The organism is Micromonospora sp. LOL_021, assembly GCF_048060215.1.
Lineage (GTDB): Bacteria > Actinomycetota > Actinomycetes > Mycobacteriales > Micromonosporaceae > Micromonospora_E.
In genome coordinates this window covers 1-40,534 of the sequence record NZ_JBHMIN010000057.1, presented here as the reverse complement: position 1 = coordinate 40,534, position 40,534 = coordinate 1, and the positions used below count along the sequence as shown (strand labels likewise).

Sequence of the window (40,534 nt, the reverse complement as noted above, 5' to 3'; positions counted from 1 at the left end):
TGCGTTCATCCCGTTCGACGAGCGGCTGGCGGTCATCGACGACGTCATCAAGCCCGCGTACGCCAAGCTGATCGGCTGAGCTGATCGGCAGACCGGGAAAGGCCGGCCGGTAGCCCGTCGACCGTCGACGTCGGTCCCCCGTTCGGGCCACCGGTCTCCGGCCACCCGGTCGGTGGCTGGTCGCGGAGGGCTATGTCCGGCGGGTCCCATCGGTGGTGTCGGCTCGACGTGGTGGGCGTAAGATGCTCGTCGCGCTCCGAGAGCACAGTTGCTCTCGAAGCCGGCAACACGGACCGGAACGTGTACTTAGCGTGATCAGGCAAGTGCTATTTGTCATATGTCGGGATAACCATCGCATCACACTCGCAGTGACAAGCCACCTGGGCTTTCTCTTTGCGTGGCGTCGTGATGGAATCTCGGGGGTCCGATCCGCCCGGGTCGGCCGATGGGCGGTGTCCGGTGCAACCGGACCGGCACCGATGAGGAGGGCGGTGACGTGAGCGAGCGGCCGAGGACGGCAGATTCATTCCTGTCGCGTCTCCGCCGGCCGGTTGGCCGGCTCAACGATCTGCCGATCTGGTCCAAGCTCGGTCTGATCATGATCGTGCCTACCCTGGCGACGATCGTGGTCGGCACCAACGGCCTCATCGGGCACCTGGAGACCGCCGGGAACGCGTCCCAGGCACGCACGCTAGCCACGTTGGCCGCTGCCTCCGGCGACCTGGTGCACGACCTGCAGAACGAGCGGGCCGCCGCGGTGCTCCTGCTCGGCACCGGGAACGAGCAACGCCGGCAGGGCTACCTCGATGCGTACAACGCCCTGCACGGCACCGTCGACGAGGCCCGGACGCCGTACTCGCAGCGCCGCGCGGAGCTCACCGACCTGCCGGTGAACTTCCGTAACCTGCTCTCCCGGATCGACCAGAACCTCGCCGACCTGCCCGGGGTACGCAGCCAGGTGGTCAACAGCGCCACCGCGGACGGCACCTACCGTCTCACCGAGGCTGCCCGCGCCTACGAGGTGCTGCTCAGCGACCTGCTCGACATCCGCGACTCGGCCGCCCAGTTGGCCAACGACACCGAGCTCAGCGACCACATGCGGGCCGCCGCTTCGCTGGCCCGCAACAAGGAGTTCCTCTCCCGCGAGCGGATCGTCGTGCTGCGGGCGTTCAGCCAGAACGCGCTGACCCCGTCGCTGCGTACCGACTACATCAGTACCCGGGCCGGCCAGGCCCAGTCCCGGCAGAGCTTCGAAGCTGCCGCCACCCAGGACGACCTGGAGTTCTACAACCAGACGGTGGCCGGACCGGCGCTGCGGGAAGCGGACACCTACGGCGGTTTCATCCGTGGCCAGAGCGAAGAGTCGATGCGTGACACGCCGTTCGACGCCGACGCCTGGGACGCGGCGCTGACCGGACACGCGGACCTGATCCGCACCGTCGAGCAGAAGATCGACAGCGACGTGGTCAACGAGGCCACCATCCTGCGCGACGACGTACAGCAGCAGTTGTTGGTCGAGACGATCCTGCTGCTCGTCGTTCTGCTGCTGGCGATCCTCTTCGCCGCTCTGGTCGCCCGGGCGATGGCGCGTTCGCTGCGTGAACTGCGGCAGGGCGCGCTCGCCGTGGCCCAGCACGGTCTCCCGCAGGCGGTCGCCCGTCTGCGGGATCCGCAGGTCACCGCGCAGACCTCACCGATGCAACTGGCCAACCAGATCGCCGAGCCGTTGCCGGTGCGCAGCAAGGACGAGTTCGGTCAGGTGACCGAGGCGTTCAACGCGGTCCACCTGGAAGCGGTGAAGACCGCCGCCGAGCAGGCCGCACTGCGATCCTCGGTGTCGACGATGTTCGTCAACCTCGCCCGCCGGTCGCAGATCCTGGTCGACCGGCTGATCAGCCACTTGGACCGGCTGGAGCGCGGCGAGGAGGACCCGGACCGGCTTGGCGAGCTCTTCCAGCTCGATCACCTTGCCACCCGGATGCGGCGTAACGACGAGAACCTGCTGGTTCTGGCCGGCGCGGACTCCACCCGTGTGCAGCGTGAGCCGGCGGCGCTGATCGACGTACTGCGCGCCGCGCAGTCCGAGGTCGAGCACTACACCCGGATCGAGTTCGGGATGGTCGACCGGGACATCGAGGTCGCCGCGCATGCCGTCAACGACCTGGTCCACCTGGTCGCCGAGCTGTTCGACAACGCCACGGCCTTCTCGCCACCGGACTCGCAGGTGATGGTCGAGGCCCGCCGGGTCGGCGACCGCGCCGTGCTCTACGTCGAGGACCGCGGTATCGGCGTCAGCGCCGACCAGCTGCGGGAGCTCAACGACCGGCTGGCCAACCCACCGATGGTGGACGTGGCGGTGTCCCGGATGATGGGCCTCGTCGTGGTCGCCCGGCTGGCCAAGCGGCACGGCGTCAAGGTCGAGCTGCGCCCGGCCGCCGACCGGGGGACCGTAGCCGACGTCACCCTGCCGACCTCGGTGCTGATCCCGCGGGCCCTCGCCGGCCGCAACGCCGCCCCGGCCGCGTTCGGCGCAGGTGGTGGCTCGGAGTCGCCTGCCGTCGCCGGTCGCCCGTCGTTTGCCGCGCCGCTCGCACTGGAAGGCGGCAACGGTCCGGCGGGTGGTGGCTTCGGTGGTCGACCGGCCGAGCCGCCGGCACCGGCCGGCCCACCGCCGCGACCGTTCGAACCGGCGCCCATCAACGGTGGCGGACCGGCGACACCGCCGGCCGCCCCGGCCCGCCCGATGCCAGCCTGGTCGGACCTGACCGGAGCGACCAACGGCACGAACGGTGCCAACGGCTCCGACGTGCTGGGCGCCCCGCCGGCCAACGGCCAGCAGCGCACCGGTCCGTTGCCGCAGCGCCGGTCCAACGATCACTGGACAGTCGACGGCGAGGTGACCGGAGCGGCGCCTACCAGCGGCATCCCGCGTCAGGCCCCCACCTCGCCGGAGACCCACGGCGCGCCGACCGGCCACCAACCGGTCAGCGGGCAGCCGTACGTCCCGCCGGTCTCCGCGCCCCCGGTGCGGCCGTTCTCGGCTCCGCCGGTGCCGCCGACAGCCGCCCCGCAGCCCGCCGCATTCCAGCAGCCGGCCAGCTTCCAACGCCCGCCTCAGCCTCCGGCGCACCAGCAGCGGTCGGCGACACCGACACCGGCCGCTCCGGCACCTTCGGCCGCGCCGCCGCCCAGCGCGGCGCCACCGGCCTGGCCGCCGGTCGCGGCAGAGCAGCGGGACACCCCGGCACCGCCGGTGCCGGAAAAGCTCGCTGCGGCACTGGACATGACCGCAGAGCTGCCGAGGGTGTCCCGGTCGGGTCCGGACAACACGGCGACCGCCCAGCATCCGACGGTCACCCCGCCAGCGGCACCCAAGCAGTTCGCCGATGAGACCATGGAACTGCCGATCTTCCGCGAGCTGGAGTCGGCCTGGTTCCGGACCCGGCGCCCCACCGCGGACGAAGCGCGGGCGGCGGCGGGAGCGATGATCAAGCAGTCCGGTGGTGCGGCCTCGACCGCCATCACCCAGCCGATCGCCAAGGTGGACGCCTCTCGGCCTCCCGCTCCGGCTTCGGAAGCCGGGACGACCGCGGCCGGCAGGCCCGGTTCGTCGCTGCCGCGCCGACCGGAGCCGGTGGCCGCCACCTCGCGGCCGGCCGCCGCCGGTGGCGGGGGTGGCGAGGGTCCGCCGGACAGCTGGCAGACTGCCGCAGACGACGGCTGGCGCGCGGCAAGCGCTGCGGCTGATGTCGAGGTGGCCGAAAAGACCCAGGCGGGCCTGCCGAAGCGGGTCCCGATGGCACAGCTAGTACCAGGTGGCGTAGACAAGGCGTCAAGTTCGGTACAGCGTCGCACACCGGAAGCGGTCCGTGGGCTATTGTCCGCGTACCACCGTGGTGTGCAACGCGGCCGTACTCAGCCCAAGGACGACCACTCGACCAACCCGGGGGCGACCCCGGGAGGGCAGCAATCCTCGCAGGCTGGCAAGGAGCATGAGGGATGACAACTACGCAGGATCTCGGTTGGCTGCTGGCCAACTTCGCCGATCGCGTGCCGGGGGTCGCTCACGCGATTGCGGTCTCAGCGGACGGTCTGCTCCTGGCGGCGTCCCGGGATCTTCCCCGGGACCGTGCGGACCAGCTCGCGGCCATCGCCTCCGGACTGGTCAGCCTCACCCAGGGCGCGGCGCGGTGTTTCGAGGGTGGTGCGGTGCTGCAGACAGTGGTTGAGATGGACAACGGCTTCCTCTTCCTCATGTCGATCTCGGACGGTTCGTCGTTCGCGGTACTGGCCGCCCGAAGCTCCGACGTCGGCCAGGTGGGGTACGAGATGGCCCTGCTGGTAGACCGGGTTGGCGAGGCGCTGACGCCAGCGCCCCGCACGGCCGCTGGAATGCTGGGCTGACCACGCTGACGAGACCGGTGCCGGCGTTGACGACCGGCACCGGTCTGCAGAGAAGAACTGGACGCTACGAGCTCCGACTGGTGGAGCTGCAGGCAGGACGAGAGGGGGTGACGGCAAATGACCGAGCGCGATGAACCGACCGGTGCTCTGGTCAGGCCGTACGCCGTTACCCGTGGTCGTACCCGGCCGAAGCTGGAAATCGCCCTCGAGGCGCTCGTGGAAACGACGGTGCGCGGCCGGTCCTCAGGCGCTGTGAAAGGCGGCTCGGGCCGGGAGCACCAATACATTGCCGCGCTGTGTGACGGCCGGCTGCAGTCGCTCGCGGAAATCGCGGCGCGGATGCAGCTCCCACTCGGAGTAGCCCGGGTCATCATCGCGGACATGGCCTCGGACGGCCTGGTCGCGGTGTACGAGCCGACATCCCTGGACGACACGAACGACGCGGTGGGCACGGAACTGCTGGAGAGGGTGCTGAGTGGACTTCGCAGGCTCTGACATGGCGCACCGCCCCATGGCCGGGCGCGTGACATCGGCGAAGATTGTGATCGCCGGTGGGTTTGGCGTCGGCAAGACGACGCTGGTCGGCTCGGTCTCGGAGATCACGCCGTTGACCACCGAGGCGATCATGACCTCGGCCGGTGTCGGCGTGGACGACACGCGACAGGTGCCGGGAAAGACGACCACCACGGTCGCCATGGACTTCGGACGTATCTCGATCGACCGAGATCTGATCCTCTATCTGTTCGGTACGCCGGGCCAGACTCGATTCTGGTTCATGTGGGACGAACTGGTGCGAGGAGCGATCGGGGCGGTGGTGCTGGTCGACACTCGTCGACTGGCCGACTGCTTCGCAGCGATCGACTTCTTCGAGCATCGGCGGCTGCCCTACCTGGTGGCGATCAACTGCTTCGACGGCATGCAGTACCACGATCCGCAGGACGTGCGGGACGCGCTGGCCATCTCCAGCGACGTCCCCGTCGTCCCGTGTGACGCGCGGAACCGTGAGTCGACGAAGCACGTGCTGATCTCGCTGGTCGAGTACGTGCTGACCATGCGGCGTCAGCGTGCGGTGGCACCGGCCTGACCGCCGACCCACCCGGCACAGACTCTCCCGATCTCCGACCCGGACCGGCGGCACCTGACCCAGGTGCCGCCGGTAGGTGTCGTTGCGGCCGGTTGTCTTGTGGTACCTGTCGACCTCGGCGGGGGTGGGCGGCAGTGGCGCCTGCGGCACGACTGCGTACCGCGACGGGCGTACGGCGCACAGCGGGCACCACACGCGGGCAATGAGCCCGAGCACGTCAGCGCCCGGGAGGTGACCCCGGTCAGGAGTGGTGACCGGCCGGCCGGTACTCGTACTCGCGGCCGTCGCCCTGCCCGCTCTGGTCCCGGCTGAAGTCCCACCCGCCAGCGGCTTCCCGGCCGGGTCGCCCGCCAACGGCGTACCCGCCGATTTCCTGACCTCGTCGCCAGCCCCGGAAGTAGCCGTTGGTGTGCTCGGCGATGCTCGCCGCGTCCCGGACGATCCGCAGCGGGCGCTCGTCGCGCAGCGGTGAGCCCGGAACCAGGTTGGCCTGCGGCACCCGCTTCGGTAGCCCGGCGTTGGTCGCGGCACCGATGGACGGTTGCGCGGCCAACTCGGCGGCCCGCCAGCCGTTGTCCGCCTGCGTCGCGAATTCCGCCCCGTCAGCCTCCGGATGCCGGACGAACCAGGCCGACCGTGCCGCCGCGAAGATCAGCAGGTCGCCGTCGCCCTCATCGGGTACGGGCGGGGCGCTCAGCGGCTCCACGGCGGCCCGCCGGCCGCGACCGTACTCGGGGGGTGGCTGGGGAGCGTCCACGAGTCGCAGCGGTGGCGTCTCCACCGGCGCGTTGGGCCGGCTGTAGTCGTCGGGCCGTCCGTAGCCGTCGGGTCGGAAGTCGTCGTGACGGACCTGGTCGGTGACCGGCGGCTCGACCAGACGCAGCATCGGTGGCTCCGGCGGCAGGTCGTCGGCCAGCCACGGTGGCTTGACCCGGCCGCTGTGCCCGTTGGACGCAGCCGGCTGGTGCTCCTCGTGCCCTCCCGGGTAGCCCGGAGCGGGCTCGTCGCCGCCGTCAGGACCCGGCGGCACCAGCGGCCAGTTGGACCGGGAACCGGGTGGTGACGACGTCGGCGGACCGGGCCGCGGGGCGGGAACGGGCAGGCTGTAATCGGTCGCGGAGAAGCCTCCGGTCGGCGGCTCGGCGAGCGGCGAATCACTGGCCGGCGCTGCCGAGGCCGGTTCGCCGGACGTCGGTGCCCCAGACATCGGGCTGCCGGAGATCGGGTGCGCCGACACCGGCGTCCCGGAGATCGGTGCCGTACCCGCCGGTGGCGCCGACCGTGGCGCGGTGGCCGGGGCGGGGCCGGCCGGACCGGCACCTGCCCGGGTGTTGGGCCGAGGGGTGATCGGGGTCGGCCGGCGCTGTGCCCGCGCGTCGTTGATGGCGGCCGTGGTGAGCGTGGCGCGGAACGGCTCGCCGGCGTCCGCCGGCGCGATGCCGGGACGTTGCGCCGGCATCGGGGTCATCCCGGGCGGTGGCGGGGGAGGGGCGGACACCGGACGGTCGCTGCCCGGATCGGCGGAGCGCCGGGCCACCGGGGCGAGCGGGGTGAGTGGCGTCGGCGCGTTCGGCGGTGGCGCCACCGGGGCCGGTGCCACCGGCGGTGTGGTCATCGGCTGGGGGGAGGTGGGAGCGCCGCCGCCGACCGGCTGCGGACGGGCCCGCCGACCGCCAGCGGGGGTACGACTCGGGCCGGCGTCCGGGGCCGGCGGTACCGCGTGCAGCCCGGGTGACGGCGGACCGGAGGTCGGGTCGGCGGCCCGCCGCGCGGCGTGCGGCGCGCCGATCGGTGGCGGGGTGACGACCCGGGCGGTCAGGGTGGCGACCAGGGCGTCGGCGGCGGCGTCGCAGGCCCGGACAGCGGCGACGGCGTGCCGCACCGTCTCGGCGGTGGCCGAAGTGAGCGCCTTGTTGACGGTGCCGCGGCGGGGCGACTCGACGATCGCCACCCGTAGGGCGGTCACCGCCGCGTCGATCGTCTGCGCGTCGGCCACCCCGTCGGACGCGAGGTGGGCGGCGACCGCGTCAGCGGCGACGGTGAGCTCCCGGTTGCGTGAGCTGGTGCCGCTGAGCATGCCCGGCTCCGGCAGGGCGTCGAGTACCGCGAGCGCGACCGGCTCGGCCGGGTCGGGGTAGGCCCGCAGCGCGGCCGGGTACAGCTCCCGGAGCACCTCGCGCAGTGCCACGGCGGCGGCCTGCCGGCCGTTGGCCAACGCGGCGTGCGCGGCCAGCACCGGCTTGTACGCGACGAGGTCGCGGGAGACGGGTAGGGCCACTGCGGACATCGCCCCGGCCTGGAGCGCTCGGGCCAGACCGACGGCGCGCCGCTGGGCCGGTGCGGAGGACATCTCGTCCAGCGACTCGTCGTCGGCGAACCGTTCGGCGTAGTCGTCCGCAGCGTCGTCGTCGGCCACGGCGAGTGGGCGACCGGCGGCGGTCAGCAGCGAGGTGACGACGTGGTCGTCGCTGTCGGCGGCGATGGCAGCTCCGCTCGCGCCGCCCGACCGCTCGATGAGCATGCAGCTCAGCCAGGCGTAGCCAGCCGGGTCGTCGCCGATCTCGCAGACGTCGAGCAGCCGGCCGGCGTCGTCGACTATCGCGGCGGACAGGGCCGGACCGGTCGAAGCCGACCGGGCAGCCCGGTCCGCCGATGCCAGACCGCAGTACACCCGCACGAGCGCCACCGCGCCGTCCTCCTCCCGGACACCCGTCATGCCAAGGACTGATGGTCCCTGGTGAGGGGTCAGTCGCGCCAGTCCGCAGCGGCAGAGATCTTGCCGATAATCGTGCGCCAGCCGAGACTTGCCGTTTGTGCCCCGATTTTCTTCAACTTGCGGCGGGCCATGAAACCACTGATGCCGCCGTCAACCGTCGACCTTAGCGCCTCGTCAAGATCGTCCAGCCTGGATCCGGTGGAGAGCATGTCCAGCACCGAGGGCATCCGCAGGGCGTACGCGAGGTCCCTCGCGACCTCGCCGGACTGAATCAGCAGCGCCGCGTCCCAGGCGTCGTGGCCGCCCCGCAGGTTCTCCACCACGAGGTCGAGCTCGTAGGTGTCCTCCGGGAGCGCCGAGATGTCCGCCGGCTGCAGCCGGTCGACCAGATCCGGCCAGGTGTCCAGCTGTGCGAGGTCGTGCGACGCGCTGGACCGGACGAAGCTGACCAGCGCCTCGGGGTCGCGGAACAGCAGCAGCTTGCCGCGGTGGCTGAGGAAGATCGGCACCTCTTCGCCGCTGTCGGCCGACTCGGTGTCGTCGTCGGCGTCCTCGTCGTCGGCGTCGTCACTCCCACCGGCTGTGCCACCCTTGCCGGCCTTGCCACCCTTGCCCGACTTGCTCGTTGACCCGTCCTGCTGCTCGTCTTCTTCCTCGGCGAGCGCTGCGGCGAACTCCTCGTCGAGGATGACCACGGACTCGTCGTCCTCGTCCTCCTCGGCGACGGCCCGCTGCCGAGCGGCGAACAGGTCGTCCTCCTCGCGCTCGGAGATGTCGGTCGGGGTCAACGCGGCGGACGACCGGTAGGCGCGCAGCGTGTAGCCGACACCAGCCGGCAGCGCGATCTCGACCGGGTCGATCCGTACGTCCTGCCAGAGCGACCGGTCGGCGGTCAGCGCCGCGTCGTCAGCGGCATCGTCGAGGTCGGTCGCGTCGGCGTCGGCCGTCGCGACGTCCGCCTCGTCGTCAGGACCGTCGGATCCGGCCGTGCGCCGGTCGGCATCGGGCTGGTTCGGCAACTTGGCCACGCTGACCTCCGTGTGTTCTCCGGTGACGGCGCCCAGACCCGGACTGTCGGGTGGGTGACTCTGCGCACACCCTAGTGGGCTGCCCGCCGTGTGGCATGCCCGCACCCCGTCCCCGCCTCAGTTGGCTGCCGTCAGGTAACCCTGTTCGGCGGCCCGCTGCATGATCCACTGTTCCTGGTACCAGCCGGGCCGTCCGGTCAGCTCGGCGTGGTCGCCCCGTTGGACGATCCGGCCAGCGTCCAACACCAGGATCTCATCCATCGATTCCAGCCCGCTCAGCCGGTGGGTCACCAGCACCACGGTGCGGTCGTCGGCGGCGGCCAGCGCCGACGCCAGCACTGTGTCCGCCGACGCCGGGTCGAGCCCTTCGGTGGGTTCGTCGAGGACCAACACCGATGGGCCGGCCAGCAGCGCCCGGGCGAGGGCGAGTCGCTGCCGCTGCCCGCCGGAGATCCGGCTGCCGGCCGCACCGACCAGGGTCTGCCAGCCGTCCGGCTGGTCGCGTACCCAGTCGAACAGGCCGGCTGCGGCCGCCGCGGCGGCGAGGTCGTCGTCGGCCGCCGTGGGCCGGCCCAGCAGCAGGTTGTCGCGAACTGTGGCGTTGAACACGTACGCCTCGGCGAGCAGCCCGCCGACCAGCCGGTGTCGCGCTGCGGCCGGCACGTCGGCCAGGTCCACGCCGTCGATCGTCACCCGGCCGCCGTCCGGCGGCACCGCCCCGGTGAGTACACCGAGCAGGGTGCTCTTGCCGGCGCCGCTTGGCCCGACCACGGCGATCCGCCGTCCGGGCGGCAGCGACAGATCGAGCCGGTCCAACGCCGGTGACGTGCCGGCCCGGTACCGCACCGTGACGCCGTCGAGCACCATTGTCGGCCGCTGACGGCCGTCGGCCGCCGCAGCACCGGCCGGGTCGGCCGCAGCCCGTCCCGTCGTACGCGACTCCGCGTCGGCCTGCTCCGTCTCAGCCCGATCCCCGTCGACCTGTCCCGTCGCCGCCTGTCCCGCTTCGGTCAGCAACTCGGCGACTCGGCGCAACCCGCCGCGTAACTGCGCCCACTGCCGGGCGGCGGCGACCAGCGCCAGACTCATCTCGACGGCGGCCAGGGCGCCGACCGCGAGGACGCCGACCAGCACCCCGCCGACGCCGTCGCGCAACGCGGTCACCGTCACCGCCGCCACGGTCAGCCCGACGACGAGCACGCCGATGCCGTCGATCGCCCAGCCGGTCGCCGCCAACCGCCGCTCCAGCCGGGCGAGTTCCCGGGCCCGACGGGTGCTGCGGCGCAGGGCGTCGGCGGTGCCGCCGAACGCCGCCAGATCGGCCGCCCCGTGGATCAGATCGGCGCCGTCCGCCGCGAACTCGCCGCGCAACGGCGCCATCCGGTCGGCGGTACGCCGGGTGAGCAGCGCCGCGACCGCTGGCAGACCGCCACCGGCGACCACCAGCCCGGCCGCCAGCGCGAGCGCCGCCGCTGGGCTGACCGTCGCGGCACCGGCGACCGCGAGCACCGCGACGGTGGCCGCGGCGGCACCGGGCACCAGCACCCGCAGCAGCAGGTCCGGCACGGCCTCGACGTCGGAGACCAACCGGCTGAGGGCGTCCCCGGACCGGTCCTCGGCGGTCGGCCGGCGCGCGGCCAGCGCGGTGAAGATCCGGAACCGTACGTCGGTGACCACCCGCAACGTGGCGTCGTGGCCGGCCAACCGTTCCGTGTAGCGCAGCACGCCCCGGCTGATCGCCAGCGCCCGTACGCCGACGATCGCCACGGTGACCGCGTCCAGCGGCGGCCGACCGGCCGCGGTGATCAGCAACCACACGGCGGTGGCCAGCAACGCGAGCGCGGCCGCCTCGGTCGCCGCGGCCAGCAGACCGGCACCGACCAGCCGGCCGAGGTACGGCCGGGCCAGCGACAGCACGGTCCGCTCCGGCCAGGTGCCGGTCACGGGGTGGCCGCCGCGAGGTCGCGTCCGGTGATCCGGCCGGCGTCGAGCCGGACGACCCGGTCGACGCCGTCGACCAGCGCCGGCCGGTGCGCCACGATCAACGCGGTCCGGCCGGCGACCAGTTGCCGTGACCCGGCCAGGACCGCCGCCTCCGAGGCACCGTCCAACCGGGCGGTCGGCTCGTCGAGCAGGACGACCGGCGCGTCCCGGAGAAAGGCGCGGGCCAGTGCGACCCGTTGGCGCTGCCCGCTGGACAGGCCGTGGCCGCGTTCGCCGAGCCGGGTGGCCAGCCCGTCGGGCAGCGCCGCCACCACGTCGGTGAGCGCGGCGGCGCGTACCGCCGCCGCCAGCTCGGCCGGGTCGGCGTCCGGCGCGCCCAGTGCGATGTTGTCGGCGAGCGAGGCGGCGAACAGGTGCGCGTGTTGCGGCACCCAGGCGAGCCGTCGCCGCCACTGCTCGATGTCGAGTTCGGCGAGGTCGACCCCGTCGACGGTGATCCGGCCGGCGGTCGGCGCGACAAAGCCGAGCAGCAGGTGCAGCAGGGTGCTCTTGCCGGCTCCGCTGGGGCCGATCACAGCGATCCGGTCGCCGGCCCGGATGGTCAGGTCGACATCCCGTAGCGCCGTGGTCCGGGGGTAGGCCACGGTGACCGACTCGAACCTGATCTCCGCCGGCGGTGACCCGACGACCGCCGGTGCCGCTCGGCCCGCCCGCCCACCGGCGTCGGCGTCGCGAGCCGGATCGTCCTCGCTGATCAGGGTGAGCGCCTCGTCCAGCACGGTCAGACCTTCCATGCTGGCGTGGAACCGGCTGCCCGCGGTGCGCAGCGGCAGGTACGCCTCCGGGGTGAGCAGCAGCACCAGCAACGCGGTGGACAGCGCCATCCCACCGGTGAGCAGCCGCAGTCCGATCGGCACCGCGACCAGCGCCACCGCCAGGGTGGCGACCAGCTCCAGGACCAGCCCGGATAGGAAGGCGATGCGCAGCGTACCCATGGTGGCGACCCGGTGCCGGTCGGCCATCCGGCGTACCACCTCGGCCTGCGCCCGCTGCCGCCCGAAGGCCCGCAGCGTCGCCAGCCCTGCCACCATGTCCAGGAAGTGCCCACCGAGCTGGGCCAACCGCCGCCACTGCCGTTCGGTCGCCGCCTGCGCGTGCCAGCCCAGCAGGGCGCCGAAGATCGGGATCAGCGGCAGGGTGACCGCGACGATCAGCGCGGAACTCCAGTCGGCGAACGCCAGCCGGGCGAGCACCGCCACCGGTACGGTCACGCTCAGCACCAGCTGCGGCAGGTAGCCGGTGAAGTAGCCGTCGAGGGCGTCGACGCCCCGGCCGGTCAGGGTGGCGAGCTGGCCGGCGCGCTGACCGGACAACCAGGCGGGGCCACGTCGGTGGATCGCGGCCAGCAGGTCCGCCCGCAGCTGCGCTTTGACCGTGGCCGCGGCGTCGGCGGCGAGGTGACCCTGTGCCCAGAGCAGCACGGCGCGGCCGGTGACCGTCAGGACGAAACCGCCGAGCGCGGCCCGGTCCAGCTCGCCGCCGGCGGCCGCGGCCAGCACCAGCGCCAGCGTGGTGGCCTGGGCGATGATCAGGCCGGCGGCGACCACACCGAGTACGCCGAGCAGCGCGAGCCGTACCCGCACCGCCGGCACCTGGCGCACCAGCCGTGCATCGAACGGCCGGCGGCGACCGGCCCGGTCGGTCGGTGCGGTGGCGGTGCCGGCGGCGCTCACCAGCTGAGGTACAGCGACGTGGGCAGCAGGAGCAGCGCGGCGGCGACCACACTCGCGGCTGCCGGCCGCAGCCGGGGTGCCGGACCGTCGAGCAGCAGCCGCTGCACCCGGGCGTCGAGCTCCAGGTCGGCGGCGCCGAGGGCACCGGCCGGAGTGATTCGGCTGCCGGCGCTGGCGAACCGGCGCAGCGCGGTGGCGAGCGGCTCGTCGGCGTGCTGACGCCGGGCCTTGTCGTCGGCGCGCATTTCGACCAGCAGGGCGACCGCGTCGTGCGCCGCCCGCAGCCAACGCACCCGGGGCAGTGCCCGGCACAGCGCGGTGAACGGCAGCAGCACCAGATCGTGCCGCTCGTCGGCGTGCGCCCGCTCGTGGCTGAGCACGGCGGCGAGCTCGCCGGGGCCGAGCATGTCGAGCGTGCCGGCGCTGACCACCACGGTCGGCCGGACCCCGGGCAGGCAGTAGGCGGCCGCGCCCGGGTGGTCGAGCACCAGCGCGCCCGGTGCGGCCGGGTCGGCGCGGCCGACCAGGGCGAGCAGGTCGCGGTGGCGACGCTGGACCCGTACGGCGGCGAGCAAACTGCGTACGGTGGATCCGAGCAGGACGGCGGCGATCGCGGCGGCGAGGCCGACCAGCGCCAGCCGGACCGGCCCCAGCCCGGCCGGGAGGACGCCCGCCGGCCAGCCGTGTCCGGTGGCCAGGCTGGTCACCCCGGTGGCCAGGTCACCGACGAACAGGCCGGCGGCGCGGCCCGGCCCGGTGCCGTACGGAGCGAGCCCGACCGCCAGCGGAACGCCGATCGCGGCCAGCCCGACCGCCAGACCGAGCGCCTGCCAGCAGAGGATCGCCACCCGAGGGCTGCGCCAGGTCCAGCCGGGGCCGAACCAGACCGAGCGGGTCAACGCCTGGGCGGTGAGATAGCAGGCGAGGATCACCGCGGCGAAGTGCGCGCCGTGTGCCATGGCAGCGTCAACCCCGCCGTTCCGCCGCCTGCGCCTGGTCGGTGAGCGCGGCCCGGAGCACTTCGGCTTCGGTGCCGGTGACCGACCTGGCGAACCGGACCAGGGCCGCGTCCCGGCTGCCGGCCAGGTCCAGCGCGTCGAGCATCAACTGGGCGATGTACGCCTCACGGCTGGCCGCCGGCTGGTAGTGCCACGCCCGGCCGGCCCGCTCCCGGCTGACCATGCCCTTGCCGGTCAGCCGGTCCAGCACCGTCATCACCGTCGTGTACGCGAGGTCACGGTCCTGCAGGGCTTCGGCGACGTCGCGGACGGTGACCGGCCCGGCCGCCGGGTCGCGGTCCCACAGCACGTCCATCACCGCGCGTTCGAGGTCACCCAGTCGCGTCACCCCACAATCCTATCGCCCGTAGTAGACGTGCGGACCGCGACACCTGGCTGCCTCGGCTCGCCGGCCCTTCCTGTTGGTACCGGCGTCGGAGCACTCGACGGTGAGGTCTAGGCCGGTCTGCGCCAGTACCGGCAGGTCCAGTCGACCTGGTGGAGCTCGTCGTCGATGCCATGAGCGCGCCTGAAGTCGTCGACCGCCTGACGACAGCCGCGTACGGCGTGATAGTCATCGATGATGACGTAGCCGCCGGCAGAGAGCTTTGGATACAGCGAGTCGAGCGCCACCATCGTCGAGTCGTACAGGTCTCCGTCGAGTCGCATGACCGCGACCCGCTCGATGTCGGCCGTCGGCAACGTCTCCTCGAACCATCCCGGCAGGAACCGGACCTGGTCGTCAAGCAGGCCGTACCGGCGGAAATTTGCCTGAACCCGATCCAGCGGCACTGCAAGGAACGGCTCTTTCCAGAGGGCGTCCTCTACATCCTCGAGTCGATCGGGATCCGGTCGGGGCAGCCCTCGAAATGAGTCGGCTACCCAGACCACGCGATCGGTCTCCTCGTACGCCTTGAGTAGCGCCCGCATGAAGATGCAGGCGCCACCGCGCCACACCCCAGTCTCGATCAGGTCCCCAGGAACCTGGTTCCTGATCACCTCAGTCACACACTGTTCAAGGTTGTCGAGTCGCCGTAGGCCGATCATCGTTTCGGCTTCTGGGGGCCAGTCGCGGCCGTTCCCGCGTTCGTCCGCGTCGAACGGGAATCGCACCACGATGTCCATGTCCCGCCGGTTGAGTAGCCGCTGACCCTTGCGGAGCAGAGTGCTCCGCAATGAATTGCGGCGCGGATGGTAGCGAATCCACGATTCGCCGAAGGCGTATCTTGTCAGGGCGCGCTTCATGAGGTCCAGGTACATGGCCCGTGGGTCGCCAGGGGCGGTGACGGTGGGTTCCGGGTCTATGGCCGGAATGACGCTCATGTGAACTCCTTCTGAGAAGTAGTCTCATCAATCAAGATTGGCCGGACGGACGCCGGTGGCCATCATCTGCTGAAACAGGTTACTACCGGCCGGCATCGACTGGCCGCTATTCGGCGCGAATCGCTGATTGTGTAACGCCGGTCAGCGCTGCGGACTGTGTCGATCGAGGAGCGGTTGCTGTCGGCGTGGCGGCAGCGGCCGGAGTCTCGGCGCCAGACGGTGGATCCGTCCGTCGGTGCCGGCCGCCGTCCGAGCCCGGGGCCGCGATTCGGTCGGGGCGATCTGGCAACCGGTAGGACAGCATGGTTGCGCCGTCAACGACGACGACACCGACGAACGGCACACCAAGGTGCCGCATCAGCATCGAGGCTTGCTTGGCGTCGGCCGCGTCGGTGTCACCTCGCCGGACCACCAGCACGACGGCGTCGACCTTTCTGGCAAGCGTGGCCGCCGTGGTTCCGGTCAGGACCGGCGGTGCGTGTACCACCAGGTCGTCGTCCTTGCGACCGACAATCTCGTCGAGCTGCCCGTCGGCCGGCCACTGGCCCACCAGGTCCGCACCGACGACGGTCGGAACAGAGGCGATTGCCGGCTGACGGCCGAAGGTGCGTTCCATGAAGCTCAGTAGGATGCGGTCGGCAGCCGGCTGCGGGTCACCTTGACCGGTGCTCTCAGCTTCGACGAGAGTCACGTTGTCGCGGCCGCTGGCGATCCGAAGGGCCAGCAGGGCAGCCACCATGGCCTTCCCGTCGTCGTGTCGGGCGCTGGTGACCAAAATCCGCCGGCCAGGCAGCGAATCGACGAAGACGCTGAGGCCTGCGACCAGCGCGTCCGCCGCCACGGTCGCCGGACCGCGTCGCAGCATCCGGACATGTCGCGGCACGAAGCGTCGTGGCAGCCGCGGGAAGACCGCCAGCACCGGTAGACCCAGCTGGGCGTCCACCGCCTGAACATCGCGTAGCCGGTTGTCGAACCGGTTACGGGCGGTCGCCAGGCCGAGGCCGACGAGTAGGCCCGCTACCGCACCGAGCGCACTGTTCAGCGTGGGTTTCGGTAGGACCGGCCGAGCCGGCGCAGTGGCCCGGTCCAGTATCCGCGCATCGACCTGAACCTGCTCCGCGAGCGCGAAGTCAGCGAGCCGCCTGATCACCGCCGCCGCGGCTTCGTTTGCGATCCCGGCCGCCCGGTCGGCCGACCGGGCGGCCGCCGCTACGGTGACGATCTGCATGCCGGGCTCGAACTGTCCGGTCACCTGGCCGACGACCTCGTCCGCCGGTAACCGCAGGCTGTCGGCGGCCCTGATCGCGACCTCCCTCGTCTCGGCCATCCGGGCGATCGTCGGCGCCAGGCTCTGCGCGAGGGTGATCGACGCCGACTCCTGGCCGGCTACCTCCCCGTCGGCCTTGGCGCTGATCAGCAGCGAAGCCGACGCCTGATAGGTGGGCGGGGTCCACTGGGTGACCAACTGCGCGGCGAGCAGCCCGAGGCACAGTCCGAAGGCCGGAAGCCCGGCGAGCCGGGCGACGGCACGGACTGTCGACCGGCCACGGGACCATCGGGTCATGGTTTCGCCTCCAACTGCTGCGCTGCGGTGGTACGCGGCGTACGTTGCGGTTCCCTGCGGTGTCGGGGCAGGCTCGTCGCCGAGCGCCGGTCCCCGGCGTCGCGGAGCCCGTTCCACGCATCGCACATCGCGTCAGCGATGCTTGCCCAGCTGAACAGCCGGTTGACTCGGGCCAGTCCGTTGGCGGACAGCGTGGCGGCGAGCTCCGGATCGTCCCGGAGTCGGGAGAGGCAGTTGGCAAGACCGACCCAGTCGCCAGCGGTGAAGGTCAGGCCGGCATCGCCGATCACGTGTGGTATCTCGCCGACGTCGCTGCCGACCACCGGTGTGCCACAGGCCATCGCCTCGACAAGTACCCGACCGAACTGTTCGCGTAGCGGTATGCCCACCCACGGCAGGATGTTGCGCTGCACGATCTCGATGGAGGGCAGCGCCAGGGCATCCATCCGATTGAGGTGGCCGGGCAGGTCATGGTGATCTGCCCAGGAATGCAGCACGACTCGCCCTGGGCGGTGCTCGATCGCCTGCTCGACAAGGGGCCGGAGGGCTCCTGCGCCGATGAACGCCACGTCACAGTCGACCGACTCGGCCGCGCGCAGCAGATCGGCGATACCCTTGTGGTGTTCGAGCCGACCGACGAAACCAACGGTGAAGCGGCGGTTTACGTCCCCGGCCGGTTCTGGCCGGAACAGTTCCGGGTCGACGCCCAGCGGCACGACCGAAGCGCTTCCGGAGTATCCCTTCACTCGAAGGACGTAGAGCGCCGCCGGGGTGATCGGGAACATGTGATCGACCTGACGGTAGGAGTAGCGCTCGATGGTGGGAAAGGGTGCCGGGAACCTGATTACGATGTTCTGCGCGGCGTAGAGCGAGACCGGTACGCCCGGCCAGCGTCGCCGGCAGGAACGGATAACTTGCCAGGTCGACAGGTAGGCGGCCTCACCGATGATATGCACGACGTCCGGCGGGTTCTCCACAAATCGGCTAACGTCAGTCCGGAAGAGGACCGATGCCATGTGCCCGGTCCGGCCTTCCCCTAACAGGTGGGGGACGACGTGGTACCGGAAACTGGGGGATCTGCTGGACACCAGGTCGAGTTCGGTCCGGGTCAGCTCGGAAACATCGGCCGCGACAACCGTGACCGTGACATCAGGGCGATTCGCCAGGGCGGCGAACAATTCGATCCAGTGTTCCGTCCGTGCGCCGACGACGGTGACCATCACGTGCACTCTTTCCTCCACGACTTCTCCGGCCGGCTGGACAACGCGATCCGTGAAATCTCTGACCAGGCTCGAGCTCGGGCCGCTCCGGTACGAGGTTGGATGGGCAACCGCATCCCGGCGATTCCTATACCGAGCATCGCGCGCAGCAGCACCACGGCACGGAGAGCCGCGAGCGTCGCAGGTCGGTGGAGCGCGAAGAAGCGCAGCATGCTCCGGTACAGGTGCGGCCAGGTGCGGGCGGGGTCGGCACTGCTGCTGCCGCCGCCCACATGCATCGCCTCCGCAGAGGGCAGGTACAGGACTGCGACATCGTTGCGCCATGCCTGAAGGCAGAGCTCCTCGTCCTCGTAGTAGAGGAAGTAGCCCTCGTCGAGGCCGCCGATTCGCCGCAGCAGGTGGACGCGCACGGCCATGCACGCGCCGGAGATCCAGTCGACGGAGACCGGGCCGCCCGTCTCCCGGCACGCGTCGTACGTCGCCCGGCGGGTCCGCCCGGACACCAACCGGCGTAGCTGTACCGGTAGCAAACTGCCGCCGAACCGGGACGCGACGACCGTGGTCAACGATTCGAAGGGGTGCGCACTGATGGCTATCTGCCCGTCCGGGCGGCGTATGCGCGGCCCTACGATCCCGGCATGAGGATGGTCACGCAAGGCGGTGAGGAGGGCGTCTACCGTAGCGGAAGGGCATACGCAGTCCGGGTTTACCAGCAGTACGACATCGGTCCGGACGGTCGCGACTGCCTGGTTGACGGCAGTCGCGAAGCCGACGTTGACGATGTTCGTCTGCAGTGTCACCTCGGGAAACTCTGATCGTACGATCGCTACTGTGGAGTCGCTGGAGGAATTGTCCACCACGATGACCGGTAGTCGGCTTCTCGCCAGCTCCATCAGGGTGGCGCGAATATGATCTTGCGAGTTGTGCGTCACGATCACCGCGGTCGCGTTTGACTCGGTCATGTCCTCACCTCCTCGGGGACGGTCGGCTGGGGTGAATCGGTGGAACCCGTGATCATCGTCAGAGCTGGCAGCAGGCCGAGTTCCCAGTGGCCCGCCGTCGGTCCGGCGAATGCTGCTCCGACAAGGAATCCACAGGTGAGCGCGGCGAACCCGAACGCCATGCCGTTACTGTACAGAAATCCGTTCCGTATCGTGCGGTAAAGCGGCCATAGCACGACGATAAGGCCGAGGATTCCGATGTTCGCCAGCACGGTCACATAGAAGGCGTGGTAGACCGGGCCAACATCATCGCGAGTGAAGTCTGGCAGGTAGATGTCCCGCACCGACTGCCCCAGCCCGCCGCCGGTGAAAGGGCGCTCCGCGAAGGCATTCATTCCGACAGCGGACTCGGGGCCCCGGTAGCCCGACGACTCTTGCAGTTCAAGGGCCACCACGTCGACGTGGTTAGCAAGGTTCGACACCAGCGCCAAGAACGCGACACCGGCGACGGCGACGGCGACCGTCGCTGCCATGCCGCGACGTAAGGTGCGTCCGCCCCAGACCAGCATCACCACGAGAGCGACTGCTGCGGCCAACCACAGCGCCCGGTACATCGACATGGCGACATCCGCGAGGAGCAACCCGGCGAGCATGGCGAAGCCGGCCCGGCTCCAACCTTCGGCGAGCCCGGCCAGGACGATCAGCGGCGGTACGGCGAGTAGCGCGATCAGGCCACCGGTCTGGTTAGCTGTGGCCAGCGCCGTCAGTGTGAGCGCCACGGTCGGCACCAGGTAGAGAATGGCGGCTGCGCGCAGCCGTCTCAGGTCGCCCAGCGTCTGGGCCGCGATCCAGAAGTAGACCGGAATGACCGCGATCTGGTAGGCACCGACCAGGACGTCCCGGGGTGGATTGCCGAGTGAGAGGCCGTACACCGCCGCCAGCAGGACCAACAGCGTGAGGCCCAGCATCGGCAGGTCCGCAGTCGTACGGCGGATCTTCTCCACCCGGATCAGCACCCGGATCAGCAGTGCGAATCCCCCGGCACCGAGCACGGCCGCATGCATTGCGACGATCGTGGCGACGTCGCCGCCGCCGACGGCCACGCCAGCAATCGTGCCGCCGATGATGGCGACTGGGAGCACCGCCCACGGCCAGAGCACGAACGCCGCACAGCAGACAGCCGAGGCTGCCAGGACGGTGCCGAGGGTGCCGGGTGAGACGGCCAGCGCCCCGACGACGGTCGCGGCGAACACCATCGGCAGCGGCGCGGTCCACAAGCTGTACGCCAGTCTCATCGTGGCGGTCCGGCCAGATCTGTGAGCAGGGCACGCAGCTGGGCACCCCGTACCGCCCAGCTGTTGTCGGCCGCGACGGACCGGCGTAGCGACACCTCGGCTGGGCCGTCCGCCGTCCGCAACGCCTCTTCGACCGCCGCGCCGAACTGCTGCGGCCCCGCGGCCAGCCGGATCGGAGCGCCGATGCCACGCAGCGCCGGTAGCGGTGTGGCGACGACGGGTTTGCCCATCGCGAGATACTCGTAGCACTTCTTGGGGTGCACGTAGTCGATCAGCCCGCCGACCCGGTAAGGGATGATCGTCACGTCACAGCCGCGCAGGATCCCGGGGACGTCCGTGAAGGGAACCGGACCGGTGAGGACGATGTTGGGCAGCCTGGCGAGCGGAGTCCGGCCGCCCCGGGTCGTCGGACCGGCGAGTACGAAGGTCCACTCTGGGTGCTCCGTGGCCAGATGTGCCACCAGGTCGGCGTCGAACGCCCGAGTGTCGACCGCACCGACGTAGCCCAGCACCGGACGGGGCAGCCGGGCCAGCCACGAGGAGACCGGCCCGGCTGGATGGAACTTGTCCGGGTCACAGCCGTTCGGCAGTACCACCACCGACCGGTGCCCGGTGGGTAGCCGCGCGGGCAGCGCCGACGACGAGGCCAACACCACATCGGCGGCGGCCAGCGCATCGCGCAGCGCCTGCCGTAGGTGCCATCGGTTCCACCGCCGGGTGAACGTCCAGTCCAAATCCGTCGCGTCGTAGACGACAGCTAGCTCTCCCAAGCGCCCGGCGACCGTCGCGGCCAGGTCCTCGTCGATCCACAGCAACCGGTGGCCCGGCCGGTCGTCCAACCATCGACGGATGAGTGACGCGCCGCACCAGCGGTTGACCATGTTGGCCGGGGGCAGCTGCCGGCCGAGCGGTAGGAGGACGGGCACCTCGGCGCGCCACAGGTTGTGCTCGACCGGGGTGACCGACATCCGCCAACTCGGTAGCTGGCCAGGGGGATCCACGTAGAGCACCCGACGGTCGACCGCGATCTGCCGGGCCAACGCGTGCTGGCGGTGGGCTCCGCCGCGCCACGGCGTAGCGCTGAACATCACCACCCACCCGCTGCCGACGTCGGTGGGGCGTCGTGACACATCGGTGTCGCCGGTACGGTGCCGCCGCGGCCGTGGCGTCGCGGTGGACCGGGATGACCGGGACGACGAGCGGACCGGGTGACCAGGCCTAGACATGAGCTGGTTCCGCCACCGCCGGAAGGGACGACGACGAGACACTGCGTACTTCATCCTCGCCGAGGTATCCGATCACCGCGGTCGCGCGATCGTCGGTCAGGTACAGCACCCGGGCGCCGGCCTGCCGGTCCAGCCAGCGGCGTAGCCGGCCGGCGCCGACCCGCAGATTGACCCGATCGATCCAACGGACGTACTTGCCGAACGGCAGCACCGCCGGAAGGTCTGCGGACCAGACGGACTGGTCCTGCGTCTGGACCGTCAACCGCCAGCGTGGCCGTGCGGCGGGCTCCGCGCGCAGCAGCAGGACCCGCTTGTCCCCCAGCCGGCTCGCCTCCGTCACCAGGGCTGCGGTCGCCGTGCCTGACGGAGGGGAGCCGGCAGCTGCCACGGACCGCCCCGAGTCGACGATCACCCACCAGTCCCGGATGTCACCATCAGGCAGCGGGCCGACGTCGCCGCGTAGCGCCGCTCGTAGATCGCTCAGTCCCAGCGGCACGGGCCGGCCAAAGAGCCGTTTCACACTGTGATCGACGAGCGCCACCGCGCGGAAGACGGCCAGCTTGTACCGAGGTTCGGTCAGGGACAGATAGCCGACCAGGCTGCCGAGTAGATGGCGCTGCCGGACGGTCGGCCCGAGCCGACGGCACGAGGCGCCTCTACTGTGTGTCACCACCGCGTGTGGGATCATCCACAACTGGCGGCCGGCGTCGCGCAACGTTCGGGCGAGCACGGCGTCGTTCCAGTAGATCGGGAACCGTTCGTCGAAAATATGGTCCGTCGGCAGCACCTGTCTCCTCAGCAGCATGCAACTGCCGGAGGCCAGCAGCCGGGGTCGGCTGAAGTCCTCCCCGCGCATCTGGAATCTGTGCAGTGCCTGCCGGAAGACCGGGAGCTTGCGTAGCGCGGTGACCAGAGCGATCGTGGCAGTGAAACTCGGCAGATTGACATAGTGCTGCTGGAAGGTCCCGTCCGGGTTCAGGTACAGCGGGCTGACCCCGGCAGCCTCGGGGTGCTGTCGCAGATGCTCGACCATCGTGCTCAACGCGCCCGGGTGAAACCGGACATCGCTGTTGAGCAGCAGGATCAGCGCGCCTCGGGCCTGCCGGTAGGCCTGGTTGACGGCGGTGGCGAACCCGACGTTGTGCTCGTTGCGCAGCAGCCGTACCTGGGGATGATTGGCCAGTAGCTCGGCCGACCCGTCGCACGACCCGTTGTCGACGGCGACGATCTCGAGACTCAGGTCGCTGCGGACCCCGGTGGGCAGCGACTCCAGGCATGCCCGCGTCTCATCCCGGGTGTTCCAGCTCACCAGCAGGATCGACAGGTCCACGCTGCTCATCGGTCCTCCCTACGCGCGAAGACCCGCAGCAGGTCGCCGAGGGTCGGGTGGCTCACCCGCAGCGACCGACAGGCCGCGAAGTCGGCGACCACCAGGTTGCGGGCCTGCCGCAGGCGAGCCGGAGCCCGCCAGTAGAAGCGGGAGAAGACCGTGTCCTGACCGACCACCCGGAAGCCGGACTCGGCCAGCAGCCGGGCGAGCGAGTGCGGCGCGAAGTGCCAACGGTGGTAGTCGGGGGCGATCGCCGGCCATGCGCTACCGAGCCTGCGCGCGGCCGCCGAAGCGATGTTGGGCACCTCCAACGCCAGCCAGCCGTCCGGTCGCAGCGCAGCCCGGGCCGCCGCCAGGAACCGCTGCGGATCGGTCACGTGTTCGAGTACGTGGAAGGCGCAGACCGCCTCGACCGGTGCGCCTGGCGCATGATCTTCGAACCGGTCCGTGCGTACCGGCACACCCAGTTGCTCCCGGGCGAAGCTGGCGGCCGCCTCCGATACCTCGACGCCACGGGCGTCGATGCCGGCGTCGCGGGCGGCCCGCAGGAAGTAGCCACCGGCCGACCCCGCCTCCAGCAGGGTCGCCGGGCGAACCCGTGACCGCAGCCAGCGGAGCCGCCGGGCGGACTCGTACCGTCGTTGTCCGGCGGCCGCGAAGTAGTCCTGGTATCCGTCGGTCTCGTAGTAGGCGCGGTCGTACAACTGCTCGGGCGGCGGCAGGTCGCTGGCCGTCCAGACGAACTGGCAGGTGTCGCAGCGCCGGAGCAGCCCGTCCGTGACGGGTCGACCGCCCGAGCCGTCGCCGCACAGCAGGCAGCCGGTTGCGACCTTCTCCGCAGATCTCATCGATTCTCCTGTCACTCGCCGTCCGTCGCTTTCGCCACCAGACGGACCAGGTCGCCTTGTCGTGGATGGACCAGCCGCAGCGAGCGGGTCGCCGACCAGTCCGATGGCAGCAGCCGGTGGGCGTGCCGTAGCTGATACCGGAGCGGCATGTAGTAGCGGAACACCGTGGTGTCCTGCCGGAGCACCCGGAACCCGGCCATCGTCACCAGGTGCGCCAGTGAGTTGGGGGTGAAGTGCCAACGGTGGTACTCGGGCTGCAACCCGGGCCAGCGCTCGCCGAGCAGCCGGGCCGCAGCCGAGGCGATGTTGGGAACCTCGAGCACCAACGCGCCCCTGGGACGCAGCGCCGCCCGCGCGGCACGCAGGAACTGCCAGGGATCCCTGACGTGTTCGAGTACGTGGAAGGCGCAGACCGCGTCGACTCGGTCGGGCAGCGTCGCGGATTCGAAGCTACCCTGCTGAACCGGCAGATTGAGGCGGTCGCGGGCGTACCGGGTCGCCGCTGCGGAGACCTCGACGCCGTACACGTCGATGCCGCACTTTCGGGCAGCCTCCAGAAAGAACCCGCCCGCTGGTCCGACCTCGAGCAGGGACTTCGGCCGGACCGTGGAGTGCAGCCAGCGCAACCGCCGGCTGGCTTCGAACCGGCGCGGCCCCGGCAGGAAGTAGTCCTCGTAGCCGCCGCCTTCGAAGTACGTGTCGTCGTAGAGGTCCGGTGTCGGATCGGCCGCGCCGACCGTCCAGGCGAAGCCGCAGGCCAGACATTGCCGTAGCCGTCCTCCGAGGATGGCTTCGTCGACCGGTCCCGGACCGCAGACCAGGCAGGAGGCGCGACGGGGGCTCATCGGTTGCCAACTTCGTCGGTCAACGGTGCTCCGGTGCGAACGGCAATCTCCGCATCGACACATGGATGCACCTGGGCCGCCGTGCGGTCCGCCGGATCTGGTGCGCGACCGTCGATCGTGGGGCGGAACCATCGCACGCCGGCCACCAGGAACGTCGCGACCAGCAGCGTGATGCCGGTTCTGCAGCACACCGCGAGCGCAGCGCCCAGCCGTCCGTCGCCGTCCGGCAGGTGCGGCGACACGAGACCGCCGACGGCCGCCGCGACGACAGCGGCGGCGGCCGTCCAGCCGAGGATCCGTAGCACCGGCGTCAGCGGCCGAGCCGTGCTGCGGTGGAAGTACCACAGGAAATAGCCCGACGAGAGCAGGATCGCGGCCGCGGTGGCGAGCGGTACGCCGACCGGGCCGTACAACCAGATGAGGGGGACCGTCGTACCAAGGTTGAGCAGGACCGACAGCAGGACGTACCGCGTCTCGAGACCCGGGCGTCCCTCCGCCCGGGCCACGATCGTCGCCGCGCCGAGCACCAGGTTGACCGCGTACGCGGGAGCCAGTACCGCGAGGTTCGTCGCCGCCCAGGGCACCTGGGCGCCGATCCAGAGTCGGACCAGGGGGTCGGCGGCCACCACGACGGCGGCGGTGCACGGTGCGAGAAAAGCGGCGAGACGCCACGTCGTTCGCAGGTAGAACCGGTTGAGCCAGCCAGGGTCGGCCGCGCCCGCGACAGCGACCGGAAAGAGCGCGAGGAGCGCGAACCCCGGGGGGAGTCGGAGCAGGTTCAGCAGCCGGGCACCCAGGTCGAAGTGCCCTGCGGTGGCCGGGGTGAAGAAGCCACTCAGTACGAACCGATCGAGCTCCGTGTTGACCACACCCGAGGCGCTCGTGGCCTGCACCCGGAGGCCGTAGCCGCGGACGACGCGCAGATCCTCGCGGCGGATGTCGGGAACCCGCGGGGTGTAGGCCGGGCAGTACCGGTGGGCGGTCAGGATAGTCAGTCCGGTCCGCAGGCCGCTGGCCAGGGCGGTGACGGCGGCCAGGCCTACCAGCCCACCGCCGATTCGCAACAGACCGACCGTCAGCACACCGCCCACCAGCGCGGCTCCGGCACCGATCCAGGCCGCCGTGCCGTGCCGCTGGGTGCCCTCCAGAACCGCGCGCCACGGCAGTTCGACGCCGCCGAGGAACAGTGACAACAGCAACCACAACATCGCTCGACGTGCCTCACCGGCGAGCTCACCCAGCTGCAACAACCGGCCGACCCAGGGCCAGGAGACGGTCAGTAGGGCCGTTGCCAGTACGGCGAGGCACACCGCCCAGACCAGGCCAAGGGCCAGCGTGGCGCGTAGCCGCCGGGACGACGAGTCGCCGTCGTCCCGCGCGACTTCACGTACCATCGCCGAGCCGAGGCCCAGGTCGATGATGGCCAGGACGGCGACGACTGCGCAGAGCAGGACCCAGACACCGAACTCCTGGCTGCCGAGGTGCTGATACACCAGGGGCAGCGTCACCAGCCCGACTGCGGTGACGATCAGTCGACCGCCCAGCAGACTGGCGGTGTTGCGGGCCACCCGGCGGCCGGTCCGGGTCGACAGGCTAACCACGGGGGAATCCCCGGCAGAGTTCCACGATGGTGAGCAGGAGCAGTCCCAGGTCCAGGCGCAGTGACCGGCAGTGCAGGTACAGCAGGTCACACCGAAGTTTGTCCTCGGCCGTCGCCCCATAGCCGCCGGTCAGCTGCGCGATGCCGGTCAGCCCTGGTCGGCTGAGGTGACGCAGGTGGTAGTGCTGAAGCCGGCACAGCTCACCGACGAACTCGGGCCGTTCGGGCCGCGGACCCACCAGGCTCATCTCACCCCGGAGGACGTTCCACAACTGCGGAAGCTCGTCGAGGCGGGTACGCCGGAGCAAACGGCCAAGTCTGGTGATCCGGTCGTCGTCGGCAGCGGCCAACGTCGGCCCTGTGGCAGACTCCGCGTCGACGTGCATCGTTCGGAACTTGACCAGTCGGAAGAGCCGGCCACCGGCCCCTACCCTGGTCTGCACGTACAGTGGGGGGCCGGTCACGGCCACCGCCGCGCCGGCGAGTAGCAGCAGGGGAACGAGCAGCGGCGCCGCGAGCAAGATCAAGATGAGGTCGAGCCCTCTCTTCGCCCACATGTCTGCGGTCGTCAATGGACCGGAACGCAGTTGGAACCAGGGCAGCCCGCCGTACCGCCGCAGGCGAGCCGGCCGGAGAAGTCCGTACACCGGTCGGGCGAGCACGAGGATCGGCACCCGGTGGGCGCGACAGGCGGCGATCAGCCGTACATCGGCGGCGTCCAGGGATTGCTTCAGCAGCAGCAGCTTTGGCTGGTATTGAGCGAGTACGGCTGGCAGTGCCTCCAGGTCTACCGGCCCACGCAGCCGGAGCGCGACATCGAATTCCTGGTCGAGCCGGTCCGCCGGGCTCTCGGGTCCGTCGTGCTCGAGGACCAGGACCCGTCCGCCCCGGCCGCCGGCCGGTCTGTCGGAGTGCCGGCGGCCAGCTCTACCGTTCGGCGTCCGAGACGCGATACGCCGATCGGTGCCAGGCAGGACGGAAGCCGGCGCCGACGCGTCCCCGTGACTCGGCATGCGTGTACTCCAAACCAGCTCTGGGCCGTTAACTCCTCAAATCGGATGGAAGCACTATATATCTCACTCGACTGCCTAGAGGCCGCGTATAGCTAGAAAAGGCTTGAGTCATTCCTTGCGGGCAGCGCTGTTCCTGCATGATGGGCAGGTGCCCCGGCCCAGTCGTCAGATCTTCGCCGTCTCCGGCATCCTGCATCCGCCGGTGGGTGAACCGGTTCCGCGACGCAGCGCACTGCTCGACCACGCGATCTCGTTGACCGGTGTGCCGGTGGCGAAGGTCTGCCTGGTGCCGACCGCCACCGGTGACCAGCCTGAGGTGATCGAGTCCTTCTACGCGGCCGTCAGGGACGCCGAGCAGGTGATCCCGTCCCACCTGCAGCTGTTTCCTCGGCCGAACGTCGACGACGTCGGGGCGTTCCTGCGCGATCAGCAGCTGATCTGGGTGACCGGCGGAAGCGTCGTGAATCTGCTCGCCGTGTGGCGGGCGCACCGGGTCGACGCCATCCTCCGCGAGTGCTGGGCGGCCGGCGTGGTGCTGGGCGGGGGCAGCGCCGGCAGCATCTGCTGGCACACCGGCGGGGTGACGGACTCGTTCTCCGAGCGGCTCGACCCGGTCACCGAGACGTTGGGGTTGTTGCCGTACAGCAACGGCGTGCACCACGACCTGGCGGACCAGCCGCGTCGGAGGCGGTACCTGGAGTGCGTCGCGGCAGGCGACCTGCCGGCCGGGTACGCCACCGACGACGGCGTCGGCCTGCACTACGTCGGTACCGAGCTGGTTGAGGCGGTCAGCAGCCTGCCCGGTGCCGGGGCGTACCGGGTAGAGCCGGGCGAACGGCACGGGACAGTGGTGGAGCGGTCGATCCCGACCCGCCCGATCGGCGCCGGCCAGCGGAGGTGATCCGCTAGGCCGCGACCCGGCGGTTCTCGTGCAGCCCGGCGCGGAGTTCGTCGTCGCTCATCACCAGGTAGACGAGGCCGCAGTCGGCCGGACCGGTGGCACCGGGCAGGCACAGCGTGCAGGGCTCGCCCGGCCGGATCGGGCATTTCGCCTCGGGGCGTCGGTGGTGCACTCGCGCTGTCATACCTGTACTGTCCCGCGCCGACCCGGGCCGGCGGCAGGGCCGGACGGCACCCGGTAGGCCGGACCTCAGGCCCGGGACCGGACGTCCACCGTAGGTGCCCGGCCGTACTACTGTGCCGACGGCGACGCGCGGCGAAAGAGGCGGGCGGCATGGGATTCGGGGCGAGCTGGTCGCTGCGCGACCACGACGGCGTGCTGCTGGCCGATTTGGCGGTGACCGACGGTGACTTCCCCTGGTTGTACGCCACCCTCCGGCCGATCGAGGCGTTCGCGCCGCTGCGGCCGATCTTCGACGCGGAGCTGCGGGCGATGCGGGTTGTCGAGGACGGTCCGGACGACGGCGCCTGGGAACGGGCGTACCAGCAGGTGCGGGCGGCGGTCGTGCTGATCGACCCGGACGGGGTGGCGGTGCCGGAGTTCCTGCTGCACGTCGAGGGCGACGAGGCCTGGTGGCGGTGGAGCGACGAACCGTTCGACGAGGACGGCGGGGACGGCGACGGCGACGAGCCTGTCTCCGGGAACCAGACGGGCGACCGGTGATCCGCCGACGGGCCGGTGCACTGCTGCTGACCGCGGTGCTGCTCGCCGGCTGTGCCGGTCAGTTGCCGCAACCGGGTTCGCAGCCACCGGACAACGATCCGGCACCCGGCCCGGCGAGCGGGCCGGCGCGGTCCTGGTCTGGCGCAACAAAGTGGACGACGTACGGGTGCCGCCGACGCACGGCACCTTCCTGTCCGTGGCGCCGGCTGCGGGCGTACCTGCGCAGGTGCTGGAGCTCGACGGCGGCCTCGACATCGGCACCACCGGCCGGGTCGCGGTCAGTCCGTGGGCCCCGGCCGGCTGATCACCGCCCGCAGGTCAGCGCGGCCACCGATCATTTGAGCGACTGCTCAAAACTCGTGCCAACCTCTCAGTTGAGCATTCGCTCAAACCAGGGAGGTCTGGCGTGCTGTACATCGAGACGCTGATCCAGGCCCCGGTCGACCAGGTGTGGCGGTACACCCAGGACCCGGCCCGGCACGCCCGGTGTGACCTGCGTTTCACCCGGATCGAGCCGTACGGGTCGCAGGGGCGGTTCCGCTACACCACCCGGCTGCTGCCCGGCCTGACCGTCGCCGGCACCGGACAGTCCACCGGCGAGCGCCGCCGGCCGGACGGCTCCACGACCTCCGCGTTGCGGTTCACCTGCGACCACAAGCTGTCGCTGATCCGTGCCGGCCACGGCTTCTGGCGCTACCAGCCGACCCCCAACGGCGTCCGGTTCTGGACCGGCTACGACTACACGCTCGGTTGGGGTCGTCTCGGCCCGCCTGCCGACCGGATCCTCCGTCCCGCCTTCGGCTGGGCCACCGCCTGGTCGACCGGCTGCACCCGCGACTGCGGCAACGCTTCGGGATCACTGGCCCGCGCCGTCGCCGCCGGCTTCATCGGTCTGGAGCTCTACGAAGGGGTCGACCGGTCCGGTGCCGACGACGCGTTGGCCGCGTTGGAACAGTTGGCGATGCTGGTCGACGTCGTCGACGACCTGGGACCGGTCGCCCGCCGGGCGTTGCCGGGCCGGCTCGCCCGCCGCAACCGGGGTCGGGTCCCGCCGGGCAGCCGGAGCTGACGGGCGGCGGCGTCCCGCCGGTCGGGCCGCGGCCGGCCGGCAGCAGGTCGACGTCCAGCCGGTCGGGTCACAGCGGACCCAGCACGGTGCCCGGGTCCGCGTCCAGCGCCAGCGTCTCCAGCACCGTCAGCAGTTGGCGTTCCTCGTACCTGAAGTGGGACTCCATGATCGCGGCTAGGCCTTCCAGGTGCCGGTCCAGCTCGTCGGGCGGCGCGGCCCGCGCCACGGCGGCCTGCAGCCCGCCCAACAGGTACGCGATCATCGAGTGGTCCTGCCGCAGGTTGCGTAGCGTGTCGTGCAGCTCGGGATGCTGCGCGGCGATGGCCGGGAACAGTCGACCGTCCTCGCCCTCATGGTGAGCGGTCAGGGCGGCGCAGAACCCGTGACAGAACAGCAGCAGGTCCCGGGTCGCCGGCTGGCCGGCGGCCAACGCCTCCCGGGTGACGGTCAGCGCCTCGCGGAGCCGGTTGTGTACGCCGCGCAGTTCGCGGCTCCAGGCCACCAGCCTGGCTTCGTCGCCCTCACCCACGGGTGAAGGGCGAAGGGACGACGGTCGTCAACGTCGTGTTTCCTTCGGTCCGGCGCCTCCATGCCTGACACGGTCTGCCACCGGCACGCGACGCTGCGGCGAGGTTATCAGATGTCGCCCCGGACCGACCGGCCTGTCCGGACCGGCCAGCCTTGTGGACAGAGGACTGTGACCAGGTTGTCGCCGTATTTACGATGGCAAACTTGGTGGGCGGTGATAAGGTTACTGTACGGCGACTCACGGGGAGACAGATCATGATTAACCTTGAGCCACGTGCATTCATAGCCCGGTGCATTCATAGCCCGATGACCCGGCCCGGCGATTCGACGCTGTTTCGCTTGGCGGTCTACGGCCGTGCCGGCCAGATCGCGCTGTCGTAGCCTCGGTCAGCGGTAACTGACCTATCGGTGGCCGGAAGCCGGCTACGAGGAATCAGCGGTTCGTCGCGTTTCGCGATGTTCCTGGTGTCCGCGCCCGCCGCCGGCCCAGCCGGTCCGCGGTGCAGTCCATCTGTGTGCAGACCCCGGCCAGCGTCACACCCTGGTCGGAACCCGACCGCCTGGCGTCGGTTGCCGGCACCTGCCGGGCCGATGCCGGGTCACCGTTGTCGACCACTACCTGTCCCGTCTGATCGGCGCGATTCCCAACCCCGTCCGGAGAGTCGCAGCTGATCGCTGTCTGCCAATGGCAGTTCCGCCGGATTCTGCCTGTCGACGTCAGCGGAGGTGATGCGTGATGGAGACCGACTGACCCGTTTCGACCGTTCCGATCCTGCGTCACGGCTGAAGTGCCGGAAACCACTGGATGCCGTACGCGAGATACAGTTCCGGATCGTCGAATTCCGTGTAGACCTCGCCGACCGCGTCCGGCTGCAGCAGTTCGCTGCCGGGCTGCGGTGTGTCCAGTAACCGAACGGGCTCCCCGGTCACTCGCCGCACCCACTTGGGCAACCGGTCCGGGTCGAATCTCACTCGCAGCTCGAACCGTCGGCACCGTCGGGTGGCCGTCAGCACGTAGTGCGGTGAGGCGATCTGGCTCGGCCCCAGCCGGGTGACCACACTGAAGTCGCACGATTCACCGGCGGCGAGTGGCCGGGGCAGGCCCACGACCAACTGTGACCGCTGCGGCAGCGGTCGTTCGTGCCTGATCAGCCGCCCGCCCCAGTGCACGTCTGCCCGGATGTCGAGCCCGTCGCTGCCGGGCGGGCAGGGCAGCGACATGCCGAGCATGATCTCGTCGACGCCGTCCCGGTCGGCGACGATTCGCCGTTCCTCGTACGCCTCCATCGTCGGGGTGTCCAGCCGGACCAGCACCCGCAGCCCGGCGACGTGCCAGCCGGCGCCGACCGGGCTGGAGCTGCGTCGGCCCAGTTCCTGGCCGATCGCCTCGGCCAGCAGCACTTCCGCTTCATTGATCCGGCGCAGCGCGGTCCGGTCCTCGCGACCCAGCCGTCGGGCCAGCCAGGCGACCCGGCCACGGAAGTGCGCGTCCTGCGCCTGCGGGTGCAGCCCCAGCGCGACCCTTGCCGCCAACGCCATGTCGTCCGGCAGGCGTCGGACCTGGCTGTTCAGCTCGGCTATCACCCGCTCGCGCAACTCGGCGGGCGCGTCGTCGCGGTTCGTCGCACTGTTGCCGCAGAGCGTACGCAGGTGGTCACCGAGCCGACCGGACAGATCGGGTGCCGACACGCCGCGACCGGCCCGCAGGGTGCGGAGCTCCGACTTGACCTCCACAGCGGACACGGATGTCACCGTCCTTCCTGGGCGAGTCACCTTGTCCTCGCCGTGACATCAGCACCAGATTCTGTCACGCGATGCGACTTTTGCGGACGTTCACGGTGGCCGAGACTGGTCACAGCGAGATCCGACGTGGTCCGCTCCTGCGCGGAAGGGCGTGAGCCACCGTGCCTCCGTGTCCCGATCTGTGGGTGCCGGGACCGGTTCACGTGGTCAGAGCGTGGACAACGGGGATGGCTCCGGTACCCGCAGCGGGGGGACGGTTCCCGGTGCCCCGCAGCGGGATGGTTCGGCACCTGCCCGCCGGGCGGTCATTCACCGCCGGGCGGCTCACCGTCGGCCGGGTCGAACAGGGGCGACGGAGGCCCGGCCGCAGCCACGGGGCCGGGCCGGTGACTGGGCGGTGCCAACGGCCGCTCCGGCTGCCGGCTGAACAACCGTACGCCCGGTCGCGCCGTGGCCGTTCGGACGGTGACCGGCAGGGTGACCATTCGCACCGGCTCGGGCGGGGCGGTGAAGCCACGGCTGCCCCATCGGACCCAGATCGCCACCCGGCCAGCAGCGGCCTCGGCGAGCAGTTTCTTCACCGTACGGTGCCGGTCGGTGTGGTCCACCTCGATCACCAGCGGCGGCGCGCCGGGTCGGGCACAGGCCACGTCGACGACCGAGTGCCGGCCGTGCATCGGCGGCGGCAGCGGCAGTACGCTGGCCGCCCGCCGGTACACCCGCCAGCCCTGCCCGGCACCCCACCGCACCACGGCGTCGATGATCGTCCTGGTGACCTGTTCGGTGCCGAGATCGGTGAAGGTCAGCATGGCCAACTGATCGCCCAGTCCGGCGGCCACTCGCGCCGCGTCGGCGCCGTCAATCACAGCGGCAGCCAGGCGAGTACGTCCCGGATCTTGGCATCCCAGTAGCTCCACAGATGACCGCCGGGTCCGAAGTCGACGGTGAGCGGGACGCCCCGGGCCGCGCAGGCGTCGCGGAACCGGACACTGTCCGGGTACAGCACGTCCTCGGTGCCACAGCACAACCAGAGCTGCGGCAACGCCGCCGGGTCGGCCCGGGCGAGCACCGCGAGCAGGTCGTCGTCGCTGCCGGCGATGTCCTGCTCGCCGAAGACCCGCCGCATCAGCGGGTCGGTGGCGGACACCGACGGCCCGTGCTGGCGGGCGGCCACGTCGAGTACACCGGACAGGCTGGCCGCCGCCGCGAACCGTTGCGGCTGGCGCAGTGCCCAGCGCAACGCCCCGTACCCGCCCATCGACAGGCCCGCGACGAAGGTGTCCTCCCGCCGTCGGGAGACCCGGAAGAACGAGTCGACCACGGCCGGCAGTTCGGTGGACAGGAAGGTCCAGAACGGTGCTCCGTGCACCTCGTCGGCGTACATGCTGCGGTGCACCTGGGGCATCACCACGGCCAGCCCACGCTCCTCGGCGTACCGCTCGATGGAGCTGTACCGGGTCCAGGCGGTGGCGTCGTCGGTGAGCCCGTGCAGCAGATAGAGCACCGGGGGATCGGCGTCGCCGGCCCGCGCCGGAGCGCCGATCCGGGTACTGGTGTGCTGGGGTAGCAGGACGGTCATCGAGGTGGCCTGCTCCAGTACGTCGGAGTAGAAGTCGACCCGCAGGTGTGCCATCCGCCCAGTGTGCCGGTTCGCCGGACGGCGGCCTCCCGTCGGGTCAGTCGTTCCCGGCGCTGCGCCCTCCCCGACGAACCTGGCCCGGCGGTACCCCGTACGCCCGTTTGAAGGCCCGGCAGAACGCCGCCTCCGACTGGTAGCCGAACCGGCGGGCGACCACCGGCAGCGGGTCGGCGCAGTGCTGCAGATGGTCGTGGGCCAGCTGCAGCCGCCAGGTCGCCAGGTAGCGGATCACCGGTTCGCCGACCAGCTCGGTGAACCGGGCGGCGAACGCAGACCGGGACATGCCGGCCTGCTGAGCCAGGGTGCCGACCGTCCAGTCCCGGTCCGGCTCGCGGTGCAGCGCGGTCAGCGCCCGGCCGATCTGGTCGTCGCGTAGCGCGGCCAGCCAACCCTGGCGTGCCTCCGGAGCGGCGTCCAACCAGGACCGGATGGCCTGGATCACCAGTACGTCGGCCAGCCGGGTCAGCATCGTCTCACCGCCCGGCTGCAGTGCCTGGGCCTCCCGGGCGACCAGCCGCAACGTGCTGTGCAGCCACCCCGACTCGTCGTCGTCGAACCGGTCGAGATGCAGCACCGGCGGCAGCTGGGCGATCAACCGCCGGGCGGCGACGTGGTCTGGGCGCAGCACCGCGTACGTCACCTGGGTGAGCTCGCCGCCGCCCCCGTGCCGCATGATCTCGTAGCGGTCGCTGAGCTGCTGCACCGGGATGTCGAACAACGGCCGCGCCGACGCGTCCGGGGCGCTGCGGAACCGGTGCGGGACACCGTCCGGGATCAGCGTCAGACTGCCCGGCCCGATCAGGTACGGCTCGGCGTCGCCCACCTCCAGCCAGCACCGGCCGGCGGTGACCACCTGCAACGTCATGCAGCCCGGCAGGGCCGGCACGTCGATGCCCCACGGGGCGGTCAACTCGGCCCGGCAGTAGAGGGTGCCGGTCAGCCGGAACATGTGCAGGGTCTCGCCGAGCGGGTCGCTCATCGCCGGGATCGCGCAACTGGGTGTCGTCCACACCCTGCCCAGCTTCCCGGATGGTTTGCCGAACGTCCACAGATCTGGACGATGAGCAAAGAAGTCAGGAATCAGAATCATTGTTCCGCCGACGTCCTCCCGGCAGGCTGGTCGACAAGGCGAAACCTGCCCGAGTCGGACCAGATTCATCGACCCGGGCGGTGGCCAGCAGCGGGCGGTGGAAGCCGGTCCGCGACACCTCAGACCGAACGGGAGTTCCCACGCCATGTCACGACCGTCAGTGCTCGTCACCGGGGCGACCGGCAAGACCGGTCGGCGCATCGCCGACCAGCTCACCACGCTCGGCCACCCGGTGGTCCGGGCCAGCCGCCAGGGCGAGCAGCCGTTCCACTGGGCGGAGCCGGCCAGCTGGCCCGCCGCGCTGCACGGGGTGGACGCCGCATACCTGTCGTACTACCCGGACCTCGCCGCACCCGAAGCGCCCACCGTGGTCGAGAAGTTCACCGCCGCCGCCCGCGACGCCGGTGTCCGCAAATTGGTCCTGCTCTCCGGCCGGGGCGAGACCAACGCCGGCCGCTGTGAGGCGATCGTCGCCGATTCCGGGCTGACCTACGGCATCGTGCGGGCCAGCTGGTTCAACCAGAACTTCACCGAAGGACACCTGCTCGGCCCGGTCCTGGCCGGGACGGTGGCCCTGCCCGCCGGCGAGGTGGCCGAGCCGTTCGTGGACGTCGACGACGTCGCCGACGTCGCGGTGGCGGTGCTCACCGACCGCCGGCACGACGGCCGGACGTACGACGTCACCGGGCCGCGTCTGCTCACCTTCGCGCAGGCGGCGGCGGAGATCGCCGCGGCCAGCGGCCAGGCTGTCAGCTACCTGCCGGTCACCGCCGAGCAGTTCCATCTCGCCCTGGTGTCGCAGGTCGGGCCGGACTACGCGCGGCTGCTCACTGACCTGTGTGTCGAGGTGTTCGACGGGCGTAACGCGTCGCTCGGTGACGGCGTCGAGCGGGCGCTGGGCCGCGCGCCGCGGGACTTCGCCGCCTTCTGCCGGCAGGCAGCCGCCGCCGGGGCGTGGCAACAGTGACCACCGTCGCCGGCCCAGTGCCGGACGCGCCCCACCGCCGCAGCGGCACCCACAGCCGCAGTCAGCAGGTCATTCTCGTCGTCGCCGGCCTGGTCGTGGTCGGTATCGGGGGCGCGGTCCTGACCGCACCGGACGCCTTCCACGCCGGCAACGGCATCGACTTCGCCGGCAACAGCAGTCTGCTCAGCGAGACCCGGGCGGCCGGCGGGGCGCTGCTGGCCACCGGGATCCTGGTCACCCTCGGGGCGTTCGTCCGCCGGCTGACCTTCGCCGCGGCACTGATCGGCGCGACCGTCTATCTGGCGTACGGACTGTCCCGGCTGCTTAGCATCGCTCTGGACGGGATGCCGGCCACCGGTCTGGTCGCCGCCGCTGTCGCCGAGTTGGTCCTCGGCACGGCCTGCGGATACGTCGTGCACCGGACCCCACCCGGTCCGCCGCCGACGGTCAACCGTCGCTGAGTCGCGCGCCCGGTCACCGTAACCGGGCGCGCCATGCGTCGAAGTCGTCGGCGAGCGCGTGGTCACCGGACGCCCGGCAGCTGTCGGTGGCCACCTCGAGCAGCCGCTGCCAGACCGGTAGGTACGCCGCCGGGTCCGGCGGTGGCCGGCCAGGGACGGCCCGGTACGCGCTGGCGAGCAACGCGTGCGCGGCCAGCGCCAGCCGCCGTCCGTCGGCGTACACCGACGCCGTGCGCAGCACATCGACGGCGGTCGTAGCCAGCTGCACTGCCGCCTGCAACGGCAGCCCGGACAGCCAGCGCATCGAGGTGGTCCAGAGCGACGCCGGATCGCTGCGCGACGTCGCCGTCCCCAGCGGCGTCGCCTGCCCGGCTCCGGCGGGGTGCCGCTGCAGCACCGCTGTCAGCGTCGGCTGGGCCGCCCGGTCCAGCCAGTCGTCCGCCGGCACCCACAGCAGGCCTCGGTTCCGTACGGTCGGCAGCACCAGCTGCGCCAGGCTGCGGCCCATCTCCGGTGGAAACGGCACCGGTCCGCCGGCCATCGAGAGCAGCCCGTCGACCACTTGCAACTCGGCCTCCAGCGCCTGCCGCGCCTGGCCTGGCGGCAGGCCGGCGGCGATTACCGCCGGCCGGAAAGAAGCTCTCGACGACGCGGCCGGCGACGAAGTTCAGCAGCGCCGACACCACCGCTGCGCTGGGTACGTACCCACTGTCGACGGTGCCGTCCGACCCGTCCCCGCCCGCGTCGCTCTCGTCGGCCGGGTCGGCGTGGCCGTAGTAGCCCAGTGCCGCATTGGCTGCGGCGATCGCGAGCTGCGGGTCACCGTCCGGTGCCAGCGTCGCGGCGTCGGGCGCGGCGCCGACCAGCCCGGCGTACGTGCGTACCGCGTCGTCCAGCGCCGCCACCGCCGCCGCCGGGTCCCGGTCGGCGAGGTGCAGCGCGCCGAGCCGGTAGTACAGCCCACCCAGCCCGGCCCGCCGGGACACATCGTCCGGCGCGTCGTTGACCAGCTCGCCAACCAGGTCGACGGCCTGCCGCTGGCTGCGGACCGCCGTCGACCAGTCGCCCCGTCGGCTGTGGTCGGCCGACTCGCTGACCAGCTCGTCGATGCGTGACTCGGCCGGCCGGTCCGGGACCACCGTCCCGGTCACTGCCCACCGCGTAGATCGTCGGGGACCACGTCGACCAGGCTGATCTGTTCGAAGGTGGCGGTGCAGCGGTCACCGGTGGGTGACTGGGCGAGGAAGCCGACCCGGGTCGGCGCGTCGGCGGCGCCGGTCAGCCGGAACAGCCGGGCGAACTGCCAGGACAAGCCGTCGAGCGCGTAGTGGAACGCGTACGCCGACCCTTTGCGTAGCACCCGGAGATGGACGGTGGACACCTCGACGGTGACCGCGTTGGCGTCGTCGGAGGTGCCGTTGGTCACCACGGTCACCACCATCGGCCGGCGCTGCGGTGAATACTCGAAGCACAGCTTCGCCCAGTGTTCCTCGTCGATGCGCAGGCACAGCACGCCGGCGTCGAACGCGGCCGTGAAGTCGACCGTGACCCGGGCGGAGAGCGCGAACTCGCCGTCCGGGCAGTCGAACAGTAGCGCCGGGGCGTTGTGGGTGCGGTACTCGCCGACCGGGTCGACGAACCAGTCGGTGCGGGCGCCGGCGGTGAGCGAAAGGGTTTGCCGGCCGGCGTGATGATCCGTCGCCGCCGGCGGGTGCTGCCAGGCGAGCGGCGGCAGCCCGGCGATCGCGGGTGGCGGAGGGGCCTGCGGGGTCATCCTGCCTCCAGCGGGGCACTCGGTCTCGTCGGACGCGGGACATCGACCTGGTTGGAACTGCAATGCTGCCACGGCCGGGTATCCCGCCGTTGGCCCGGCCCGCCGGCTCCGCCGCCCGGCCGGCCTGACCCTCGACTGGCCTCGACGCGCGGTCGGCCTTGACCCTCGACCTGGTCGAGGCCGCAGAGTCCATGGACGTGGAGAGCGACATGCACAGCATCGGCGAGACGGCCCGCGCCAGCGGACTCACCGTCAGCGCGCTGCGGTTCTACGACGCCGCCGGCGTGCTGGTGCCGGCCGCGGTGGACCCGCACACCGGCTACCGGTGGTACGCCACGGACCAACTGCGCGCCGCCCGGCTGCTGGCCGGGCTGCGCCGGGTCGGTCTGCCGCTGGCCGAGATCACCGAGGCGGTCCGGGCGTTGCCCGACGTCACGGTGGCCCGCCGGCTGCTCGACGTACACCTGCTGCGCCTGGTCGACGGGCTCGCCGATGCCCGCCGGAAGCTCTCCCGCGTCCACGCCCTGCTCGATGCCGAGGAGAACCTGACCACCATGACCACTACCACGACCCGGGTCACCGTCGACGCCGCCGACCTGGCCGGCGCGCTGGACGCCGTACGGTTCGCCGTCGGCACCGACCCCGAGATTCCCGCCCTGGCCGGGGTGCACGTCGAGGTCTCCGCCGATGCCGCACGGTTCGCCGCGACCGACCGGTTTCGGTTGGCGTACGCCGAACTCGCGCCGACGGCGGTCGACGGGCCGGCGGTGTCGGTCCTGCTGCCCGGTGCCTTCGTCGACGGCGTCCGTAGCCAGCTGGACCGCAATCCGCAGGTGGAGCTGACCCTCGGCCCGGACCGGGCGGAAGCAGTGGCACCCGGCTGGCGGATCGCTGTCGAGCCGTTGACCGTCGACTTTCCCGACTACCGGGCGCTACTGCCGGCCCGGGGCACCGGGGGTCGGCAGGAACTCGCCGTCGACGCGGCCGCGCTACGCCGGGCGCTGGAGCCGGGCTGGGCCCCGGCGGTGGTACGCGAACACTTCGGCGTCGCCCACCCGGTCGCGGTGCTGGCGGCGACCGACGACGGCACCGTCGAATGCGTCGATGAGGCCGCCTGGCACGCCTCGCCGGATCGGTATGTCGCGGTGAACCGGGAGTTCCTGCTGCAGGCGGTGGCCGCCGTCGGCGGCGGCCAGCTGGTGCTGGACCTGGACGGGCCGATCCGGCCACTGGCCGTGCGGCTGCCCGGCGACGACCGGAGCTGTTCGCTGCTGATGCCGATCCGGCACTGACGTCGGCGCGGTCCGCCCCGGGGCGCCCCGGGGCGGACCGCGCCGCGGGCGACCGGGGGTGGGCAGACGCGTCGTAGAGTGGTCGGATGAGTGGCGAGGTCGTGCCGTCGCGGCGGGAACTGCGGATGTCCGATGCGGACCGGGAAGCGGTCGTCGCCCGGTTGAACGCGGCCGTCGCCGAGGGCCGACTGACGCTCGCCGAGTTCTCCGACCGGGTGGACGCGGTGTTGCGGGCGCGGACCTTCGGCGACGTGGAACCCTTCGTCGCCGATTTGCCCGCGGTCGACCCGGTCGCCTCGGTCACCGCCGCCGATGTGGTCGAGCTGCGCAGCCAGGCGGGGCAGTTGCGGCGTACCGGTCGATGGAGTGTGCCGCGGCGGCTCGTGGTTCTCGCGAAGGCGGGTTCGGTGCTGCTGGACATGCGACATGCCGTCTTCGGCCACCGGATAGTGGAGATCGAGCTCTTCACCCAGGCCGGGTCGGCGACCATCGTGCTGCCGCGCGGAGCGACCGCGAACATCGACGGGGTGACCACGTCGGCGGGCTCGGCACGGGTGAAGGTGCCGGCGGTGCCGGAGCCGGGCGCGACGGCCCCACACGTTGTCATCACCGGCAGCACCGCCGCCGGCACCTTGTCGGTGCGGTACGAGTACCGGTTCTGGCGGTGGCGTTGGTAGCTGGCGGGTCCGCCGCCGAGCTCCCGCCTGCATCGTAGATGGACGATGTTATCGATAACAGCAGTGGCTCGTCGGGTGCTCACCGTCCAGCACTGGGCTGGTGAAACGTTGCCGCCGCCCGAGCGAAACGTCAGCCGGGTGACCGTCACTGCCTCGGCGGCACGAAACACGCCTGTTACCTCTTGACGACCGTGGTGTTATCGTTCACAGTCGATGGAACACCTGTTGGGGCGCGACCGGGAGTGAGTCGGCTGCCGCTGCCCCGACCGGGTGCCAGCTCTGCCAACCGGGCTGGTGGGGCCGCATGTTAACGCTCACTGGCTAGGCCTACAGTGGCCAGCGGGCCGGGTGGTGCCGCCAGGTGTGCGGCCGACTGCCTGGCCCGCGGTGACGGAGGAAGACGTGGCAGTAACAGCCCAGGCCGGTCGGACCACCGACCGGAAATGGACCCGTCGCATCGCGGCGGCGACCGCAGCGGTCCTGGTCGGCGGCGGCCTCGTCGCGCTGACGACGACCGCGGCATCGGCAGCGACGGTCGACACCAGCGCGTGGTACGTG

38 protein-coding genes are annotated in these 40,534 nt (G+C 71.3%); 13 read left to right on the top strand and 25 right to left on the bottom strand.

Translation table 11 applies throughout. The features are described from left to right. Positions 1-496 precede the first annotated feature (496 nt). From ACFHWT_RS26945 to ACFHWT_RS26930, 4 genes are all read left to right on the top strand, one after another. A complete protein-coding gene (locus ACFHWT_RS26945) occupies positions 497-4,003 on the top strand; it encodes a nitrate- and nitrite sensing domain-containing protein (RefSeq protein ID WP_416597482.1) in 3,507 nt (1,168 codons plus the stop codon). Continuing rightward, positions 4,000-4,404 carry a roadblock/LC7 domain-containing protein gene (locus tag ACFHWT_RS26940; RefSeq protein WP_278171351.1) on the top strand — a complete coding sequence of 135 codons (405 nt, stop codon included), beginning with the start codon at positions 4,000-4,002 and terminating at the stop codon, positions 4,402-4,404. Before ACFHWT_RS26945 ends, ACFHWT_RS26940 begins: the two co-directional genes overlap by 4 nt. Positions 4,405-4,521: 117 nt before the next feature. After that, complete coding sequence (locus tag ACFHWT_RS26935) at positions 4,522-4,899, top strand: DUF742 domain-containing protein (RefSeq protein ID WP_123605492.1); 378 nt, start codon at positions 4,522-4,524, stop codon at positions 4,897-4,899. A 1-nt stretch (position 4,900) separates the two neighbouring features. After that, complete coding sequence (locus ACFHWT_RS26930) at positions 4,901-5,488, top strand: GTP-binding protein (RefSeq protein ID WP_123605491.1); 588 nt, start codon at positions 4,901-4,903, stop codon at positions 5,486-5,488. 241 nt (positions 5,489-5,729) lie between these two features. On the opposite strand, the gene ACFHWT_RS26925 is transcribed toward ACFHWT_RS26930, so the two are convergent. The 17 genes from ACFHWT_RS26925 to ACFHWT_RS26845 form a co-directional block, all read right to left on the bottom strand. After that, on the bottom strand, positions 5,730-8,204 hold the full coding sequence (locus ACFHWT_RS26925) for a transposase (RefSeq protein WP_416597481.1): 2,475 nt from the start codon (positions 8,202-8,204) through the stop codon (positions 5,730-5,732). A gap of 29 nt (positions 8,205-8,233) precedes the next feature. Continuing rightward, entirely contained in the window at positions 8,234-9,268 is a 1,035-nt protein-coding gene (locus ACFHWT_RS26920) for a DNA primase (RefSeq protein WP_416597486.1), read from the bottom strand. Between the two features lie 81 nt (positions 9,269-9,349). Next, on the bottom strand, positions 9,350-11,176 hold the full coding sequence (gene cydC / locus ACFHWT_RS26915; RefSeq protein ID WP_416597480.1) for a thiol reductant ABC exporter subunit CydC: 1,827 nt from the start codon (positions 11,174-11,176) through the stop codon (positions 9,350-9,352). Then, complete coding sequence (cydD, locus tag ACFHWT_RS26910; protein WP_416597479.1) at positions 11,173-12,909, bottom strand: thiol reductant ABC exporter subunit CydD; 1,737 nt, start codon at positions 12,907-12,909, stop codon at positions 11,173-11,175. Before cydD ends, cydC begins: the two co-directional genes overlap by 4 nt. Continuing rightward, positions 12,906-13,868, bottom strand: a complete 963-nt coding sequence (locus ACFHWT_RS26905; RefSeq protein ID WP_416597478.1) for a M56 family metallopeptidase — start codon at positions 13,866-13,868, stop codon at positions 12,906-12,908. Before ACFHWT_RS26905 ends, cydD begins: the two co-directional genes overlap by 4 nt. Positions 13,869-13,875: 7 nt before the next feature. Then, positions 13,876-14,256 carry a BlaI/MecI/CopY family transcriptional regulator gene (locus ACFHWT_RS26900; RefSeq protein ID WP_416597477.1) on the bottom strand — a complete coding sequence of 127 codons (381 nt, stop codon included), beginning with the start codon at positions 14,254-14,256 and terminating at the stop codon, positions 13,876-13,878. Positions 14,257-14,363: 107 nt separating this feature from the next. Next, positions 14,364-15,167 carry a TylF/MycF family methyltransferase gene (locus ACFHWT_RS26895; protein WP_416597485.1) on the bottom strand — a complete coding sequence of 268 codons (804 nt, stop codon included), beginning with the start codon at positions 15,165-15,167 and terminating at the stop codon, positions 14,364-14,366. A 169-nt stretch (positions 15,168-15,336) separates the two neighbouring features. Further along, on the bottom strand, positions 15,337-16,794 hold the full coding sequence (locus tag ACFHWT_RS26890) for a hypothetical protein (RefSeq protein WP_416597476.1): 1,458 nt from the start codon (positions 16,792-16,794) through the stop codon (positions 15,337-15,339). Beyond that, positions 16,791-18,014, bottom strand: coding sequence for a glycosyltransferase family 4 protein (locus ACFHWT_RS26885; RefSeq protein ID WP_416597484.1), 1,224 nt, complete (start codon positions 18,012-18,014; stop codon positions 16,791-16,793). Before ACFHWT_RS26885 ends, ACFHWT_RS26890 begins: the two co-directional genes overlap by 4 nt. Next, a complete protein-coding gene (locus ACFHWT_RS26880) occupies positions 18,014-18,976 on the bottom strand; it encodes a glycosyltransferase family 2 protein (protein WP_416597475.1) in 963 nt (320 codons plus the stop codon). The genes ACFHWT_RS26885 and ACFHWT_RS26880 overlap by 1 nt, the downstream gene beginning before the upstream one ends. Next, on the bottom strand, positions 18,973-20,232 hold the full coding sequence (locus ACFHWT_RS26875) for an O-antigen ligase family protein (protein WP_416597474.1): 1,260 nt from the start codon (positions 20,230-20,232) through the stop codon (positions 18,973-18,975). The genes ACFHWT_RS26880 and ACFHWT_RS26875 overlap by 4 nt, the downstream gene beginning before the upstream one ends. Before the next feature lie 14 nt (positions 20,233-20,246). After that, positions 20,247-21,338: a glycosyltransferase gene (locus ACFHWT_RS26870; RefSeq protein ID WP_416597473.1), complete on the bottom strand. Its 1,092-nt coding sequence runs from the start codon at positions 21,336-21,338 to the stop codon at positions 20,247-20,249. Positions 21,339-21,468: 130 nt separating this feature from the next. After that, positions 21,469-22,815 carry a glycosyltransferase family 2 protein gene (locus ACFHWT_RS26865; protein WP_416597472.1) on the bottom strand — a complete coding sequence of 449 codons (1,347 nt, stop codon included), beginning with the start codon at positions 22,813-22,815 and terminating at the stop codon, positions 21,469-21,471. Next, on the bottom strand, positions 22,812-23,654 hold the full coding sequence (locus ACFHWT_RS26860; RefSeq protein ID WP_416597471.1) for a class I SAM-dependent methyltransferase: 843 nt from the start codon (positions 23,652-23,654) through the stop codon (positions 22,812-22,814). The genes ACFHWT_RS26865 and ACFHWT_RS26860 overlap by 4 nt, the downstream gene beginning before the upstream one ends. An 11-nt stretch (positions 23,655-23,665) precedes the next feature. Continuing rightward, entirely contained in the window at positions 23,666-24,499 is an 834-nt protein-coding gene (locus tag ACFHWT_RS26855) for a class I SAM-dependent methyltransferase (protein WP_416597470.1), read from the bottom strand. Beyond that, the gene (locus ACFHWT_RS26850; protein WP_416597469.1) at positions 24,496-26,100 is read right to left on the bottom strand and encodes a lipopolysaccharide biosynthesis protein; all 1,605 of its coding nucleotides are present in this window, start codon (positions 26,098-26,100) and stop codon (positions 24,496-24,498) included. The genes ACFHWT_RS26855 and ACFHWT_RS26850 overlap by 4 nt, the downstream gene beginning before the upstream one ends. After that, positions 26,093-27,112, bottom strand: coding sequence for a sugar transferase (locus ACFHWT_RS26845; protein ID WP_416597468.1), 1,020 nt, complete (start codon positions 27,110-27,112; stop codon positions 26,093-26,095). Before ACFHWT_RS26845 ends, ACFHWT_RS26850 begins: the two co-directional genes overlap by 8 nt. Before the next feature lie 148 nt (positions 27,113-27,260). On the opposite strand from ACFHWT_RS26845, the gene ACFHWT_RS26840 reads away from it, so the two are divergent. Further along, positions 27,261-28,013, top strand: a complete 753-nt coding sequence (locus ACFHWT_RS26840; RefSeq protein ID WP_416597467.1) for a Type 1 glutamine amidotransferase-like domain-containing protein — start codon at positions 27,261-27,263, stop codon at positions 28,011-28,013. A gap of 4 nt (positions 28,014-28,017) precedes the next feature. On the opposite strand, the gene ACFHWT_RS26835 is transcribed toward ACFHWT_RS26840, so the two are convergent. Continuing rightward, on the bottom strand, positions 28,018-28,197 hold the full coding sequence (locus ACFHWT_RS26835; RefSeq protein WP_278171340.1) for a DUF6767 domain-containing protein: 180 nt from the start codon (positions 28,195-28,197) through the stop codon (positions 28,018-28,020). Positions 28,198-28,346: 149 nt separating this feature from the next. On the opposite strand from ACFHWT_RS26835, the gene ACFHWT_RS26830 reads away from it, so the two are divergent. The 3 genes from ACFHWT_RS26830 (at position 28,347) to ACFHWT_RS26820 (ending at position 29,805) form a co-directional block, all read left to right on the top strand. Continuing rightward, the gene (locus ACFHWT_RS26830; protein WP_416597466.1) at positions 28,347-28,736 is read left to right on the top strand and encodes a hypothetical protein; all 390 of its coding nucleotides are present in this window, start codon (positions 28,347-28,349) and stop codon (positions 28,734-28,736) included. A 151-nt stretch (positions 28,737-28,887) separates the two neighbouring features. Further along, positions 28,888-29,040, top strand: a complete 153-nt coding sequence (locus ACFHWT_RS26825) for a hypothetical protein (RefSeq protein ID WP_416597465.1) — start codon at positions 28,888-28,890, stop codon at positions 29,038-29,040. A gap of 102 nt (positions 29,041-29,142) precedes the next feature. Continuing rightward, positions 29,143-29,805 (top strand): SRPBCC family protein, encoded by a 663-nt coding sequence (locus ACFHWT_RS26820; protein ID WP_416597464.1) that lies wholly within the window; start codon positions 29,143-29,145, stop codon positions 29,803-29,805. Between the two features lie 67 nt (positions 29,806-29,872). Here ACFHWT_RS26820 and ACFHWT_RS26815 read toward each other — a convergent pair whose 3' ends face one another. From ACFHWT_RS26815 to ACFHWT_RS26795, 5 genes are all read right to left on the bottom strand, one after another. Further along, positions 29,873-30,334 carry a hemerythrin domain-containing protein gene (locus ACFHWT_RS26815; protein WP_416597463.1) on the bottom strand — a complete coding sequence of 154 codons (462 nt, stop codon included), beginning with the start codon at positions 30,332-30,334 and terminating at the stop codon, positions 29,873-29,875. Between the two features lie 776 nt (positions 30,335-31,110). Continuing rightward, positions 31,111-32,076, bottom strand: a complete 966-nt coding sequence (locus ACFHWT_RS26810) for a hypothetical protein (RefSeq protein WP_416597462.1) — start codon at positions 32,074-32,076, stop codon at positions 31,111-31,113. A gap of 305 nt (positions 32,077-32,381) precedes the next feature. Continuing rightward, on the bottom strand, positions 32,382-32,942 hold the full coding sequence (locus ACFHWT_RS26805; protein ID WP_416597461.1) for a hypothetical protein: 561 nt from the start codon (positions 32,940-32,942) through the stop codon (positions 32,382-32,384). Next, a complete protein-coding gene (locus ACFHWT_RS26800; RefSeq protein WP_416597460.1) occupies positions 32,939-33,709 on the bottom strand; it encodes an alpha/beta hydrolase in 771 nt (256 codons plus the stop codon). Before ACFHWT_RS26800 ends, ACFHWT_RS26805 begins: the two co-directional genes overlap by 4 nt. A gap of 43 nt (positions 33,710-33,752) precedes the next feature. Further along, positions 33,753-34,694, bottom strand: a complete 942-nt coding sequence (locus ACFHWT_RS26795) for an AraC family transcriptional regulator (protein WP_416597459.1) — start codon at positions 34,692-34,694, stop codon at positions 33,753-33,755. Between the two features lie 256 nt (positions 34,695-34,950). Between ACFHWT_RS26795 and ACFHWT_RS26790 the strand changes: the two genes are divergently transcribed. Beyond that, positions 34,951-35,772 carry an NAD(P)H-binding protein gene (locus tag ACFHWT_RS26790; protein ID WP_416597458.1) on the top strand — a complete coding sequence of 274 codons (822 nt, stop codon included), beginning with the start codon at positions 34,951-34,953 and terminating at the stop codon, positions 35,770-35,772. After that, complete coding sequence (locus ACFHWT_RS26785) at positions 35,769-36,233, top strand: DUF4345 domain-containing protein (protein WP_416597457.1); 465 nt, start codon at positions 35,769-35,771, stop codon at positions 36,231-36,233. The genes ACFHWT_RS26790 and ACFHWT_RS26785 overlap by 4 nt, the downstream gene beginning before the upstream one ends. Before the next feature lie 13 nt (positions 36,234-36,246). On the opposite strand, the gene ACFHWT_RS26780 is transcribed toward ACFHWT_RS26785, so the two are convergent. Then, positions 36,247-36,801: a hypothetical protein gene (locus ACFHWT_RS26780; protein ID WP_416597456.1), complete on the bottom strand. Its 555-nt coding sequence runs from the start codon at positions 36,799-36,801 to the stop codon at positions 36,247-36,249. A gap of 199 nt (positions 36,802-37,000) precedes the next feature. Here ACFHWT_RS26780 and ACFHWT_RS26775 point away from each other — a divergent pair, with 199 nt between their 5' ends. After that, entirely contained in the window at positions 37,001-37,348 is a 348-nt protein-coding gene (locus ACFHWT_RS26775) for a hypothetical protein (RefSeq protein ID WP_416597455.1), read from the top strand. Between the two features lie 32 nt (positions 37,349-37,380). On the opposite strand, the gene ACFHWT_RS26770 is transcribed toward ACFHWT_RS26775, so the two are convergent. Next, the gene (locus ACFHWT_RS26770; RefSeq protein WP_416597454.1) at positions 37,381-38,007 is read right to left on the bottom strand and encodes a DUF1349 domain-containing protein; all 627 of its coding nucleotides are present in this window, start codon (positions 38,005-38,007) and stop codon (positions 37,381-37,383) included. 209 nt (positions 38,008-38,216) lie between these two features. Here ACFHWT_RS26770 and ACFHWT_RS26765 point away from each other — a divergent pair, with 209 nt between their 5' ends. Both ACFHWT_RS26765 and ACFHWT_RS26760 read left to right on the top strand, forming a co-directional pair. After that, positions 38,217-39,299, top strand: a complete 1,083-nt coding sequence (locus ACFHWT_RS26765) for a MerR family transcriptional regulator (protein ID WP_416597483.1) — start codon at positions 38,217-38,219, stop codon at positions 39,297-39,299. Positions 39,300-39,385: 86 nt separating this feature from the next. Next, positions 39,386-39,976: a DUF1707 SHOCT-like domain-containing protein gene (locus ACFHWT_RS26760; protein WP_416597453.1), complete on the top strand. Its 591-nt coding sequence runs from the start codon at positions 39,386-39,388 to the stop codon at positions 39,974-39,976. The last annotated feature ends 558 nt before the right edge of the window (positions 39,977-40,534 follow it).

Coding starts and splice junctions, on each gene's coding strand:
- ACFHWT_RS26760 (WP_416597453.1), top strand. CDS start 39,386: ATGAGTGGCGAGGTCGTGCCGTCGCGGCGGGAACTGCGGATGTCCGAT.
- ACFHWT_RS26860 (WP_416597471.1), bottom strand. CDS start 23,654: ATGAGATCTGCGGAGAAGGTCGCAACCGGCTGCCTGCTGTGCGGCGAC.
- ACFHWT_RS26800 (WP_416597460.1), bottom strand. CDS start 33,709: ATGGCACACCTGCGGGTCGACTTCTACTCCGACGTACTGGAGCAGGCC.
- ACFHWT_RS26770 (WP_416597454.1), bottom strand. CDS start 38,007: ATGACCCCGCAGGCCCCTCCGCCACCCGCGATCGCCGGGCTGCCGCCG.
- ACFHWT_RS26765 (WP_416597483.1), top strand. CDS start 38,217: ATGCACAGCATCGGCGAGACGGCCCGCGCCAGCGGACTCACCGTCAGC.
- ACFHWT_RS26905 (WP_416597478.1), bottom strand. CDS start 13,868: ATGGCACACGGCGCGCACTTCGCCGCGGTGATCCTCGCCTGCTATCTC.
- ACFHWT_RS26835 (WP_278171340.1), bottom strand. CDS start 28,197: ATGACAGCGCGAGTGCACCACCGACGCCCCGAGGCGAAATGCCCGATC.
- ACFHWT_RS26790 (WP_416597458.1), top strand. CDS start 34,951: ATGTCACGACCGTCAGTGCTCGTCACCGGGGCGACCGGCAAGACCGGT.
- ACFHWT_RS26880 (WP_416597475.1), bottom strand. CDS start 18,976: ATGACCGAGTCAAACGCGACCGCGGTGATCGTGACGCACAACTCGCAA.
- ACFHWT_RS26890 (WP_416597476.1), bottom strand. CDS start 16,794: ATGACCCGATGGTCCCGTGGCCGGTCGACAGTCCGTGCCGTCGCCCGG.
- ACFHWT_RS26925 (WP_416597481.1), bottom strand. CDS start 8,204: ATGACGGGTGTCCGGGAGGAGGACGGCGCGGTGGCGCTCGTGCGGGTG.
- ACFHWT_RS26855 (WP_416597470.1), bottom strand. CDS start 24,499: ATGAGCCCCCGTCGCGCCTCCTGCCTGGTCTGCGGTCCGGGACCGGTC.
- ACFHWT_RS26940 (WP_278171351.1), top strand. CDS start 4,000: ATGACAACTACGCAGGATCTCGGTTGGCTGCTGGCCAACTTCGCCGAT.
- ACFHWT_RS26885 (WP_416597484.1), bottom strand. CDS start 18,014: ATGGTCACCGTCGTCGGCGCACGGACGGAACACTGGATCGAATTGTTC.
- ACFHWT_RS26870 (WP_416597473.1), bottom strand. CDS start 21,338: ATGTTCAGCGCTACGCCGTGGCGCGGCGGAGCCCACCGCCAGCACGCG.
- ACFHWT_RS26845 (WP_416597468.1), bottom strand. CDS start 27,112: ATGCCGAGTCACGGGGACGCGTCGGCGCCGGCTTCCGTCCTGCCTGGC.
- ACFHWT_RS26830 (WP_416597466.1), top strand. CDS start 28,347: ATGGGATTCGGGGCGAGCTGGTCGCTGCGCGACCACGACGGCGTGCTG.
- ACFHWT_RS26895 (WP_416597485.1), bottom strand. CDS start 15,167: ATGTACCTGGACCTCATGAAGCGCGCCCTGACAAGATACGCCTTCGGC.
- ACFHWT_RS26935 (WP_123605492.1), top strand. CDS start 4,522: ATGACCGAGCGCGATGAACCGACCGGTGCTCTGGTCAGGCCGTACGCC.
- ACFHWT_RS26930 (WP_123605491.1), top strand. CDS start 4,901: ATGGCGCACCGCCCCATGGCCGGGCGCGTGACATCGGCGAAGATTGTG.
- ACFHWT_RS26865 (WP_416597472.1), bottom strand. CDS start 22,815: ATGAGCAGCGTGGACCTGTCGATCCTGCTGGTGAGCTGGAACACCCGG.
- ACFHWT_RS26795 (WP_416597459.1), bottom strand. CDS start 34,694: ATGAGCGACCCGCTCGGCGAGACCCTGCACATGTTCCGGCTGACCGGC.